49 protein-coding genes, 1 pseudogene and 1 riboswitch (2 of these 51 cut by a window edge) are annotated in these 57,671 nt (G+C 49.2%); of the genes and pseudogenes, 20 read left to right on the top strand and 30 right to left on the bottom strand.

The window, feature by feature from the left end:
- Positions 1-1,184 carry the 3' portion of an ATP-binding cassette domain-containing protein gene (locus G451_RS33945; protein ID WP_084448800.1) on the top strand. It extends 658 nt beyond the left edge of the window, so only the last 1,184 of its 1,842 coding nucleotides appear in the window; the start codon falls outside the window, past its left edge; its stop codon occupies positions 1,182-1,184.
- On the opposite strand, the gene G451_RS31860 is transcribed toward G451_RS33945, so the two are convergent.
- From G451_RS31860 to G451_RS0125760, 6 genes are all read right to left on the bottom strand, one after another.
- Positions 1,174-1,578, bottom strand: a complete 405-nt coding sequence (locus tag G451_RS31860) for a prepilin-type N-terminal cleavage/methylation domain-containing protein (RefSeq protein ID WP_034644107.1) — start codon at positions 1,576-1,578, stop codon at positions 1,174-1,176. The two genes, G451_RS33945 and G451_RS31860, sit on opposite strands and share 11 nt — an antisense overlap.
- Positions 1,559-2,230 carry a pilus assembly FimT family protein gene (locus tag G451_RS0125780; RefSeq protein WP_027186484.1) on the bottom strand — a complete coding sequence of 224 codons (672 nt, stop codon included), beginning with the start codon at positions 2,228-2,230 and terminating at the stop codon, positions 1,559-1,561. The genes G451_RS31860 and G451_RS0125780 overlap by 20 nt, the downstream gene beginning before the upstream one ends.
- Positions 2,199-2,642 (bottom strand): type II secretion system major pseudopilin GspG, encoded by a 444-nt coding sequence (gene gspG, locus G451_RS0125775; protein ID WP_027186483.1) that lies wholly within the window; start codon positions 2,640-2,642, stop codon positions 2,199-2,201. Before gspG ends, G451_RS0125780 begins: the two co-directional genes overlap by 32 nt.
- Positions 2,643-2,841: 199 nt before the next feature.
- A complete protein-coding gene (gene gspF, locus G451_RS0125770; RefSeq protein WP_027186482.1) occupies positions 2,842-4,080 on the bottom strand; it encodes a type II secretion system inner membrane protein GspF in 1,239 nt (412 codons plus the stop codon).
- Positions 4,081-4,171: 91 nt separating this feature from the next.
- On the bottom strand, positions 4,172-5,941 hold the full coding sequence (gene gspE / locus G451_RS31855) for a type II secretion system ATPase GspE (protein ID WP_245587875.1): 1,770 nt from the start codon (positions 5,939-5,941) through the stop codon (positions 4,172-4,174).
- Between the two features lie 38 nt (positions 5,942-5,979).
- Positions 5,980-6,489 (bottom strand): C40 family peptidase, encoded by a 510-nt coding sequence (locus G451_RS0125760; RefSeq protein WP_169727946.1) that lies wholly within the window; start codon positions 6,487-6,489, stop codon positions 5,980-5,982.
- 151 nt (positions 6,490-6,640) lie between these two features.
- On the opposite strand from G451_RS0125760, the gene G451_RS31850 reads away from it, so the two are divergent.
- The gene (locus tag G451_RS31850) at positions 6,641-7,750 is read left to right on the top strand and encodes a lytic murein transglycosylase (protein ID WP_051261928.1); all 1,110 of its coding nucleotides are present in this window, start codon (positions 6,641-6,643) and stop codon (positions 7,748-7,750) included.
- A 470-nt stretch (positions 7,751-8,220) separates the two neighbouring features.
- On the opposite strand, the gene G451_RS0125750 is transcribed toward G451_RS31850, so the two are convergent.
- The gene (locus G451_RS0125750) at positions 8,221-8,946 is read right to left on the bottom strand and encodes a LexA family transcriptional regulator (protein ID WP_027186480.1); all 726 of its coding nucleotides are present in this window, start codon (positions 8,944-8,946) and stop codon (positions 8,221-8,223) included.
- Positions 8,947-9,108: 162 nt separating this feature from the next.
- Between G451_RS0125750 and G451_RS35470 the strand changes: the two genes are divergently transcribed.
- The 10 genes from G451_RS35470 to G451_RS0125695 all read left to right on the top strand — a co-directional run bounded on the left by G451_RS35470 (position 9,109) and on the right by G451_RS0125695 (position 17,260).
- A complete protein-coding gene (locus G451_RS35470) occupies positions 9,109-9,342 on the top strand; it encodes a helix-turn-helix domain-containing protein (RefSeq protein ID WP_084448795.1) in 234 nt (77 codons plus the stop codon).
- Between the two features lie 11 nt (positions 9,343-9,353).
- A complete protein-coding gene (locus G451_RS31845; RefSeq protein WP_245587874.1) occupies positions 9,354-10,280 on the top strand; it encodes a M48 family metallopeptidase in 927 nt (308 codons plus the stop codon).
- A gap of 78 nt (positions 10,281-10,358) precedes the next feature.
- Positions 10,359-11,072, top strand: coding sequence for a lytic transglycosylase domain-containing protein (locus tag G451_RS31840; RefSeq protein WP_051261927.1), 714 nt, complete (start codon positions 10,359-10,361; stop codon positions 11,070-11,072).
- A 226-nt stretch (positions 11,073-11,298) separates the two neighbouring features.
- Positions 11,299-13,002: a glycosyltransferase family 2 protein gene (locus tag G451_RS33455; protein WP_051261926.1), complete on the top strand. Its 1,704-nt coding sequence runs from the start codon at positions 11,299-11,301 to the stop codon at positions 13,000-13,002.
- Between the two features lie 225 nt (positions 13,003-13,227).
- On the top strand, positions 13,228-13,707 hold the full coding sequence (locus G451_RS0125720) for a prepilin-type N-terminal cleavage/methylation domain-containing protein (RefSeq protein WP_169727945.1): 480 nt from the start codon (positions 13,228-13,230) through the stop codon (positions 13,705-13,707).
- Positions 13,708-13,716: 9 nt separating this feature from the next.
- Positions 13,717-14,226 carry a type II secretion system protein gene (locus G451_RS31830; RefSeq protein ID WP_034644104.1) on the top strand — a complete coding sequence of 170 codons (510 nt, stop codon included), beginning with the start codon at positions 13,717-13,719 and terminating at the stop codon, positions 14,224-14,226.
- Between the two features lie 13 nt (positions 14,227-14,239).
- Positions 14,240-14,749: a PulJ/GspJ family protein gene (locus tag G451_RS0125710; RefSeq protein ID WP_169727944.1), complete on the top strand. Its 510-nt coding sequence runs from the start codon at positions 14,240-14,242 to the stop codon at positions 14,747-14,749.
- A gap of 15 nt (positions 14,750-14,764) precedes the next feature.
- The gene (locus G451_RS0125705; protein ID WP_027186476.1) at positions 14,765-16,522 is read left to right on the top strand and encodes a bactofilin family protein; all 1,758 of its coding nucleotides are present in this window, start codon (positions 14,765-14,767) and stop codon (positions 16,520-16,522) included.
- On the top strand, positions 16,500-16,964 hold the full coding sequence (locus G451_RS0125700) for a glycosyltransferase family 2 protein (RefSeq protein ID WP_027186475.1): 465 nt from the start codon (positions 16,500-16,502) through the stop codon (positions 16,962-16,964). The genes G451_RS0125705 and G451_RS0125700 overlap by 23 nt, the downstream gene beginning before the upstream one ends.
- Positions 16,965-16,999: 35 nt before the next feature.
- Positions 17,000-17,260 (top strand): hypothetical protein, encoded by a 261-nt coding sequence (locus G451_RS0125695; RefSeq protein ID WP_034644101.1) that lies wholly within the window; start codon positions 17,000-17,002, stop codon positions 17,258-17,260.
- Here the strand turns inward: G451_RS0125695 and G451_RS0125690 are convergent.
- The 9 genes from G451_RS0125690 to G451_RS0125650 all read right to left on the bottom strand — a co-directional run bounded on the left by G451_RS0125690 (position 17,245) and on the right by G451_RS0125650 (position 28,610).
- Positions 17,245-17,667: a prepilin-type N-terminal cleavage/methylation domain-containing protein gene (locus G451_RS0125690; protein WP_084448791.1), complete on the bottom strand. Its 423-nt coding sequence runs from the start codon at positions 17,665-17,667 to the stop codon at positions 17,245-17,247. The two genes, G451_RS0125695 and G451_RS0125690, sit on opposite strands and share 16 nt — an antisense overlap.
- Positions 17,668-17,721: 54 nt before the next feature.
- Complete coding sequence (locus tag G451_RS33445; RefSeq protein ID WP_051261923.1) at positions 17,722-18,159, bottom strand: type IV pilin protein; 438 nt, start codon at positions 18,157-18,159, stop codon at positions 17,722-17,724.
- Positions 18,160-18,380: 221 nt separating this feature from the next.
- On the bottom strand, positions 18,381-19,709 hold the full coding sequence (locus G451_RS0125680) for a sigma-54 interaction domain-containing protein (RefSeq protein WP_027186472.1): 1,329 nt from the start codon (positions 19,707-19,709) through the stop codon (positions 18,381-18,383).
- A gap of 14 nt (positions 19,710-19,723) precedes the next feature.
- Positions 19,724-20,956 carry a type II secretion system F family protein gene (locus G451_RS0125675; RefSeq protein WP_027186471.1) on the bottom strand — a complete coding sequence of 411 codons (1,233 nt, stop codon included), beginning with the start codon at positions 20,954-20,956 and terminating at the stop codon, positions 19,724-19,726.
- Positions 20,957-21,122: 166 nt separating this feature from the next.
- A complete protein-coding gene (locus G451_RS0125670) occupies positions 21,123-22,823 on the bottom strand; it encodes a GspE/PulE family protein (protein ID WP_027186470.1) in 1,701 nt (566 codons plus the stop codon).
- A 69-nt stretch (positions 22,824-22,892) separates the two neighbouring features.
- Positions 22,893-24,752, bottom strand: coding sequence for a secretin N-terminal domain-containing protein (locus G451_RS31820; RefSeq protein ID WP_169727943.1), 1,860 nt, complete (start codon positions 24,750-24,752; stop codon positions 22,893-22,895).
- Positions 24,753-24,846: 94 nt separating this feature from the next.
- On the bottom strand, positions 24,847-25,335 hold the full coding sequence (locus G451_RS33440; protein WP_027186469.1) for a hypothetical protein: 489 nt from the start codon (positions 25,333-25,335) through the stop codon (positions 24,847-24,849).
- A 28-nt stretch (positions 25,336-25,363) separates the two neighbouring features.
- Positions 25,364-25,891 (bottom strand): hypothetical protein, encoded by a 528-nt coding sequence (locus G451_RS0125655; protein WP_027186468.1) that lies wholly within the window; start codon positions 25,889-25,891, stop codon positions 25,364-25,366.
- 52 nt (positions 25,892-25,943) lie between these two features.
- Positions 25,944-28,610, bottom strand: a complete 2,667-nt coding sequence (locus G451_RS0125650; protein ID WP_156921829.1) for a hypothetical protein — start codon at positions 28,608-28,610, stop codon at positions 25,944-25,946.
- Between the two features lie 452 nt (positions 28,611-29,062).
- On the opposite strand from G451_RS0125650, the gene G451_RS0125640 reads away from it, so the two are divergent.
- From G451_RS0125640 to G451_RS0125625, 4 genes are all read left to right on the top strand, one after another.
- On the top strand, positions 29,063-30,148 hold the full coding sequence (locus G451_RS0125640) for a type IV pilus twitching motility protein PilT (RefSeq protein WP_027186466.1): 1,086 nt from the start codon (positions 29,063-29,065) through the stop codon (positions 30,146-30,148).
- A gap of 14 nt (positions 30,149-30,162) precedes the next feature.
- Entirely contained in the window at positions 30,163-31,335 is a 1,173-nt protein-coding gene (locus tag G451_RS0125635; RefSeq protein ID WP_027186465.1) for a type IV pilus twitching motility protein PilT, read from the top strand.
- Positions 31,336-31,495: 160 nt separating this feature from the next.
- Positions 31,496-32,188: an iron-sulfur cluster assembly scaffold protein gene (locus G451_RS0125630; protein ID WP_027186464.1), complete on the top strand. Its 693-nt coding sequence runs from the start codon at positions 31,496-31,498 to the stop codon at positions 32,186-32,188.
- Positions 32,189-32,200: 12 nt separating this feature from the next.
- Complete coding sequence (locus G451_RS0125625; protein ID WP_027186463.1) at positions 32,201-33,199, top strand: GGGtGRT protein; 999 nt, start codon at positions 32,201-32,203, stop codon at positions 33,197-33,199.
- Between the two features lie 71 nt (positions 33,200-33,270).
- On the opposite strand, the gene G451_RS0125620 is transcribed toward G451_RS0125625, so the two are convergent.
- From G451_RS0125620 to G451_RS0125610, 3 genes are all read right to left on the bottom strand, one after another.
- Positions 33,271-34,170 (bottom strand): sirohydrochlorin cobaltochelatase, encoded by a 900-nt coding sequence (locus G451_RS0125620; protein WP_027186462.1) that lies wholly within the window; start codon positions 34,168-34,170, stop codon positions 33,271-33,273.
- A gap of 132 nt (positions 34,171-34,302) precedes the next feature.
- Positions 34,303-34,482, bottom strand: a riboswitch (cobalamin riboswitch).
- A gap of 38 nt (positions 34,483-34,520) precedes the next feature.
- On the bottom strand, positions 34,521-36,617 hold the full coding sequence (sucD, locus tag G451_RS0125615; protein ID WP_027186461.1) for a succinate--CoA ligase subunit alpha: 2,097 nt from the start codon (positions 36,615-36,617) through the stop codon (positions 34,521-34,523).
- A 146-nt stretch (positions 36,618-36,763) separates the two neighbouring features.
- The gene (locus G451_RS0125610) at positions 36,764-37,624 is read right to left on the bottom strand and encodes an ABC transporter permease (protein ID WP_051261922.1); all 861 of its coding nucleotides are present in this window, start codon (positions 37,622-37,624) and stop codon (positions 36,764-36,766) included.
- Between the two features lie 201 nt (positions 37,625-37,825).
- On the opposite strand from G451_RS0125610, the gene G451_RS0125605 reads away from it, so the two are divergent.
- The gene (locus G451_RS0125605; RefSeq protein WP_027186459.1) at positions 37,826-38,335 is read left to right on the top strand and encodes a hypothetical protein; all 510 of its coding nucleotides are present in this window, start codon (positions 37,826-37,828) and stop codon (positions 38,333-38,335) included.
- A 46-nt stretch (positions 38,336-38,381) separates the two neighbouring features.
- Here the strand turns inward: G451_RS0125605 and G451_RS34740 are convergent, their stop codons facing one another.
- Both G451_RS34740 and G451_RS31810 read right to left on the bottom strand, forming a co-directional pair.
- A complete protein-coding gene (locus G451_RS34740; protein WP_169727947.1) occupies positions 38,382-38,615 on the bottom strand; it encodes a thioredoxin family protein in 234 nt (77 codons plus the stop codon).
- Between the two features lie 84 nt (positions 38,616-38,699).
- Positions 38,700-39,086: pseudogene (locus G451_RS31810) on the bottom strand (permease); the annotation flags it as partial.
- Between the two features lie 396 nt (positions 39,087-39,482).
- Between G451_RS31810 and G451_RS0125595 the strand changes: the two are divergent.
- Positions 39,483-40,730 (top strand): GAF and HD-GYP domain-containing protein, encoded by a 1,248-nt coding sequence (locus G451_RS0125595; protein ID WP_027186458.1) that lies wholly within the window; start codon positions 39,483-39,485, stop codon positions 40,728-40,730.
- On the opposite strand, the gene G451_RS0125590 is transcribed toward G451_RS0125595, so the two are convergent.
- The 5 genes from G451_RS0125590 to G451_RS0125570 form a co-directional block, all read right to left on the bottom strand.
- Positions 40,720-41,313: an ABC transporter ATP-binding protein gene (locus tag G451_RS0125590; RefSeq protein ID WP_027186457.1), complete on the bottom strand. Its 594-nt coding sequence runs from the start codon at positions 41,311-41,313 to the stop codon at positions 40,720-40,722. The two genes, G451_RS0125595 and G451_RS0125590, sit on opposite strands and share 11 nt — an antisense overlap.
- Positions 41,306-42,247 (bottom strand): ATP-binding cassette domain-containing protein, encoded by a 942-nt coding sequence (locus tag G451_RS0125585; RefSeq protein WP_027186456.1) that lies wholly within the window; start codon positions 42,245-42,247, stop codon positions 41,306-41,308. Before G451_RS0125585 ends, G451_RS0125590 begins: the two co-directional genes overlap by 8 nt.
- Positions 42,248-42,284: 37 nt before the next feature.
- Complete coding sequence (locus G451_RS0125580) at positions 42,285-43,160, bottom strand: ABC transporter permease (RefSeq protein WP_051261921.1); 876 nt, start codon at positions 43,158-43,160, stop codon at positions 42,285-42,287.
- Complete coding sequence (locus tag G451_RS0125575; protein ID WP_211236394.1) at positions 43,157-44,149, bottom strand: ABC transporter permease; 993 nt, start codon at positions 44,147-44,149, stop codon at positions 43,157-43,159. Before G451_RS0125575 ends, G451_RS0125580 begins: the two co-directional genes overlap by 4 nt.
- Positions 44,150-44,226: 77 nt before the next feature.
- On the bottom strand, positions 44,227-45,825 hold the full coding sequence (locus tag G451_RS0125570) for an ABC transporter substrate-binding protein (RefSeq protein WP_027186453.1): 1,599 nt from the start codon (positions 45,823-45,825) through the stop codon (positions 44,227-44,229).
- 358 nt (positions 45,826-46,183) lie between these two features.
- On the opposite strand from G451_RS0125570, the gene G451_RS33435 reads away from it, so the two are divergent.
- Positions 46,184-51,016, top strand: a complete 4,833-nt coding sequence (locus G451_RS33435; protein ID WP_027186452.1) for a PAS domain S-box protein — start codon at positions 46,184-46,186, stop codon at positions 51,014-51,016.
- A gap of 141 nt (positions 51,017-51,157) precedes the next feature.
- On the opposite strand, the gene G451_RS0125560 is transcribed toward G451_RS33435, so the two are convergent.
- A complete protein-coding gene (locus tag G451_RS0125560; RefSeq protein WP_027186451.1) occupies positions 51,158-53,341 on the bottom strand; it encodes a malate synthase G in 2,184 nt (727 codons plus the stop codon).
- Positions 53,342-53,893: 552 nt separating this feature from the next.
- A complete protein-coding gene (locus G451_RS0125555; protein WP_156921828.1) occupies positions 53,894-55,399 on the bottom strand; it encodes a hypothetical protein in 1,506 nt (501 codons plus the stop codon).
- A gap of 182 nt (positions 55,400-55,581) precedes the next feature.
- Here G451_RS0125555 and G451_RS0125550 point away from each other — a divergent pair, with 182 nt between their 5' ends.
- Positions 55,582-56,073: a YajQ family cyclic di-GMP-binding protein gene (locus G451_RS0125550; RefSeq protein WP_027186449.1), complete on the top strand. Its 492-nt coding sequence runs from the start codon at positions 55,582-55,584 to the stop codon at positions 56,071-56,073.
- A gap of 261 nt (positions 56,074-56,334) precedes the next feature.
- Here G451_RS0125550 and G451_RS0125545 read toward each other — a convergent pair whose 3' ends face one another.
- Both G451_RS0125545 and G451_RS33430 read right to left on the bottom strand, forming a co-directional pair.
- Positions 56,335-57,249, bottom strand: a complete 915-nt coding sequence (locus G451_RS0125545; protein ID WP_027186448.1) for a transposase — start codon at positions 57,247-57,249, stop codon at positions 56,335-56,337.
- A gap of 116 nt (positions 57,250-57,365) precedes the next feature.
- A protein-coding gene (locus G451_RS33430) for a YkgJ family cysteine cluster protein (protein WP_084448789.1) crosses the window boundary here: on the bottom strand, positions 57,366-57,671 show its 3' end. 342 nt of this gene lie beyond the right edge of the window; the window shows 306 of its 648 coding nt (coding positions 343-648); its start codon lies off the right edge, out of view — the gene reads right to left on this strand; its stop codon occupies positions 57,366-57,368.

Here is a 57,671-nt window from a genome sequence, read left to right as displayed (position 1 = left end):
TTATTTCTCACACGGTGGCTCAAGTCTTGGCCGAGCCTCGTGTTGCCGAAGCTTTTGGCACATCCGATACCCCATCTTCAAAACAGTCTCTCCCAGAGATTTCCCGAACAACAACCATTTCATCCCATGAGGTACGTATGGTGGACTTCAAGCCGGCGCGACTACCTGAAACACGGCTTGTCACTGATATGGCTGGTCGAAAAATGTTGGTCAAAACTCAAATCGATCGAGTCTTTGGCTACAATCCCATGGTGACAGCGCTTGTTTTTGCCTTGGCTCCGGAGAAGATTGCCGGGCTCGGTATGCTACCTATGCCGCCGGAACGGATGCTGGCCGATGAACGTTACTTGAGTCTTCCTGTACTTGGCGTTATGGGGGCGGAATTCGGCGGGGGAAAAACGACTTTTGATACCAAGGCCATTCGGGAGCGGCAGGTGGATCTTGTTCTGTCGTTGAGCCTGTCGGTTGTTGATACGCTGGAAGCGCAAACTGCCGACCGCCTGCAGAGTGAGTTGAACATTCCCGTGTTGGTTTATGATGGTAGTCTGGAGCGGAGTGCGACGGTACTGCGCCGCGTCGGCTCGCTGCTTGGCGTGTCCGATAGAGGAAATATCCTGGCAGACTATTTTGAAGAAAAATGGGACCAGATACAAACAACACTAGCACGAATTCCCCGCAGTGAACGCCGTACGGTCTATTATGCTCAATCGCCGACTGGGTTGTTGACTGAGCCACGTTCGTCCCGCCACGGGGAAATTCTTGAATGTGCCGGTGGGATAAATATTGCCGAAGTTTATGAACAACGTGGATGTGGCCGTACTCCAATGGCGGCGGATGATCTGTTACGCGCCAATCCCGATGTCATCATTGTTATTTCCGATGAGGGCAAATCGCCGGGACGCCTTATTACCCGTATGTCGACCGATCCATACTGGTCCTGCATGAAGGCGGTACGTTCGGGCGCCGTCTATGAGCCTCCAGCCGCTATGTACAACTGGTTTGATCGACCGCCCTCCGTCAATCGTCTTATTGGTTTGATTTGGCTGACCAAATTGCTGTATCCCGACTGGTTCGACTGGGATATGATCAAAGAGACACGGAATTTCTATAAATTGTTTTACCGCATGGAACTTGGTTCCAAGCAGGTGGAATCGTTGGTGGGATCGAATCTGGCTATTGTATAGAAAGTGCTTTGGGCGAAGATTTTTTTAAGAAGAGGCGCGTCAGTTCAACATGGGCATTGGGTTGGTTTTTGACATCTATGGTCACCGTGACGCGTTTGATGTCGACGTCGGTGGTGTCTTTGATGTCGATGACAAAGGTGGCGCCGGGGAGATCGTCATCGTTAAAACGGCCTTTTGTCTCACGAATGGAACTTGGGCCTTTTTCGGCAACCTCGAGCATTTTGCGTTGAGCCAATTCTATCGTTTGGCTGCGGTCACGCGTTCGTCCGAGACTGCGTTGCATATTGTCCAAACTGCCCACAATCGTGACAAACGCTATTGCCAGAACAGCAACTGCAATCAGCGTTTCGAGCAGAGTAAATCCGCTGACTGAATTACGGGATATAGCGTTCATAGTCGGGGGCAGGGTCTTTGGGTTCGGCCCATGGTCGTGCCGTGTACTGCGGCAAGCTATGCAGGAGCTCATATCGTGTCAGCTCCTCTTCCACTTCGTCCGGGTCGTCGAGGGGATCGAGTCGGCCTGTTCCCGGATTGAGCCGGGTCGGCAGCACGTTGCCGTCGTCATCACTGAAAATGAGGGTCGCCGGTTCGAACATGCCGTCGGCATCGACACGAAGCCAGATTTCCCCTTCTTCGACGGGAGGGGTTGTCGGCCCGAAGACGACACGTAAGCGTAAGCTTCCAGGAAGATCACGCCATGGGGGTGTATCGTCTTCGACTTCTTTGTGTGCCCGTGACCAGTCTTGACGAGCTGCGTCGTCCGATGTTGTTGGCTCAATATGTTCATCCAGACGGAAACGTCCTGTATCGAGTTGGACAACGACGGCTTTCGGGGTTCCCGTGAGTAGAGCACGCGAACGAGCTTGAGCCAGTGCTCCTGTCAAAACCCGCAATGCCGAATTTGCATGCTCACGAAAGAGCAGAGGCGAGAGTCTCGGCACAGCCAAGGCAACCCCAAGCCCGATAATGACCATCACAATAATCAGTTCGGCCAGGGTGAAGCCGCCGTGCGGTTTAGTTGAGGTCGGTACTGCGGATATCGGCATCCGCATCCTCACCACCTTCCTGGTTATCAGCACCCAGTGAGATAATTTCAAAATCGCCGTTTTCGGCCGGCGAGAGATACACATAATCATAGTTCCACGGGTCTTTGGGCATGGTCTGAAGATATCCATTGTTCGGGTAGTTGCGCGGAATGCGACCAATTGTCGGTTTTTGCACCAACGCATTCAAGCCTTGTTCAGTGGTGGGATACACGCCGTTGTCGAGCTTGTATTGGTTCAAGGCCATGGCCAAACTTTCCATTTGCATTTTGGCTTTGACGGCGCGGGCTTTGTCCGGCTGATCCATAATACGGGGAAGAACAAGACCGGCAAGGACACCGAGAATAACAATGACGACCATGAGTTCGATGAGTGTGAAGCCTGCTTGCCGTGTTTTTCTGTGGTCTTGGGGCATCGAAAACTCCTTGCATTGAATGTCGTACGGCATAAGGAAGATTGCCGTCCATTGATGTCAGAGGCGCGCATGGGAGCATGAGAACACGTGGCCTGCGTGACGTTCTGTTTGTTTCTGTCGGCCGGGTTGTACAAAGGGTTTTTCTGTATGGCAACCGGATATCAGAAAATAGAAAAGTGTAGTCGTTTCCTGTTGCTACTCAGCCGATGAGGCTACTCATCTCGAAAATGGGCAAGAGCACGGCCAACACCATAAATCCCACGACAAGGCCAAGGACCAGAATCATGATCGGTTCAAAAAGGGAACTGACAACCGTGAGCCGGGTTGTTGCCTCGCGTTCAAGGAGATCGGCCACTTTGAGCAGCATTTCATCAAGGCGTCCGCTTTGTTCTCCTGCGGAAATCATCTGTATGACAATGGGAGGGAAAATACGGGATTGTGCCAGCGGGCCGGCAAGGCCACGTCCCTCGCTCACATCACGTCCAACAATATCGATTGCCTGTTCGAGCAGACTATTGCCAACAACTTTCGAGACAATTCCCAGCGCTTCCAGAAGCGGAACGCCGTGTCCATGAATGGTACCCAATGTTTTGCAGAAGCGGGCTGCTGCCATATTGCGCACGATAGTTCCCGTTATCGGCAAACGAAGGAGTAGCCGGTCTCGGACGACACGACCGGCCTTCGTCTTGGACAACAGATTGAGGGTAATCCAGGTTGCCACAATGCCGCCGATAATCCAGGGCCAGTACGCTCCCACGAAATCACTTATGGTAATAAGAATGACGGTCGGTGTTGGCAATGCATGGTTCAAACCGGCAAAAATACGTGTGACTCGGGGGATGACATAGATCATGAGCAAAAACACGACGGCTGTCCCGACGAGAAGCATCAAGACCGGGTAGGCCAAGGTTGCTTTGATTTTGCGTTCCAGTTCGAGCTGCGCTTCCATGAAATCGGCGAGTCGATCCATGACAAGCTCAAGCGTTCCTGATGATTCCGACGCACTGATCATGGTGACATAGGTCGAAGAAAAGACCGACGGATGTTCGGCCAAAGCCGCGGCCAGACTTTTGCCTTCTTTGATGCGTTCCATAACCTGAGCAAAAACCGAATAAAGCCCTGGTGTTTTGGTTTGTTCGAGCAGAATGTCCAGGGTTTTATCCAGGGGAAGCCCAGCCCCCAGCAGGGTGGCAATTTGTCTCGTTGCTCCAGCGAGTTCTGAACGGCCGACTTTCCGAAAGAATTTGGGAAGACGAGGAGTACGGCGAGTCTTTTTTTTCTCAATGGTTTCTTCCGAAACAGAGGATGGGACAAGTGTTGTCGGAAACAGATGTTGAGCACGGAGTTTACGTCGAGCTGCATTCAGACCATCGGCCGTGAGCATGCCTTTCTTTGTGCGGCCGGCCGCATCGATGGCGGTGTATTCGAAAACGGGCATAATATATCCAATATGTTCGTGAAATCGTATCGATAGGTGTTTGGGATTTTGCGACGGTCGTGCGGTTCCGTCTGTATCGTTGTGCGCGATTTCAGACCATGGTCGCGCGGAGTACCTCGCTAAAGGTGGTAATGCCGGCAAAGATTTTTCGAATACCGTCCTGGCGCATACTGATCATGCCGTCGGCGAGGGCGGCTTGGCGTATCGCATTGGCGTCCGAAGAGCGGATGACGAGGTCACGGAGGGTTTCGCTCATGAGCATGATTTCATATATCGCCATACGGCCTTTATATCCGGTTCCCAAGCAGGCAGGACAACCCACCGCCTGATGCGGTGTCCCCGCTGGTATTGCATCGAGAAGGCCGACTTCGTGGAGTTCTTCTGTGGAGGGAGTATAGGCTTGTTTGCAATGGGGACACAATACCCGGACAAGGCGTTGAGCCACAATGGCCCGGACCGACGAGGACAAGAGAAACGCTTCAATTCCCATGTCGATAAGTCGCGTGATGGCGCTTGGAGCATCGTTTGTGTGTAACGTCGAAAACACCAAGTGACCGGTCAGTGCGGCCTGAATGGCGATTTCTGCTGTTTCGAAGTCACGGATTTCACCAACCAGAATAACATCCGGGTCTTGACGCACCATGGAGCGCAAGCCTTTGGCAAATGTCAGGTCTATTTTGTCATTCACCTGCATTTGGCCGACACCTTCCAGCTTGTATTCAACGGGGTCTTCAATCGTCAGGATATTTTTATCCGGAGAATTGATGGACGAGAGCGCTGCATAAAGGGTGGTGGTTTTTCCGCTTCCTGTCGGGCCAGTGACAAGAATGACACCATTCGGGAGGGTGACGAGGCGTCTGATTTGGGCGAAATGATCTGGACCCAGCCCGAGTTCTTCCAGGCTTAAAACGCGTGAGTTTTTTTCCAACAAGCGCATGACAATGCGTTCGCCTTCGGCCGTAGGGAAGATGGAAACTCGAAGGTCGATAAGGCGGTTGCCGAGGCGGACTTCAATACGGCCATCTTGAGGGAGCCTTTTTTCCGCAATGTTGAGTCGCGACATGATTTTGAGTCGCGACACCACAGCCGCATGGAGGCGCTTGGGAAGGGTGTGCATATTGTACAGCACCCCATCGAGACGGAAGCGAATTTTGAGGTCGCTTTTATAGGGTTCAATATGAATATCGCTGGCCAGACTTTTTACGGCCTGCGCCAAAATTTGGTTGACGAGACGAATAACGGGTGCGCTTGACGATTCATCAAGCAGATCTTCGTTCGTCGCGTCTTCGATATTGGCGGCGAGGTCGTCTTCAAAATCGTCGACAAGGTCGTCAGTCGTCCCGCTGTCTTGACCGTGGGCGCGTTCAATGGCTGATAGAATTTCTTCGCTTGGTGTTATGACAGGAGCGATGGAGGGCATTTCAAGCAATCGCCGTACATCGTCGAGTGCTTCGACGTGAAGCGGATCGGCCATGGCTGCCAAGACCGCAGAGCCACGCCGAAATGGAAAAATGTGCATCTGGCGCAAGAATACCAGAGGAATTCCTAAGACGAGTTCTTGATCGATGGCTTCATCTTCGATGACGTTGACAATTTCTAGCTGGAGTGCTTCGGCCAGGCTCTGTTGAATCAGGGCCTCATCAAGTTTTTTATGCCGGACAAAGAGATGGTTTGCGTCATCGGTCGTATCACGGCCAGCAGTCAATGCCTGCCCTTTATCGGCGGCATTGAAGCCAGCTGCATCAAGAATATGCATCTCGATATCGGGTAAGGACAGTGGCTCCGCGAGAATCGACGTGCTTGGAGTACGAGTTGTTCGTCCAAGAGGAAGGCGTTCTTTCAGCTCATTCCACAGTGTCATGCTGCTGATCCTTTGTCATTGTGCAACGACAAGATTGGTTAACGGATAATTCGTCGAGCGCTGAGAAAATGAGCCCGCCAATAAATATGGGAAAGCCGTTCTTCTCGAACACGTCCCCCCGAGCTTGGACTATGGATAAAAAGATCCGGTCCGGTTGAAATGCCAACATGTAACGCGTTGCCTTTGCGGGCGACATTAAAAAAAATTAGATCGCCGGGTTGGATTCGTGACGAGCGAACCGATATGCCGGTTTTGATGAGTTGCCTGGTGCTTCGCGGCATGGAGTAACCATTGTATTCATAGACCCATTTCACAAATCCGGAACAATCGAATCCGTCGTCAGGGTCACACCCCCCATAATGATAGGGCGTTCCGATGAGTGAACGAGCCGTATTGACGATATCTTTGCCGGAACCAAGCCCTACCGGAGGAGATGGCAATGACGGACCACCACCACAAGCAGAGAGCGCTATGGATAAAATCAAGGCGATGCCGAGGCGTGTCACACTGTGGGAGTACCATGTGTTGGAGCGTATTTTTTGAGGCACAAATGTCTCCACTAACGTTGGGCGTGAGGGCGTTTGATCCGTCTATTAAAACTGAATCCATTCGGCCCGTAAAGAGTTGTTCCAGTTTTCGATGAGACGCGTTCGTTGCTCTTGGAGAGATAATACGCTAAACTTCGTGACGGAGATGTGTATGAACCGGGGTTGTCTTCCTCTTGCCGGCCGCGGTTTGGCGGTTATAGTTCATGTGTGGCTCGCCACATTATGTCTTGCCGTTCTTGTTTTTACTCCCCATAGTCGAGCGGCAACTCAAGAAGAAACGAATCCGTTTATTTGGCAATCGCTGGTTGAGCGTTTGGCAAAGGATGGGTGGGACCGCGATACCGTCAATTTTCTTTACACCAAGTCCGGTGCTGTCTTTGATCCTAATATTATGGGCAATAAAGTCGATGCACTGACCGAGCGCCGTTTTGCCCAGCGTACCCAACGACCGGAGAAGCAGTCTGACTTGGGTGAGAATCCGTCTGAAATACCTCTCGAACAATCCGGATATCGATATTACCTCAAGCCGTGGGTCATTGCGTGGGCTCGTGAGTACACTAAAGAAAATCAAGCCCTTCTTGAACGAGCGTATGAGACGTATGGAGTACCAACGGAGTTTCAGGTGGCCATTTTGCTTGTGGAGAGCAAACTTGGTTCCACGTTGGGAGACCGCAAGGCCTTTGATGTGTTGTCGAGTATGGCCTTGACGGCGGATTTTTCCTTGCTTGAACCCCATCTGGAATCTCTGACATCGACAAGCCGTCGCGAGTACGCCAAGGGCTATGTGGCGAAGCGTGCGCAATGGGCCTATACCGAGCTTTCATCTCTGCTCAAGTATGCGAGTGCCAACAATCAAGACCCGACGACTATTCCCAGCTCTATTTATGGAGCTATCGGAATTTGTCAATTTATCCCGAGCAATGCTTTGCGTTATGGGGTGGATGGGAATGGTGATGGTCGAGTTGATCTTTTTCTTTTGGAAGATGCTATTCCGAGTTTGGCAAACTATCTGAAGCAGCATGGATGGACGGCCGATCTCACCGAAGACGAGCGAGATAAGATTCTTTTTGCGTACAATCATAGTACAACATACGTGCGGGCCATCTCGTCGATAGCTGTTCAGCTTAAAAATTTATCAGACGATGCGCCATATTCAGGTGGCTCGTGTCGCGCCTCTGGAATTCGACACGAAGGATATCCCAATCAGCACGAACCGTTGTCTCCGCGTTCCTCCCCTTCTGGACATTTTTCCAATTCATAACCTGCAGCTCTTTTCTTTTCCCCATGGTCCATGACTTCGCCTCGGTCTCGTGGTGAATCATGTGTGTCCAACATCTTGTGATGTATCCCATAAAAGACATTCCTGGCAGAACAGGACTCCTGTCCTGCTGTCCCGAAAAAGAGGCTGCCCACAGTCCGGCTTGGGGCAGGTGTGGTGTGTCGGTTCTATCCTTGGACACGAAAAAAATCGGGGAGGGCAGTGGGACAAGTCGATGCGACATGTTCCGGTTTCATGCGGCCCGAGAGAGCGATGAAACAGGCGGTCTGTCGGGCTGGCAAAAAGGCTGGGGGACTGTTGTTCTGGAATATCTCGATAGGGGCAATTGTTTTCGGGGGAGGGGGGATTGAAACGTATTGTTGGAGATGTTTTGTCGTTTTTCATATCGGTATATCTATGTTTTTGTGTGGTTTTTGTCAAGTTTTTACGTACATCGTATACGAAAATGGCTTTTACATAGCCTCACGAGCCATCCAGACAACCCTTCCTATGATGCGGACATTCGCAGAATTGTCCGGTTCGATGTCTATGGGGGGGTAAAGAAGGCGATTATCGCTGATGAGAACAATGATCCCAGGTTTTTTATCGAGCCGTTTTATACATATTTCATCATCAATACCAACGGCGAATATTTTCCCCGTCAGAATATCGGTTTGTGAGAGGTCAACGAGCACGATGTCGTCGTCTCGCAGGGTTGGCACCATGGATTCTCCTGTAACGCGAAGAAGTCGCATGTGCGCAATTTGTCCCTTGCCCTTGAGCCACTCACGGCGAAAGGCATAATACGATTCAATGTCGTGATCCGATTCCAGCGTATCTTGGTCGGGTGACCATTTCGCTTTGACAAGGGGGATATAGATAAAGTCGTTGGAGTGGTAGTGCCCGGGGTACTCCATGAGTCCCGTCACATGCTGTTTTTCGGCATGGAGAAAAGGTGTCCCCTGGCCCGTTTCGAGCCAGACAGGATTGACGTCTTTAAGACGTCCCAGTCGCATGAGCCAATCAGCAGGAATGCGGCCACGTTTCTTGGCGTCGGTGATGGACTGTTTGCCGACATCGAGAAGTCGAGCCAGTTCGGTTTGAGTTTTAACGGCAAGAACGGTTTTGATGCGTCCGAGGATGTCGTCCACTGCGTTCCCGTCCGTATAATACGTCTTATGCGTACTATTCTTCTTCATGTACTATTTTCCTTGACAGGTGTTCGCGTGTATTCTATTCTCGGACACGCCAAGGGGAAGAAGCCCTTATGAAAAATATGGAAAATACATCCTTTTGATGTGATGCCATGGCCTATGGCATGTGTCAAGGAAATTGGAATCGTAGTAAGTCAATAGCTGACGATGAGCGAGGGAAATCCAATGGATCGACTTGTTATTGCAGGGTTGGAGCAGATTTGTTCGGAGATGAGTTGTTCGAAAAAAACGTTGTATAAATGGATTCGGCAACGGCAATTTCCTGCCTTCAAATTGGATGGAATCTGGCGGTGTCGTCCAAAAGATGTGGATGTCTGGCTGGAACGTCAACGACGTACAGCGACATCGAGGGGTTCTGGGCGACGATCTGTTCCTCGATAACGGATGCAAGAATGCCTCTTTACGTCACCGGGCTGTCGCCTTATTCTCTCCAGATGAAGATCTCTCCTCTGTATTCTCGGGTTCGCCGCCTGCATGTTGTGGTGTGGGTTGTGATATGTCTTCTTGTCGGCATGGCGGGGTGTGCGCAAGCCCCGTATACAGGCCGTTCTCAACTGATCCTTCTGGATAAGGAACAGGAGATGCTTTTGGGGATGAAGGCGTCGGAAGAGGTGAAACGCACGGAGCGGCTCTCCACGGATGCTCGTCGTGTTGCCTTGGTCAATCGTGTTGGGCGACGAATTGCGGCGGGGGCTGCACGTCCTGAGTATCAATGGGAGTTTTATGTTGTCGCCAATGATACGCCGAATGCGTTCGCCCTGCCCGGTGGCAAAGTCTATGTGTATGAGGGGATGTTTAAATATGCCCGTACGGAAAACCAACTCGCCACGGTGATGGCCCATGAAATTGCCCATGTTATTGCCCGGCATGGGGTGGAGCGGATGAGTTCGCAAATGGCGTTATCTTTGGGAGGTGACCTTGCTGGTCTTATGGTCAGCGGGGGGGATGCTGCGGCGTTCAATACCTTTCAACAGCTGTATGGGTTTGGCTCCCAAGTCGCCGTTGGTCTGCCGCATAGTCGATCCCAGGAGTCCGAGGCTGACCGTATTGGCCTGATTCTTATGGCCAAAGCCGGCTACGATCCGCGGTCGGCGTTGTCATTTTGGCAGAATATGTTGTATACTGATACAAGCCAACTTCCGTTTTTTTTGTCCACTCACCCAACAGACGAAGAACGTATTGCTGACCTTGTCGACGATATGCCGGAAGCGATGCAATATTATACTCCCGTGCAAAAGGAGCCTCGGAGTTATCTTCCTGGTGCATTCGATGCTCCGTATTCTCCGCCATCAAGCGGTTACCAGCCGTATCGATATTGACGATACACCTCTTGCCACCTCTCCCTGGAATTCATATAAGAGGGTATTCCTATAAAAAGTTGTGAGGCATGTGCCATCATGAGTATTGCGACGAAGCGCATCATCGTTGGGGGTGCTTTCGGTCTGGTTTTTCTCCTTTTCGTATCAACGTATGCATGCGCATATTCTTTGTATGGACAGACGGATGAGTACGGGATTGTCCATCTGAGCACCGCCCCTCGGGATGGGCTGGTGTTGATTTATGAAGGGAAAAACAAACCGACACTCGGTATGGCGGCTATTCGGAAACTTATCAAAAAACATGGCGGAGAAGCCAAAGAAATGAAGAAGGAGTGGATTGCCGAGCATGTGCCGGCACAGCTTCTGAAGCCTCGAAAGGGGCGTCCATTTCCGAAAGTGAAACCGTCGGCGAAAATTCTCAAATATATCGACGCATCAAGCAAAAGGCATAAACTCGATCCGGAGCTTGTTTACGCTGTGATTGAGCAGGAATCCGGATTCGCCAATTTTGCGGTCTCACCCAAGGGAGCGCAAGGACTTATGCAGATTATGCCTGAGACACAGGCGTTGCTCGGTTTGACCGAGCCGTTTGATCCTGCTCGCAATATTGAAGCCGGCACACGGTATTTGCGCTGGATGATGGATAAATTCAAGCATGTTAAATTGGCGTTGGCCGCATATAACGCCGGTCCCGAAGCGGTCAGTCGATATAATGGCATCCCTCCATACGAGGAAACACGGTATTACGTAGCCCGTATATTGTCGCGTTATGCTATGCTGAAAGGAATATGAGTCGACGCTTTTTTGCTTCTCTCTATGATGAGAAATAAACCTTTTCTGCCAACAACAGAAAAGGTTTATTTTTGCCTGCCGTTCGATCTTTTCGTTTGTATTGTTCTCCTGTTCGAGTGTGAGTTTGCTTTCTTGCGCCTTGCTTTGACGAGTCGAACTTCGTATGACTTCGCATTGTGCGGTAGGCAAGAGAGTCATTGGTTTTCTTTCAATGTGTGGAGTGACTATGCAATCTTCGTTGTTGGCTTTGTGGAATGAGATCCCCCCGTATGTGCGTATACGGTTGCTTGTTGGCTCCACCGGTTCAACACAATTGATTGATGTTGCAGAAACCGCGTTGCGCGCCGCCTCGGAAAGTATGGAGTCCGGCAACGCCAATATGACGAAGACGCTCCTGCACTTGACACGAAGCGCCATGGTGGATGCATGGACCGAAAGCCCGGCCAATCTGGGCTTGGCCAACCAGCTCGTTGCGGTCGGTGCTCGTGTTGCTGCGGTTGTTGGGGAAGATAAGTCTCCATTACTCCATGTTCTTTCAAGATGCGGCACACGTTACGATGTCGATGTGGATACGCGGTATTATCTTCGTACATTACAAAAAAATGACACGGAGAAAGCCGGGCAATATTGTTCCACGCAATTTGGGAAATCAGGAAATTATTTTTGGCTGGATAAAGTGCATGAGTTGGCATTGCAAGACCACCGGCCCGATGTCTTGGACGCATTTCTCCAGCAACACGATGAGGTGTTGCACCGTCCTGTTTCGACGCTTCTCCATGCCGAGGCAGCCTATTTAGCGCACGACTATGCTCGTGCGGAATCCATCTACCGCACGATAGAGAATGACCCCGTTCTTGCTGAATGCACTCCTGCATTCTTACCACGTCGCGCAGAGATGCAGTACAGGCAAGGACATCGAGGCGACTGCCTCGCTTTCTTGCGCCAGGCTCTCCAAAGGCGGCCGTTGACAGCGCATCTCACCTATCGACTGTTCGACCTCCTTTCCGAGACGGATACGGCAATAACGGTACCTTCAGGTCGCACGGCGGTCTTGTTGTATACGTACAATAAGGCTGAGGTCCTTGAGAAGACCCTTGAAAGTCTGTGTGGAACGGATTTACCCGGCGTTCGTCTTGTTGTGCTTGATAATGCAAGTACGGATGGGACGAAGGATGTGCTGGCCAAGTATGCCGCGCTTTTGCCTTCGTTTCAGGTGGTGACACTCCCCGTGAACATTGGCGCTCCGGCGGCCCGCAATTGGCTCATGGCCTTGCCGGAAGTGCAGGAGTGTGACCATATTGCCTACCTTGATGATGATGTCTTGCTTCCTTCGGATTGGCTTGGCCGACTGTATGCCGGTTTTGATCGCTATCCCGAAGCCGGGGTGATCGGTGCCCGCATTGCCGATGCCGTTTCGCCTGATGCGCTGCAGGCGGTGGGGTTTCATCTTCTTGCGTCGTTATACCCTGCTTCCGGGAACATCCCCTTGGACGATCCGCTATTCGATTTGGCGGCCATACACAGCCAAAGCGCCGATTCCGGCCAATTCCGCCTGATGTCTCCGTGTACATCCGTGATGGGATGTTGCCACCTTTTCAAAACAGAAACACTCAATACCGTTGGACCGTTTGATATTCGGTTCAATCCCACACAATTCGATGACGTTGACCATGATCTTCGTCTTTCATTGCAGGGAAGAAGCCCCGTCTATCAGGGGCATCTTCGCGTTGAACACATGAGTACATTGCAGGGAAATCGATTTGTTTCCGGCTCAAAACTCGGCAATTCCGCTGCAAATAAGCACAAGTTGCAGACAAAATACTCTTTGAAGGAGCTGACGCAACTTGCTACATTTCAGTATGAGACCATTGAATCAGATTTTTTTGAGAAATTGCGGCATGTTGTTGCGGCCGAGTGTATGGATGGATAGCATTGGGAGATTTTTTTCCCCTTGAGTATGACTCGCGGGGAGAGGGATTTATCATGCTGTTGAAGAAAATGTTTCATTGTATACGATGAGAATCCGCCGTCATATGGGGCTTTTTATCCTTGGCTTCTTTATCGTCTGCGAACAACTTTACTTGCCCGATGCCGTTTCGAGCGGTATCATTCAAAAGCACAACATCAAATGACGTTTTCTGATCATCGAAATACAATGAAAAAGCGAAAGAACGCCATGGCATCACAACGGCCTTCCGGCTTTACCATGATTGAAATCATTTCCGTTCTTCTTCTCGTCGGAGTTCTTGCCGCCGTGGTCACTCCCCGCATGATGAATGTCGGAGTCGATGCGATTGCCGAAGCCGATGCCCTCAAAGTGGCTTTGCGCTATGCACAGATTAGAGCGATGAGTGATATTGATACGTGGGGAATTCAGGTCAATGCAAATAGTTATCAGCTTGTCGAAAATAATGCCGATGTCATAGGTGCCACGCTACCCGGAGAATCCGATACGCATACTTTTCCGACTGGAGTCAGTGTCACAGCCGGTGCGGCGACCTATTACTTTAACTGGCGCGGCATGCCGACCGATAGTACCGGCAACACTGCCGTGACAACGACGGAAACCATTACAGTGACAGGCGGACAGGCGGTAAACATTTCCATCACGCCGTATACCGGCTTTATTCCGTAAGAGTTCTCTATGAAAACAACGAACAGACCAATTCCGCAGACAGGATTCACCCTGCTCGAAATCATTTTGACACTTGTCATTCTCGGTATTGCGGCAACGACCATTGTTCCTTTCATGGGGTGGAAGCTCATGCGAAGTGGGGATGTGGAGAGCCGCCTCGAAACAGATGTGGCATTGAATCAAGTCATGGAGAGGATGGTTGCTCATTATACAGATTTGATGTCTAGCTGTTCTTCATTGGCTACATGCAAAGCACGGCTCGATGAACTCTATGGTGGGTCGGATTCAACGGATGATATTGGAAGTGCCGGATCGACTGTGAGCAGTGGTGATTATGGAACGTACTACGTTCAAGAAAATAAGTATGTTGACTATGACAAAAATACTAATACTTTTGTGAATGGGGGGACTTCTTCCCTTTACCTTCTCGTGATAATCAAGCCTGATGCAGCCTCGCAATTGAGCCTCACCTATCTTTTTTCAGCATATGCTGGTGGTGGGGCTTCCGATGAGTCATGATGTGAGTTTTGCCATGAAGACACATCGTGGTTTCACGCTGATTGAAATCATTGCCGTCCTCGTCTTGACGGCTATTTTGGTTGTCACCGGTGTGCAACTTCTTTCCAATATTATGCTTGGGTATGTTTCTGCCGAGCAGACGTATCAAAATACACAAAAAGCACAAGTTGCATTGGATCGTATTGTCGTTGAGCTGACGTCTGTAGCGTCCATGGGCGCTATAACAGCGTGTTCACAATCGAATATAACGTATACCGATGGAACGAATATTTTTATGATTTATCAAACTGGCTCTGTTGTATTGTATAATATGGGTGGTGTCGTAGGAACTCAAGATTATACGCTTATGGACGATGTTGATCAAAACAATGGATTGCGATTTACGTGTTACGATAGCTACACCGGGACATCGGTTGCAGCAAGTGTTGGAGATATTAAACTTGTTGATGTTGCATTGAGATTTTCGGTTGGACAAGATTTGTTCAAAGATCTTTCGACGCAAGTTGCCATACAGAGTTATTAACGTTTTGGAGTGTTTATGGAAAAGCGCGACCATCGAAGGCAAAGTCACCGGCACATGCGCGGTTCAACGTTGCTCTATGGAATTGTTTTGTTGGTCGCTGTTGGTGCTTTGGGAGCGGCGCTTTCCAATACGAGTTCTCGATCTTCATTCGGTCAACTTCGGGAAAATCAGCGTGCGCAGGCCTTTTACCTTGCGCAATCCGGTATCAATTTTGCCCGCACGGTCGGCGGGACGAAGTTGAGCTCATTGTCAGCGAGTGGAAGCTTAGCGATTACAGTAGGAACAGGGAAAGATATCGCTCTGGACTTTACAATGCCTACAGGCAGCACCGATTATCTTCTCGATAGTATAGGAACAATAAATAACGGCACAAATGGTGAAAGCAATTTTAAGTTTAGTTCTATTCCTTTATCTGCTGCTGGACTTGAAGATGACGTGAGTGGGGGAGGGCCTACGAATGATAAGTATGATTATGCCTTGTTTTCAACAAAAGGCAACACAGATATTGGAAATAAAGCCCAAATTACAGGAAGTGTATATGCACACAATGTTAATTGTCAACATTGTCAGTCTGATCATAACAATGAGGATGGCGGGAAGTTTATTGTAACAGGAAATATTGTTGCAATGAATAATGTTAGGATATCGAGTAATAGTACTGTTGGTGGGAGTATTTGTGTCGGGAATAATCTGTTTACAAAAAGTGGTGTCTCAATTGGTGGAGATTTGTATGCACAACGCAATATCGTTATTGAGGATAGTAATTCAGAAATTGGAGGGAGTATTTTTGCAAAAAGAAATGTATATTTAGGGCAAAACTGCATTGTAAAAGGTGATGTCCATGCTGGAGGATATGTTTTTCTTCGTGATGATGCAAAGGTATATGGGAATATTTATTCTGGAAACTATGTAAAGACTGATAAATCTGATTCGGTAGTTGGACAGGATGGAAATGGATTGGGTGATATTAATGCGGCAAGCTATGTTGATCTCAAATTTGGTGCAATAATTTACGGAAACATTATTGCTGGAGGATATGTGAACACAGATGGAACAAATAATCCTCCTATTGTTCATGGTGACATAACAGCAGGACGCAGTATAGATTGTTACAGTGATAATACGGTGGTGGATTGTTCTAAATATGTTGGAGGTGATTGTTTCCCTGATGTCCACAATCCTCCTATTGTAGCCCCTACAGCGCCTGAACCATGTGAGACAAAAGACGCGCCTAGTCTCAATGAAGATTTTAATACAGGAAATATCTCTATAACTATTAATGGCTATTTGGAAGAAAAAGTAATTTTTCCAGGTGAATATGCATCTCTGCAATCGAGTTGGAATGAAAATTCTGTGTACATGTCTGCTGGGACTTATACATTTTCATCAATTGATCTTGGTGGTAATACAAATTTCTATTATGATCTTTCTGATGGCGATATTCTTGTGTTTGTTGATGGGAATATCATAAAAAATGGTCCGTTGAATATATATATTAAGACAGATTCACTCCCTTATACTAATATTAAAGATTTATCTGGTGATGATATTCAATATGCTTCCCAAGTTCATTTTGAAGGAAAAACATTTCAAACTCAGAATGGAAACAATTCTGATTGGTTTGGAACAATTCTTTGTGAAGGAAAATTGGAGTTTGGATCAAAAGACTACTTGATTGGCGCATATTTTACACAGTCTGGTCCTGTAAAAATGAATACAGAATTTACGGTTATATATGTCTTGTCAAACTATGCAAAAGAGCATTGGTATTGATTTGAACCAACAATCAACATTATTGCATCTTGCCATCATCATGCCCGTCTACAACGAAGAAGACGCCATCAAAGGCGTCCTCATGGATTGGGTAAGCATGCAGGACGCGCTGTCTCTTGACTATGAGCTGCATGTCTATAATGACGGTTCAACCGATAATACGGCAGAAGTGGTGCGAGACGTTGAAGCGATGCATCCCTGCGTCGTGCTGCATGATCGTAAGGAAAATTGGGGACATGGCCCGACGATTCTAGCGGCCTACCGCGAACATCTCCATGTGCCGTGGATATTCCAAACAGATTCCGATGGAGAGATCGGCCCCGAACATTTCCCCGAACTGTGGGAAAAGCGCGAAGACTATGATTTACTTCTCGGCTATCGTACGGGAAGAAAATCCCTCTCATCAGAAAACTCGCCACTTGGGGCGCCCGAACGCTCGTGAGGTGGTGCTTCGGTGGCAATATCAAAGACGTGAACGTGCCGTATCGACTGATGCGGAGTGAAGCGTTAGCTGGTATTGTTCAGCATATTCCGGAGGATACGTTTGCTCCGAATGTGCTTGTGTGTGGTCTCAGTGTGAAGGCAAAATTACACATCGCTCAAATGCCAGTCGTGTGGAATGCATTGAGAGATACTTCTTCATTGAGCGGTGCGGCAGGAGCAAAGAAAATATGGGATGCTGCTTGTCAATGTGTACGATTTTGGGTTGTTCTGAGTCAGTCTCAATCTGGTGAATAAGGCCAAGAGCCAGTTAACAGTGTCTGTGCAGCTCCCGCAGTTGTTTTTCTTGCTATTTCGATAGAAATTTCAGAGCTATCATCTTTAAATGTATATGTTGCTGTGTAATCTCCAAGGTCTTCATCGTTGTTGTCGATGAGAAATGCAGTTATTTCATTGCCTTCTGGCCATGCTTTATTTGTAAAAATTAATCTTGAAACAGCAGCTGAGCAGCGTGAATATGCTTCTGCAAGTGCAGCTTGAGACGCTTGTCTTTGAGATTGAGAAATAAGGTCTGTATAACGTCCAATAAAGAATGTTGTGAGTATTGCAATGAGTACGAGAACAGAGAGCAGTTCTACTAAAGTAAAACCATTCAGTGCCAAAGTATTTCGTCTTGATTGGTGAGTATCTTTTGTTGTCTTCATTGAATATCGGACGGGTGTACCGATAGACGGTACACCCGTATGGTTCGTATTGCTTTATGGTGTAGGTGTAGGTTTTGCTTCAATAGGTGAAGTCCAAGTCCCTGTCGCTTCTGAGCCATTGGCATTTGTGTCTTTATCGCCAGTAGCTTTAATTGCAACAGTCTGCTTTGTATCGTTTGGATCAAAAGTCAATGTATAGTCTCCAATATCCAGTGTTTTCTCTTCAGCTCCAGCTCCAGCTTTTTTTACTACGGCTGAAGCATTTGGTTCCGTATTCCCCTCGAGGATGAGTTTAGCAACAGCCATTGAGAGTCTGGATTGACCTTCTGCCACAGCTTGTAAAGCTGCTTTGTTCCTTGCATCTTCCGTGAGATCGGTAAACCTCGGAACAGCGACAGCAGCCAGAACCCCCAAAATGACCAATACGGAGATAATTTCAATGAGGGTAAAGCCTCGTTGCTTTTCGTTTTTTTTCATTTCTTTTTCTTGCATGAACAAGTCCTTCTTTTGAGTTGACACGGTAAAAACGCATCCATTGTGGGCAATGCAATTGAAGCAAAAAACATGCAAAACGTAATGTCTGTCTTATTTCCTTTTAATTTAGTGTATTAGAGTTTGTCTATGTATAGGTGTTTGTGTTGATCTCCAAATTTTGAAGTACATATCTTCAATATGTGATGGTATAATTGGTAGAATAGACCACTAAAAATCTTTCATTTAAATGATGTCGGTTCAATTCCATGCTTCTTCACACGGTGCCAGAGACTTCGTGGTTTGATGCCAAGAAGTTCCGCGGCTGTATTCTGGATGCCCTGAGTTTGTGACAGTGCAGCTTCGATGAGGCCTTTTTCATAAGCTGCGAGTTTTGCATCAAGATTGGTGCTGGATGTTGAGAAGGTTTCGAGCTGAGGCGTAGTGTGAGGGAGCAGTGACCCCACGATTTCTTCCGGAAGAATATCTGGTGCAATTGCTGTTTGTACAGAGGCCCGTACCGATGATCGTTCAACAATGTTCTTTAGTTCACGGACATTTCCAGGATAATCATACGTCATGAGAAGCGCCAAGGCCTCAGCCGATAACGTTTGGCTTTTTTCAGCTTTTTCGAGAAAAAAATCAGCGAGAGCAGGAATATCTTCTCGTCGCTCACGAAGGGGCGGGACAAGTATAGGAAAGACATTGAGTCGATGGAACAGGTCTTCTCGAAATTCTCCGCGTTGAATTTTGGATTTGAGATCATGGTTTGTCGCGGCGACAATGCGTACATCAATGTGGTGTGTTTTGACACCGCCGACACGCTCAACGCATCCGGTTTCAATAACGCGTAATATCTTTGCTTGTGTTTCCATCGGCATATCGCCGATTTCATCAAGAAAAAGGGTCCCCCCATGTGCAAGTTCAAATTTGCCTTTTTTATTGGCGATTGCACCGGTAAAAGCACCTTTTTCATGTCCAAACAACTCGCTTTCCAAGATTCCCGACGCAATGGCTGCGCAGTTGATGGCGATGAACGGTTTCTCTGCTCTCCGACTTTGTGCGTGCACCCCCTGAGCCACCAGCTCCTTACCTGTCCCGGATTCTCCGGTGATCAGCACCGTGGCATTGCTTCCAGCAACTTCTAAAACCTGTTTCAGTAAGCCTCGTAGGGCGCGCGATTCGCCTTTGAAATCAGGAAAATAAGCCTTTGCATCGAGCTTGTTCAGAACCTGTGTCACTTGCTGCGAAACGCGCTCGAATTGTTCCAGGTCAACGCGTGTGCGTTGTTTCTCAGGTGGACGTGTATGTTCCAGTCCGGCTTGCGCTTCTTTCATAAACTGGGAAATAGGACGAAGGAAAATACTGACAGCTATACCCGACCCCAAAAGGGATATGGTGCCGGCCACGGTCGCTGTAAAGAGAGTTTGATTGGCGATCGATTTGAAATGCTGCAGGATGTCACTTGAAAGAATAGACATGACTGCAATGAATGTTGCCCCCCCAACGATAAGTGGGACAAGAATCCGTAAACCTATTTCATAACGCGGAGCATTCTTTTTTTTATTCATACCACGTCTTGAGGTTACATTTTGACCATCTTGGTCATGTCCCACATGGGCATAAAAATGGCGAGTGCAAAGAAACCGACCACAGCGGCCAAACCGACGACGAGAAATGGGCCCAAGGCTTCACTCAGGTTCGATACAGCATACTTCACTTCATCATCATAGTGCGTGGCAACAGCATTCATCATGTCGTCAAGGTTCCCTGTTTCTTCACCAATGGCCACCATGTTGATCACCATGGGGGTGAAGTACTTCGCCTTTCTTAAAGGAGCCGAAATACCACGGCCTTGTTTGAGCAATTCTGAGATTTTACTGAACTCTCGTGAGATCGCCGCATTACCAATTGTGTCCGACAATATCTCCATGGATTGCAGCGCGGTTACGCCGCTGGCCTGAAGAATTGCAAAAATGGATGCAAATCGGGACATCGCCGCCTTGATAAAGAGAGAACCAAGTACAGGAAGGTGCATAAGAAAGGCATCTTTTTTGACTTTCCCGTCGTCGGTTTTGATATAGAATCGTAAAACAACAATAATCGCGACAAGAGCGATAAAAAGAAAGAATCCATATTGTGACAAAAAGTGATAGAGGCCAAGGGCAACTTTTGTCGGCATGGGGAGTTCAATTTTGGCCTTTTTGAACAAGTTGACAAAATTTGGAATAACAACAGTAAGTAAAACAAAAAAAGCAACCCCCAATGCAAGGACAACAATGATTGGATATTGCATGGCAGAGCGGATATCACTTTTTACTTTGTTTTCATGCTCAATAATATAAATCAGTCGATCAAGCACTTCTGGAAGTGACCCAGCGGCTTCGCCGGCTTTGATCATACTGACATAGAGTGATGAAAAGACAGAAGGGTGCTTGGCAAAGGCTACAGAAATACTGGCACCTTTACGTATGTCGTCTGCCATGACGAGACAGACATATTTGAGTTTTTTATTTTCCGTTTGTTGTTCGAGAATGCGTAACAGTTCGAGAACGCCGATACCGGCCTTGAGCATTGTTCGAAGTTGCTTGGTGAACAGAATCAAGTCTTGTGCTTTGACCCTGGTCAATCGAATGCTCAACGCTGCACGCCCTCCGGCGTGGGAGGTTGCTCTGACTCCGGACTCTACTTTAATGGGGATATAGCCGAGTCCCGATACTTTGAGGCGTGCGGCATCGTCGGATTCGGCTTCGATTTCTCCTGTGACCGAAGATCCATTTTCATTCAGTGCGTTATAGACATAGAGTTTTTTGGCCACTGTACAATGCCTCCGGAAACCACAATACGAAACAACGACTCTTGCGCCTTGTCAGACCGGTTACGTTGAAGAAATATCTGTCTTTCTTTGCATCCTGCCGTGTATGCAAACGATGTGGACTTGCATACTCGCAGAGGTGAAAGGACACATCGCCTGTTTGAATTTGCTACACCATAACAGCAGAAGCCGCTTCTTCAAACGTTGTTTTGCCGCTGAGAATTTTATTTTTGGCGTCATCTCTCAATAAGTGCAATACCCCGCGGCTGATTGCATTCTGGTTGATGAGCGAGGCAGAGGCGCGTTCAAGGATAAGTTCCTGGATTTCGTCGTCGACCAATAAGACTTCAAACAGTCCAGTACGTCCTTTATACCCGGTGTTTCCACAATAATAGCAGCCTTTCCCGCGCATAAAGTTTCGGTCTGCGTATTCTTCCATTCCCCATGCTTTGAGGACATTGGGGCTTGGTCGATATGATTCTTTGCATTGCGGGCAGATGGAGCGCACAAGGCGTTGCGCAAACGAAACAAGGAGCACCGACGCGACGAGAAAGGGTTCAATACCCATGTCGATAAGACGAGTGACGGCGCCGGCTGCATTATTGGTATGGACCGTACTGAAGACGCGGTGACCGGTGAGCGCAGCTTGGGTGGCAATGTTGGCAGTTTCACCATCCCGAATTTCACCGACCATGATGACATCAGGGTCTTGTCGCAGAATGGACCGCAAGCCGCTCACGAATGTCATGCCGGCCTTGGTGTTGAGTTGGACCTGACGAATGTTGGCAAGTCGATATTCAACCGGATCTTCAAGCGTGATAATATTAATATCAGGGCGATTGATCTCTCTCAAAATGGCATACAATGATGTGGACTTCCCACTCCCTGTCGGTCCGGTGGACAAGATCATGCCGTGCGGTTTGATGATGACCTCATGGATTTTGTCCATATCCAATGTGCTCATGCCGAGGTCGCTCAAGGTGAGTCCTCCGGATGACATATCGAGCAGACGCATGACCAGGTTTTCCCCATAGATTGTGGGGAGTGTCGAGACGCGGATATTGATTTCGCGATTCTCCATAATGACGGTAAACCGCCCATCCTGGGGAATGCGGGTGATGGCGATATCCATTTTGGCTAAAATCTTAACACGCGAAATGATCGGCAAGATCATGTTCTTGGACGGCGCTGGATATTCCTTCAGCTTGCCGTCGATGCGGAATCGAATTTGGACGGATTTCTGTTCCGGGCTGATGTGCACATCGCTGGCCCCTTCACGAACGGCCTGACTGAGGAGGGAGTTGACAAGGCGAATAACAGGCGCTTCTTCAGCCATATCCTGCAGATTGCCGACATGTTCGTCGCTTTCGCCGACGGCTGTTTCTTCATCGACAGCAAGCGCCTGTATGCTGTCGATAACCCCATCCATCCCGGCGGCCATGCCATAAATGGAGTTGGAGAGCTGACCAAGCTCTTTCTCGCTGCAAATAACCGGCTCGACCTCGCAGTTGGTGAAAACTTCCACGGCGTCGATGGCCCCGAGATCAAGAGGGTCATTCATAGCGAGTTTGAGCAGGTGTCCGTCTTTTTGTAACGGCGCAACCTTGAATTTCATGGCCAGATCAGCCGGAAGAATGGCCGAAAGCCCGACCTCAACAGTATAGCGATTTGGGGTGTAGAGTTCGAGATTCATCTGTTGGCCGAGAACAGTAAGAATCTCCTCTTCTTTGAGCGTGCCCTGGCGGACGATTTGTTGTCCGAGTTTGAGGTTGTTTGCGCGGCTATCTACAAGGGCGTGTTGAAGTTCTTCTTCGCTAATGAGGCCGGCATTGACAAGCATTTCGCCAAGTCGCAACGGTTTTTTGCGCATGTATTCTCCAGGGCGAGGGAAACCGTGACCAGCAGGTGGGGATGGTCACGGTTTCCTAAGAACGTCGTATTATTCTGCAGTTGATTGCAGTGAGTATTTGGACATCAAGTTTTCCGGGTCTGGCGTGGAGACTGTCGGTCCATGTGCCAGCGCTCGCTGCGGCAGGATGTGCGGGGTGATGAAAACAAGCACTTCCTCCATCTCTTCGCTTTTCGCCGTCGATTTGAATGCATAGCCCAATCCCGGAACATCTTTGAGGAATGGAACCCCGGAATCGCTGTCTTGAATGACGTTTTTGGTCAAACCGGAAATGACGATAGTCTCTCCATCTTCAACAATAAGCGATGTTTCTGTCTGTTTTTTGATGACCGGGGGGTTGCCTTGCACCCAGTTGTTTTTGTTTTCATCCACCTGGTCGTTTTTGACGAGCACTTTCATGCGGAGGTTGTGTCCATCAACAATATGCGGTGTCATTTCAAGACGTAGAACGGCATCGATGAACTCAACGTTCGTGCCGTTTTGCGACGTGGACACATACGGAATTTTGCGTCCATTTTCCGTGTAGGCCGTCTGATTTTCCAGGGTGGTAATGGAGGGCGAGGAGAGAATATTGACCTTGCCGTCTTCTGCTAGGGCCGTGAGTTGCAGTTCAAGAATATTCTCCCCAATGCGACCAAAGAGAAAATCCAGAGCCATACCTTCGGCGCCAAGGCCGGTGGTCGGGTCAATATTGATGCCTCCAGGAAAGTTGAGGCCATACCCCTGCCCGGATTGCCCGGGACCATAGTAGGGTGTTGAACTGCCGGATAATGGATCGGTCGCCGCGGTGCCTGTTCCGCCTGGTGCGGCCCAAAAATTTTGACCGGCCAGCCCCGTGCGGAAAATACCACCCCATTGCACGCCAAGTTGTCGTGCGGTTTCTTTCGTTGTTTCAATAATATATGCCCTGAGGGTTATTTGCGACCGCGGTCGATCGAGTTTGGAAATGAGTTTCACAATTTGTTCGGCATCGGTTTGGGCGGCCTGGATGATCAGCGAGTTGCTGTGCTTGTCCGCGACAACCGATCCTTGGATGCTGCCGCTAACGCGTTGTTGAGACGCCCCTTGTTGTGCGTCTCCGCCGTCTTTTGCCATATCGGAAGATTGGCCAAGGTAGTTGTTGACCGTGTTATACAACTCATCCAAGTCTGCATATTGGATATCAACCTGCAAGGTGACCAAAGGTTCGGCTTCTTTGAGCCGCACAACCTGCTTGATACTTTCTTCCTGCGCTTTTTTGAGTTCGTTTTCGCGGTTGAGGTCGTCTATGGAGAGCACCCGCAATATTGGACCATCCCATTTATATGACAGGCCGTTGGCAAGAAGAAGACTTTCAAAAACAGAGTTCCAGGGGGCATTGGATACATTCAGGCTCACCGGGCGCAACGTTGTATTTTCCGTTGTCTCTTGAGTCGATTGTCTCTGGTTGTTTTCCGAATCTCCCTGTCTATTTCCTGAATTTGAAGATGCTGATTGGGTCTCCGCGGTCGATGCCGAGGTGTTCGAGACTTTTCCAGAGGCAATGGATGAGGAGAGAACCAGGTTGACACTTCCAGCACGTGCCAAAGAACGCAACACCGACGCCAATTCCGCGTTGTTGAGCTTTAACGTAATGGGGTTGGTCGGCAATGGCGGATGTGTCGGTTCTGTTTTGACCGGCGTAATAGGGGTCACAGCGGCTTGAGAATACTCAATGGCGCGCGATTCTTGACGTGGAGAATAGCCTTTGGATTTTTGCGCCATGGCTTTCCATTGATCAAAAAACGGATCATGTACTTCAACGCCATTTTTTTTGCAGCCTGCGCAAAGAAGAACAAGCATCAGGCCCAAAATGGCCACAAACGGCATGGTTGCCCTTCTGTGTCGTAGATTGATGTATTGGCCTGGCATGACTGTATTGATCTCCCATCCATTTGGCGCCGGGTTGTCTGCGTCGCCGAAGTCAGATTGTTCTTGTACGTATTCGTATGGAGGGTGGGTTGAATTACATGGTTCCATCGTCGTTATAGGGAATTTGCAATATGGTTGATCCATTTTGTGACTGGAGCGTGACAAAGTCTGGCGTTATAGTGGTGATTTCGAAACCTCCTCCATCGAGAAGATCGCCGACGCCATAGTCCATGCCATTAATAATGGCATAATTTCCGGAAGGCGTTTCAAGAAATCCTGAATAGACGAAATTTCCAGTTCCGAAGGTGTCTCCATTGGGACCGGTAAACTCTTCTGGAGTAAAAAAAGGGTCACGAGTCCATGGTGTGGCCGCTGCTTCAAGAACGCGTTTTTCTTCTGGCGTCAACTGGAGTTGGTTTAAACGCGTGACGATAATTTTGGTTTGGCTTTCAATATCAGTCAAAGCAGCAGAGCGTACAGGCAGCTGATTTTTGGATATGAACATCGGAACAATATACATGCCGGAGCCGATAACGGCCACGAAGAGCATAAGGAAGACGAGGTTGCGTTCGCGTTTTGTCACGACAATGACGGCTCCGGTTTTATTTCCGTTATTTCAAAGCTAGCCAAAATTTGATGAAATATTTTTTACCGCTCGATGTTTGGGTGATTCGGACTTTTTCAAATTTGACGAGATAGGGCAAGGCTGCGAGTCGGAGAAGAATTTCTCGGAAGTCGTTCAGCTCCCCAAGCAATTCGAGATCAACAGCCAGCATCTTTGATTGATTTTCAAGCGTACGTGGATCGGGGGCGGCTATGGAGACGGCCATGCCTGTATTTTCGGCAAGCTCAATGAATGTTTTTGATATCATCGAAATGTCTTGGGTCGATAGCGCCGAACGTTGTTGGATATGATATTTTTGGTCGAACGTATGAATGACATCCGTAAGTCGTTTATACACAGGAAGCATGACTTTGTATTTATCGCGTTCAAAACGCAACTCTTCCAAAGTACGTGTAGCGCTTTGATTCGAAAGATACATGGGGATAATCCCAAGCGTGAAGAGTGCAACAAGAAGCACGAGTGCAATAAGTACTGTTGATCCAATTGCGCCTGAAATATTGAATGATTTTTTCATGCCTGCAGCCTCATGCTTTCATACAGCAGGAAAAGTACTCGCATTTTTTGTATCATGATATCTCTGCTGTAATAACAAAGCGTAATGCATCTTCACCTGTGGGAGCGCGTTTCTTCTCCGTGAGAGATATGTCACAATCTTCAATCAATTCAGACTGCCGCACAATGGCCATATAGCCGGCAAGCTCGGCCTCCTGGGACTCTAATGCTCCTAAAACAAAGCCGTCGAGGACGAGAATCTTTGACTTTTTGGCTTGTCCAACATTCTTCCTTGCTGTGCTGGCTTTATCTTTTGATTTTTGGGCAGCGGTGTCTTGGGGTGCCCCCATTTGAACGGAAATGGATGACAAACGGACATTTTGTGGTGTTAAGAGAAAAATTTCATTCAGTAAGGCGGTGCCTTGATTTTTTTCTGCTAAGAGACGCACGTAGTTGAGGTCGTTGGTGGCCGTCAGGGCCATTTTGTGAAGCAGGTTGATATCTACCGGTTTTTTCAGTGTAGCCAATTCGGATTCAAGTCGAACAATTTGGATTTGTTTTTCTTCCCTTGAATAGATTTGCCAGCCAAATACCCCCAAAAGAATCAGAAAAATCAACCCACATGCGACGAGTACCGTTTTGTTGGCGCGGTTGATTTTTGCTGCTTTTTCCTTCTCTTTATAGGTGTAGAGAAGGTTGGGCGTCATCACATTGTTTGAGACGGCTGCCGCTGTGGAGAGGCGAAAGGCGTTGCGTTCGGAGGCTTTCAGGTCCGGTGACAGCATGGAAGGGTGAAATGCCTGGCGGTTGGCCAATGGGTCGCAATTCTGGACAGGCATATCCAGGTTGTCACTGAAGTACTCGAGCAAAAGACGTGACGAGGACAACGGACCGGATACGAACATTTGCCGTACCGGGTCGTGTCCGAGCGTGACCGAGTAATGTTTGAACGTCATCTCCACCTGTCGAAGCAGACGTTCCAGAGCCGGCGCGGCCATATCGAAAATTTCGGTTTTATCTACTCCGCGTTCCGCCAGGCTTCTCGGTATTCCAATACGCTCATCGGCCAGTGAGAGAATAAGTGTATTGGAGTCGATACCGTTGTCTTCGGGTTCTTTTTTTAGCGTCGTTTGTGGCGCCTTGTCCGAAGGAGGGGGGGGCGCATTGTCCCCATCTTCTTCGTCTGAGGCTGAAGGCGACTCCGGAATATCGAGTGCTTCCATGGACTCTGCATCAGGTTCCTCGACAGGAGGTGCAGGAGGTTCAAGCAAGTCCATGAGAGCGTTGGGAGTCGAATCCTCCGGGGAAGACATCGTCTCGACAGGAGAATTGTTCAGGGAATGCTTTTTCTTCTCGGAAGCTTTTCGTGCGGATGACTGCGAGGCCGTTTTGGTCGGATCGAATAATAATTCCAGTTCATCCGCAAGGCCGGAGCTTTCGGCGTGATCTGCTTTTTCGTCTATTGGTGGCTTTTCGTCATCCCTCGACGTCATTTCTCGCGGTACAGGTGTAAACGTTTCTGCTTCTGTTTGCGGTTCAAGTTCGAGATGCAGTGCTTCGTCGATATCCGGATCAGGCTGATCGAATGGGGGATTATCAAGACTTGGGGTATCCTCAAGAACGAGGACCGAGGGCAACTCTTCATCGTTCGGGGCGGGAACGTCGTAATTCTCGGGGCGCAAACGCCGGAGCGGTGCCGAACGAGGCTTGTCTTCGAGGTCTTCTGGTGATGTAAGAGGGTGAAGTTCGTGGGGCTCGTCTTGATTGTCCGGCTCGATTTCTAATTCAAGAGGTGGTTCAATCTGCTCTGCGTGCCGCGTGGATTGCGTATGTTGAGGCGCTGGGCTGTCATCTTCAAGCGGTTCGAGATCAAGATTGAAAAAAGAGGTCGGGCGGGGCGTTGCATCATCAAGAGCAGAGTTTTCAGACGAAGGGGCCTCAAGGAGTTTTTCGTTGACGGCCTCAAGCAAACTATTTTCCATCCCAATCATCCCGGCTTTAAGCATACGAGATAAAATGAGCTGGCTTTCTTCGTAAACTTCAATGCGAGAATAGCGGTGGCCGATGTGGAGGTTGGCAACGACTTTTTCGCGAACAGGAATCCAACGAAGGCGGACAAGGTTTTGATTGCAAAACGGCGGGATGGTCAGGCCGGTCAATTTAATATCGGCCGCTTCAAATATCTGCTGAATGGTTCGAATGTCTTCGCGGGGAACTGTATACGCAAAGACGGTCAGTTTTTCTGTTCCACTTTCTTGAACTGGGTTGCGGAGTTCAAAATCGAAGACGACGTCGTTTTCATCGAATGAAAACGCTTTTTTTGCTGTCCAGAAAACAGCATTGGCAATTTGATTCGGCGGCAATTTGGGGATGTGCAACTCGCGCATATCCACCCGATCTGTTACGAGTACTCCCCATACGGCCACTTTCTTTCGTTCGCTTCCACACAGCTGAGAAAACGCTGCCGACAGTTTGCCACCAAGAAGAGGGATATCGTCATGGTCTGTTGGGTCAAGAGGGGTTTGGACACATTGGATCGAGTCGACTGAGGATCGGTTGAACGTCAGCCTTGTAAGATAAATCGCCTCTTCACCGACATCAATACCAATGGTTGCACGCTCTTTTCGTTTGAGCGATGACCAGAAGGTTGGGGTTGCTGGTGGTATTGCGCAAAACGAACCCGGTTTGACACGTTGTTTCGTGCTCGCGTGTGTGACTTCCGTTTTTTGGCGTTTGGCCATACCTCTTCCCGGTGCTCGTTGCGGTGCGTCTGTATGTTGGCGCTGGATTTCGGTCTTGTTCTCACAGAGAAGAAGGGACTGACTATCCGCGGCCGACGTGAAATGCTGTATTTTCGTCGCCAAGGGTGTGCAAGACGATACGCCACGTACCGCAAAAAGAAACGATGAACATGAGGCGTACAAAAATTGATAAGCGATGTCCCCGGCCACTGTCAAATGCGAGTCTGCGGAAACTCCTTTTGATTACTCGCTTTTCTCGTGATGAATACTCTTGTACGAGGATGCTTTCATGCCAAGTTTGTCACGATGATGACGGATGCTGGACATAATATATTGATTGAGAATCAAGGAGCCGCTTTGCTTGATTCAAAAAATGTTTTTCGGTAATTCCATTGAAAATTCATAATGGTATTTTTCTATTTTATACTTCGATTTCATGACATGGAGGTTGTATGGCGCAAATCGATGCGTTTCTCAAAATGATGCGTGAAACAGGTGCATCTGATCTGCATTTATCAAGCGGGTCCCAACCTATTTTACGTATCAATGGCATCTTACAGCGTATTAAATATAAAGTACTTGAGGACGAAGATCTTAAAGCATTGTTGTATGAGATAACGCAGGAAAAACGTGTTAAAGAATTTGAAGAGACAGGGGATATTGATTTTGCCTATGAAATAGAAGGTCTCGACCGATATCGTGTCAATTTTTTTCGCCAACAGTACGGCGTTGCAGCGGTATTTCGTCGCATACCGAGCGAGTTGCTCACGCTTGATGATCTTGGCATGCCTGAGGTGCTGAAAGAGTTAGCGTTATTACCAAAGGGACTTGTTCTTGTCACCGGCCCGACAGGCAGTGGGAAATCAACGACATTGGCCGCCATGGTTCACCATGCCAATACCCATCGGAAAGATCATATCATCACCATTGAGGACCCCATCGAGTTTCTTCACCCATCGAAAAGTTGTCTCATCAACCAACGCGAAATTGGACGCGATACAAAAACATTCTCGTCTGCATTACGCGGGAGCTTACGCGAAGACCCGGACATCATCCTCGTTGGGGAAATGCGTGATCTTGAAACGATTGAACTTGCTTTGGAAGCCGCTGAAACTGGGCACCTTGTCTTGTCCACGTTGCATACTATTTCGGCTTCCAAAACCATCGACCGCGTTATCGAGGTCTTCCCCGGCGATAAGCAAGAACAAATCCGCTCCAGTTTGGCGGAGTCGCTCCGAGCAGTTGTCGCGCAGAATTTATTTCGTCGTATCGATACACCTGGACGCGTGGCCGCACTAGAAATTCTTATTGCTACGCCGGCGGTACGAAATCTCATTCGTGAAAGAAAAAATCATCAGATTGAAGGGGTTATCGAGACAGGGAAAGCACATAACATGCGACTGATGGACGATTCCATTGAAGAATTATTGGATGCTGGTATTATTGACGAACATGACGCTTTGTCCAAGTGTGTGAATAAGAAACGTTTTCGTGCGCGACTTGAAGATGAAAACACCACATTGTTTCAATACGAATAATCCCCGCATATATTATGGAACACATTGAGCTCGATAGTCTGATTTGTGATGTCCTTGAAGCAGCGCCAGCGTTGTCGGATATTCTTTTTTCGCCGGACAAACCGATCCAGGCGGATATTCATGGTGTTTTGACGCCAATTGAGAACTCCATTGTGCCTGGCGTGCTTTCTTCGGAGAAAACCGCTTCGGTGGCCGCGGTCATACTGAACGATCGTCCAGAAAAGCAAGCAGAGCTTCAAGCCGAGGGAGCCTGCGATCTCTCGTACGATGTCGAAACAGCCCGATTTCGTGTCAATATTTTTACACGTCGTCGATCATTTTGCATTGTCATGCGACGTCTGCCTTCCACGGTTCCTTCTTTGGCTGAACTCCGTTTACCACGACTTTTTTCGACAATCGGTCAGGAACACAGTGGGCTTGTGCTCGTTGTCGGGGCAACAGGTACCGGAAAGTCGACAACGTTGGCTGCTATTTTGGACGACATCAATAAGAGCCAGGCCGTCCATATCATCACATTGGAAGATCCCGTTGAGTATGTGCATGACCACCACATAGCCACGATAAGTCAGCGTGAACTTGGGCTCGACTTTCCTTCGTTCTCTCATGGACTTCGAGCGGCCTTACGTCAGGCTCCACGGGTGATTCTCGTCGGAGAACTGCGCGACCGCGAAACCATCACCACCGCACTTCGTGCTGCGGAAACGGGCCACCTTGTGCTTTCCACATTGCATACTATCGATACCGGGGGAACAATTGGTCGTATTGTCGGGATGTTCGATCATTCCGAAGAACGGTATCTCCGTCAGCGTCTTGCGGCCAGTCTGAAGTTTGTCATTGCTCAACGTTTGCCGGGACGTCTTGGCGGAGGACGGGTTCCTGCCTTTGAAATCATGCGGAATACGTTGGCGATTCGAGAATTGTTGTTGAGTGGTGAAACGCCAGAAAAGACATACTACGATATTATTGAAGCCGGAAAAACGTTCGGCATGATTACTTTCGATCACTATCTCGCCATGCTTTTTCAAAAAAATATTATCGACGAAACAACGGCCATATTTCATGCCAGCGATCGCAGCCGTTTGCTGTTGGCGATTGATGGCATCAAAAAAGCCCGAGGCGAGACGGTCTCAACCATTCAAGGTCTCCGTCTCGACGACGAATATGAGGAAATCGACCATGACAGCTAAAATTTTTCTATAATGACATCATAGGGCATTCTGTTTTACGTGGAAACGGGGATGTACCTGTCAGAATGTTTGGCGGGATGGATTGCCATTGGTACCCGCTCGTATCCCCTCCGGAGTTTTTGAATCCTGTTATGAGGTGACATGAATACAGGAGATCCACATGATGTATACGGAAACGGTGGAAGGAATGGATTGCGTGGCCAAAGGACCGCAGAATGGTCCTGCCCCCATTCCTCAAGAGGGACGTTATGTCCAGGCCAAAGAGATTGCTGACATTTTCGGCCTGTCACATGGCGTAGGATGGTGCGCTCCGCAGCAGGGGGCGTGTAAGCTGACACTCAATATCAAACATGGCATTGTTGAAGAGGCGCTTGTGGAAATTTTGGGGTGTACAGGCGCTACGCATTCCGCAGCCATGGCCGCGGAGATTTTGCCGGGGAAAACCATCCTTGAAGCGTTGAATACCGATTTGGTCTGCGATGCTATCAATACGGCTATGCGTGAACTCTTCAACCAGATTGTGTATGGCCGGAGTCAAACGGCATTCTCAGAAAATGGTCTTCCTGTGGGGGCTGCTCTTGAAGATCTTGGCAAGACATTGCGCAGTCAAGTCGGGACCATGTACAGTAGTAGACTTAAAGGCCCACGATACCTTGAAATAACAGAAGGCTATGTGCGTCGTATCGGGCTCGATGCCAATGATGAAATTATAGGCTACAGCTATGTCAATATCGGTCGCATGATGGCGCTGATTGAAGAAGGCGTTGATCCGGCGCAGGCTCTTGAAAAGGCTTCCGGGGAATACGGTCGATTTGATGAAGCCGTGCGAACGCTTAACCCGCGCAAAGCGTAGGGAGGGGCAGACATGGAACTGTTTGAAAATCAACAGCGTCGCATGCCGTCTATCGAAACGACCCTGAAGCACTATGGACTCAAAGAGTTGGCCGATGCACGTCAGCTCTGTCTTTCAAAAGGCGTCGATCCCGCAGCAATGGTGCGTTCGATTCAGGAAATCTGTTTTGAAAACGCCTGTTGGGCGTATACGCTCGGTGCAGCCATTGCCATAGCGAAGAAGACCAGCAAAGCGACGGATGCGGCGAAAGCAATTGGGGAAGGATTACAGTCGTTTTGTATACCGAAATCAGTTGCCGATCAGCGTCAGGTTGGCCTCGGCCATGGTAATTTGGCGGCAATGTTACTGTCGGAAGAGACAGCGTGCTTTGCGTTTATTGCCGGTCATGAATCGTTTGCAGCGGCTGAAGGTGCCTTGGGTATTGTGCATTTCGCCAACAAAGCACGAACACAACCTTTGCGCGTCATTCTCAATGGATTGGGGAAAGACGCGGCTCATATCATTTCTCGAATCAACGGATTTACGCACGTCAAAACCCGTTTTGTTTATGAAACGGGAGAGTTGAATATCGTTTCTGAAACTCGCTACTCCCAGAGTGATCGTGGTGATGTGCGGTGTTTTGGAGCCGATGATGTCCGTGAAGGGGTAGCCATCAATCATCACGAAGGTGTGGATGCGTCCATCACGGGAAACTCGACCAATCCGACGCGGTTTACACATCCCGTGGCCGCCATTTATAAAAAAGAACGCCTCAGTCAGGGAAAACCGTATTTTTCTGTTGCTTCGGGAGGCGGCACCGGACGTACGTTGCACCCGGATAATATGAAAGCCGGCTCGGCATCGTACGGTATGACCGATACGATGGGACGAATGCATTGCGATGCCCAATTTGCGGGATCGTCGTCGGTTCCGGCACATGTTGAAATGATGGGACTGATCGGTATGGGGAACAATCCCATGGTCGGGGCAACTGTGGCTGTTGCTGTAGCCGTTGCGCAGGCTCTGCAATAGTATCGATAATTACAAAGACGCTTACACGAGCGTGTCATGAATAAGCGGGGGGCGTACGCCCCCCGACGATGTTAGTGAGACTTGATATTGAGTTGAGAATAGGCTGTTTTGAGATGATCAACCCATATGGCGACCAGCTGGTCATAGTCTGCCAGCCCTGTGAGCACTGGTACACTCGTGATGCCGTTTTTATCAAGAATGGACTTCCATGAATCGGGCTCGTCGCCGGCCATATCATTATTGGCATGATCACCCGCCACGGACATTAACGGCATGAGCCAGGCCTTGGTCAGGCCATTTTTTTTGAGCTTTTCGATTACGTCGTCGAGCGTTGGGAAGCCTTCAACCGTTCCGACAAAAATATTGGGGTCTCGCTTGGCGAGATGATACTGGAGAGCCGCATAATAGACGTCGGCTGGATGGTGTGTTCCGTGTCCCATAAGGACAATGGCTTCATTGGGTTTTCGGTCAGCGGGCAGACAGGCCATGATCGCATCGGCGACCTTTTCGAGATCGGTGGATGTCGCCATGAGGGGCATTCCCATGACAACCTGTTGCATGCTCTTGCCCATCGTTGGAAAAGCGTAAGCTGTTTTCAGTAGGTTATGATATTCCTCACCTGGAATGCTGTGAAGCGATTGGACCGCGACGTGGGTAAAATTTTCATCTTTCATCTGTGCAAGTGCTTCGGCTGGTGACGCGATATTCCGGTGTTGCTCCCGAGCGATTTTGGCCCGAACGATTTTTGATGAATAGGCCATGCGCACTGGTACGTTGGGGAAGGTTTTTTTGATGACACCTTCAATGTGCTGAAGCGCTTTTTCTGCCGTGGGCATCGTGGTACCAAATGCGACAACAAGAATTCCCGGTTTATCTTGTTTAGGACCATCATGGCCGCAATAGGCCTGCATTGTTGGGAAAGCACAAAGAATCAGCAGTAGAATGATTGTCGAGAAAAGACGTTGAAACATGCATACCTCGGAAAGGTCGCGGGCTTTGTGATGGGCCGATAAAAAAGTCCTTCCATCGGCAATGCCTCAAGAAGGACAAGACGTTTTTTTGCCCTGGTCGTATGATCGGCAAAAAGCCCGTTGCCGTCACACCATATCCTTATTCGTCGGGCAGGTCTTCCGGCTTACTCCACCACGTTCGGCCTTCCCAGGTTTTCCCAGTGACACACAAGGAACGTGGCAACATTGGAGTTTACGGCGGCGGGTCCGCTCCCGATTTTCACGGGATTCCCTTTTCAGCTCATGATGAGCACCCGCGCTTTCTGTATCGTGCAGCGTGTCTTTCGGTCAAGACGTGCAAGGAACCAACCTTATCGTGCCATGGTGGTGGCGAGGGCGTCGGCCAGCTTGTCGAGTTGGTCGAAAACGGGAATTCCGGCATCGTGCAAACTGCGTACTTTGGACTGGGCATCGCCAGCGGATTCGATAATAGCTCCAGCGTGTCCGAGGCGTTTTCCCGGAGGGGCGCTCAATCCGGCAATAAAGGCTGCCATGGGTTTGGGCGCGCCGCATTCGGCATAAATACGGCCAGCCTCCTCCTCGGCTTTGCCTCCAACTTCACCAAGCATGAGAATGGCATCCGTCGTGTCATCGGCCAAAAGATGTGGCAAGAGATCAGCAAAAGAGGATCCGATAAACGGGTCTCCCCCCACTCCGATGCAAATGGATTGTCCAAGCCCACGGCTGCTGAGATGGGCGGCCGCTTCGTACGTCAACGTTCCGCTTCGCGAGAGAACCGCCACGCGTCCCGGTCGGAATGGATCCGTCGGCATAATCCCCGCTTTGAATGCTCCTGGAACGATGATTCCGGGGGTATTGGGGCCGATAAGACGGGTTGAGGTTTGGTCAAGTCGGGAGAGGAGTGCAAGCATCGGTAACTGAGGAATACCTTCGGTAATGAGAATAACAGTCTCAATACCGGCATCGGCGGCTTCCAATACCGTGTCCGGGGCAAATGCAGCCGGGACAAAGATAACGCTGACCGTTGCGCCATGGTGATGGACGGCTTGCGCAACGCTGTCATAGACGGGGATGCCGCAAACGGATGCTCCTCCTTTGAATGGCGTGACGCCAGCCACAATATTGGTACCGGCATCAAGCATAAGTCGGGTATGGTGTCCGGCGACGCGTCCGGTGATACCTTGAATGAGAATTTTCGTTTCGGCAGCTTTCGGGAGCGCTGGACCTGTGGGGTGAGGTAACGATTTGGGCATCGCAGATGCCGTTTGGAAGGGGAGCGTTTTGGGGGTGCTGAATGCGAAGTCAGAAATTGATCCATGTGATGGTTTGGCACCGAAGGCTTTTGTCAGGAGCCTGACGGCTTCGGCCGTATCATTGGCTTGCAGAACGCCGGGAAGAGAGGAAAGAATTTGACGGCCTTCCTGGGCAGAATTCCCCGCCAAGCGGGCGACGAGGGGTTTCGGGGGAGCATTTTGTTCAAGGGCCTCGGTCATGGCAAAGGCAACACTTGCACAGGAAAGAATTCCACCGAAAAAATTGATAAAAACGGCTTCGACCTGGGTATCGTCAAAAAGGAGTCGAAATGCGGTCTTCATGCGCTCACTGTCCGCAGCACCTCCGAGATCGAGAAAATTGGCGGCACGGAGACCGGACGCATTGAGTATATCCATGGTCGCCATGGCCAGACCGGCTCCATTGGCGACAAGCCCAACGCAACCATCCAAGGTATGGAATGGAAGACCCACGGCGCGGGCGAGATTTTCTCGTTCGGAGAGATAGGCGGAGAGGTGGAATCGATTTGGATTTGGGGAGAGAGCCAATGCATTGTCGCCGATTTCAACTTTGGCGTCGAGGGCAGTCCATTCTCCATCGACGACAACAAGTGGGTTGATTTCCGCCAAAAGCAAGCCATTTTCCCATACCGCCTGAAAGAGATGCGTCGTGAGCACCAAGAAACCGGGCCAAAGTGCTTTTTCGCACCCTAAGTGAAAGAACGCACGTCGGACTTGCCAAGAACCAAGCCCTTCGGGCAGTGAAACGGTTTGAACGAGAAGATTGTCTGTATCGGCGGACTCCACATCAATACCGCCATGGCGTCCGCAGATAAAAACCAGGGATTTTTTATCTCGAGATACCGAGAGACTGAGATAGTATTCGCGTTCAAACGAAAGTTGTCCTTCAATACGGACATACGGTGGAGTAGTCCCGGCGACGGGTGTTAAAAGCACCTGTTGTATTGCTTGGTCCAGAGAGCGTGGCTCATCCACCATGATAATTCCACCTGCTTTTCCCCGACCTCCGCTGAGAACTTGGGATTTCACGACATACGGTGGGTCAAACGGGAGAAGAGTTGTCCCTCCGTTGTTTTTTCCCATGATGACACCTTCCGGTACGGCAATACCGTACTCAGAGAGGAGTTCTTTGCCTTGGTGTTCGTTCAGCCGCATGTCATCTCCCGTTGGCTAGAGTTTGGAAGGGATTGCGCGCACGTGAGGTGGCCGAAAAATATTTGTCTGTCTACACGTTCCTCTGCATTTGATAAAGACCAACGATATGAGAAGAAACGCTTTTGCAAAAATGTGGAACGAGAAATCTATCGTGTCGTATGTTGACGAGGATCGAATCGATCACGAAGGGCTTCCCCAACAATGTTGTAGCCGACGACGGTCAGTAAAATTGCCAAACCGGGGAAGGTGGCCAGCCATGGTGCAATACCCATGACATCTTTACCATCCATGAGCATGTTGCCCCAACTGGCCGTTGGGGGTTGTACACCAAGACCGAGAAAGCTTAGTCCCGATTCCGTGAGTATAGCGCCGGCAACGCCAAGGGTTGCAGAAACAAGAATCGGCCCTAAGGCATTGGGCACAATGTGATGAACCATGATATGCAAAGACCCTCCACCTTGGAGACGCGATGCTGCGATGAAATCGCGCTGCTTCAGACTGAGGGTGTCGGCTCGAACGAGTCGGGCAACGCCCATCCATGAAGTGAGCCCGATGACGATCATGATGTTTACGAGCGACGGTTCCAGGAATGCGATGACCGCCAAAATAAGGAAGAAAGACGGAAAGCAGAGCATGACATCGACAAAGCGCATGATGGTTTCATCGACAACTCCACCAAAGTAGCCGGCCAGAAGGCCCATAACAAGGCCAATGGTAATCGCAACACCGACTGCGGCAAATCCGACCCAGAGAGAAATACGTCCACCATAGAGAAGGCGAGCCCAAACATCGCGTCCTAAACTGTCGGTCCCCAGGAGATGATTCGGACTCGGGGCTTGCAAGATCACATCAACATTGATGGCGTTCGGGTCGTATGCAGTGAGGAATGGAGCGAAGATTGATGCCAGAGAAAATCCCACGACGAGCACAATGCCAATAAGAAGAAATGATTGGCGAGGCCAGAACTTCCAACGTGGAAAAACGATTCGATGTCGTATGGTGTTCATAGGTGATATGATTGGCTGAAGCAGAAATAAAGTCAATTGTGGAATGAAAGTACGATATGCTGCTTTACTCTTTGCGAAAATGGAGCAAACATATGCCTACGATAGAAACGTTGAACGCTGCTCCCACAGTCTTATCTTGCGGGGTGACATGGTGTATTCGTGAAAACATGTATTCTGGCGTGAAGCTGGAGGGGGGATGGTATGACAAAATGGACAGCCGTTATTGTTTTGATGGCATGGAGCCTTTGGGGTGGAGTACGTTTAGGAATGTGTCAGGATATTCATAAAGGGCTCAAGCAGTATGCATGGGGCACAACATGTTCCAAAGCTTTTTCGGGTGAGGAATGGAAAAAAGTGGATATGTGCTTTGAATTTGACAATACAGCAAAGACATTTTCGTTGGTGTATGATCCGGAAGCGGTGAATGCGTGCCCGTATACATTTTATTCCAAAGATGACGATGAATTGCCTGCCATCGACGAAATTCGCGTCAAACGCAAACTGTTTACCTGCAATAGCAGTGATAAACTCGTCGGGCTTGTTTTAGATTATACGATTCTCGATAGATCAGGTATTGAAGCAAAAGTGGTCGAGAAACTCGGGGACCCCACATTTAAGGGACTTGATGAACATGTATGGGACTTGGGAGATATATTTGTTATGGTTGGTTCCGGGTATGGTGTGTTCTATTCTCGCCAGATGGACAATTAATATTTCGCCGGCCGTTGCATGACGGCCGGCGAGATTGATTTCACTATTATTTTATCCACTTGGTAATTTCTTCTTTCGAAGGGGAGCGACCGGCAGACTTGACCTCACCGTCGATGACCAAAGCCGGTGTCGTAAAAACGCCGAGTGTAGCCATGGTTTGCATATCCTTAACTTTTTCGACATGGGCTTCGAGACCGTTTTCTGCCAGCACTGCATAAACCAAGCTCTCCAATTCATTGCACCGGGGGCATCCCAGTCCTAGAATTTGAATGAGTTTCATAGAATTCTCCTTGAATTGTGTCGAAGCACCCGTGGTTTCGCCTGGTGCGGACGTCGTGGTGCTGTTGAGAGTTAGACGACCAATATTGAATAGGTAGCCGACAAACAGGATTCCGGTACCGACGACGTCGATAAACGTAGCGATGAGCCTTGGTTTCAGTACTTTTCTCAGGATGACCATTTCGGGGAAAAATAAGGCGATGACACTTATCATGAACGCGAGCGCCGTGCCCAACGCTGCTCCCTTTGCAAGCAGGGCATCAAGGATAGGAATAACGCCAGCAGCGTTGGTGTACATGGGGATACCGATGACGACAGCGACGGGAACGGACCACCATGATTGCTCATCCATGATGTCAGTCAGGTAGCCTTCAGGCATATGCCCATGGATACAGGCACTGACAGTGATACCAAGTACCACATATTTCCAAACTTTCCCGACGATGTCATAAACTGCATCCAATTCGAATTCAATAGACTGTTCCCATGTCAGAGACTGCTCGAATCCCGACGAGTCGCCAGCTTGGAGTCAGTCCACACAATGTGAACACAAACCAGTCGGCAAATGCCGGTAACAAGGAGTTAATAAGTATCCACAGGGTGAGGATTTCGACACCAGATACAATAATTGGGTCAGTTTTGAGCTGGGTTGTCGGTGGAGTCAGTGCATGCGCGGGCAGTATCGTTGCTTGAGGTGGTCATGGTCTTCTCCTTCTTGACGATTTCGCCAAATACTCAGGCTTTCAATATACACGCAAGAAAAATATTATCTTGTCTTTCAACAGCAGTAGTGTACTGGTAAACGATTGACTTTCCTGGATATCGTTCGTACAAATAATAAACATGAAACCTAAAGCTCATCGTGATCATGTCACCCGTAGTATATAACGATACGCTTGAGGCCGTGAATCATATTCTCTCGGTGCTCGATGTTCTGCGCCAATTCAAAAGTCTTGATACGGTTTTGGACCGTATTCTTCTGGAAGCCCGTCGGCTGACGTGCGCCGATGCCGGTACGATTTTTATGGTGGAGGGCGGCAGACTCGTGTTTGCTCATGTCCATAATGACACGTTGTTCAGTGATGAGGACGTGATCAAGCATGGGTATCTCAAGGCGTCTCTTCCTATCGATGATACGTCCATTTCGGGATATGCGGCCAACCATGGTGTTGTTGTCTCGGTCGATGACGCTTATGCAATCGCTCCATCTTTTCCCTATCAATTCAATACCCGATTTGATGAACGGACCGGGTATCGCACCCGGTCCATTCTTGCTCTTCCAATAAAAAGTTCGACCGGTTCCGTTATTGCCCTGATGCAGATCATTAACAGCCAATCACCAGACGGGCAGCATGTGCCCTTTTCTGCGGAAGACCAGACTCTCCTCAACCTTCTGGCCGGTCATGCCGCGTCATTTATCGAAAATGCCATTGTGACGCGAGAGCTCGTTTTACGGATGAATAAAATGGCCGAGCTGCGTGATCCGTCTGAAACGGGAATGCACGTGCAACGTGTGGGGGCATTCGCTGCCGAAATATATCATCGTTATGCAAAACTGCGTGGTGTCGCTGATGATGAGATGAAGAGAAGGAAAGACCTTTTGCAGATTGCAGCCATGCTGCATGATGTGGGAAAAGTCGGGGTCTCGGATTTAATACTGAAAAAGCCGGGTAAGCTTACGTTTGAAGAGTTTGAAACGATGAAGCTCCATACGCTGTTTGGCGCAAGGCTTTTTGCTCATCCTGTATCCGAACTCGATGCCATGGCATACGAAGTGGCATTGTATCACCACGCGAAATTCGATGGTTCCGGGTATCCTGGGCTTGTGCAGAATGTTATGGAAGACAGTCTTGTGGGCTTGGTACCGCTTGCTGGGCACGACATTCCGTTAAGTGCTCGGATTGTGTCGCTTGCTGACGTGTATGACGCCTTGGCGTCGCGTCGTGTGTATAAACCTGCTTTTCCTGAAGATATGACGCTCGCAATCATACGAGACGGCACGGGTAAGCATTTTGATCCTGACGTTGTTTCCGCTTTCTTCGATATCCACGATATTATCTTGGCCATTCGCGATAAGTTCGGCAATATCGCGTCGAATCAACTCCTCAACACATGACGATACGTTGACAGAGCCGGTCCAGTAAAATCTTGTCGTGGCTCACAACGAGAAGTCCCACTTGGTGTGTGCGGGCAAGGGTGACGACATTCTGCCAAATGGTCGCTTGAGTCAGCGCATCGAGCATCGAAGTCATTTCATCACATAAGAGATATCGCGTGTTCGGTGTCAGCGCACGGGCCAGACAAATGCGCTGCAATTCGCCTCCGGAAAGTTCATGAGGATATCGGTCATACCACTTCGGATTAATGGAAAGTTGCTGAAGCAGTGCTTTATCGGGAGATGTTGCCTCGTTGAGGATACGTCGAATGGTCCATCGAGGATTGACGGCAAGTTCTGGATGCTGGAAGAGCAACTGTACCGGACAGAAGCCGGTTGAAGGCAATACAGCCTCATCAAGCAGGATTTGTCCCTGATTCGGATGCAGATATCCAGCAAGCATCTTCGCGAGTGTCGATTTTCCGCGACCGCTTGGACCATAGAGGCCGACAATCTCTCCCTGACGTACATTGATGGAGAAATTGTGCAAAATCCAGGGGGATGTTCTGTTATACCGGAATGCGATGTTCTCGGCTTTAAGCATGATGGCACCGTATCCGACCGCTTCCAGCTTGTCGCAAGAGAGGGAATTGATGCCGGCACGTCTCTTGGCTCTTTCCGCATTGTTCGCAAAATGGACATCCCGTCGCAATGGGTGTTCCCGGCTGCGCAAGAGGCGATTCGTCATACCATGACGTCATGTGTAATCCGTTTTCCGGAACAGCAGCCCATAGCGCTTGGGAGTATGGGTGGCGGAGTCCTTGCTCTGCGGTCATATCATGCACAGGGCATTCTTCAACAGTAACCCCACCGTAAAAGATGGTGATTGCATCGGCTACGCGAAGTGCCGAAGCGATGTCATGCGTGATGAGTAGAACCGCTTTGCCCGTGTCGGCGAGTTCGCGAAGATGCTTCAATGTTTCTTGTGCATTCTTTTCATCCTGCCCATTCGTCGGTTCATCGGCAATGATGAGATCGGCAAGGCCTACGGTGGCTGTGGCTGTCAGAACTCGTTTTGCCATGCCGCCGGATAATTCGAACGGAAACCGGCGTGATACCTCGTCGCCCAAGCCATAACGTTTCAATGCACTGTGCGCTTCTGTGATGGATTGCTTTGTCTTGAGGCCACTGAGTCGGGCCGAGCGCGCTACTTGCACACCGATTCGAAGCAGTGGGTTGAGTGACGCAACGGATTGAGGGACAAGCGCAATTTCCCGGCCACGCAATCGTGCAATTGATTGAGGTGTCAGTGGCTTTCCTTTGAACCGCATACTTCCGGTGACGCGTGCATTGGCCGGCAAAATGCCGAGCAAGGCATGTGCCAGCAAGCTCTTGCCTCCTCCCGATTGACCGACGATGGCCATGATGCTGCCGGACTCAACACGGACATCCAAGCTCTGGATGGCGCAAACCTCACGGCGTTTCAATCCAAAAACATATCGTGAAAAACAAATGGATAAGGCTTCAATGTCGAGCATGGTGTTTCCTTTGGTTTTGGAGCCTAAAGTGATCGTTTTATTCTCGACATGTTCGAGGGTCGAGCAAGGCACGCAAATTGTTGCCAAGGATGTCAAAGGCTTTGACGGTCACGACAAGGGATGCTCCTGGAAAAACGGCCAGCCACCACAATCCCATGGAAAGCGATCGCATTGACTCGGCCAAGAGAACGCCGATAGCCGGTGAATGCGGCGACATGCCGAATCCAAGAAAGGTGAGTCCGGCAGCATGAAGAATCGCGTGGGGAAAAAGCAACACGAGACCGACAATGAATTGCGGCACAATATGGGGGAGCATGTGGTGCGTGGCGATATAGAACGGGCCTTTGCCAAGACGCTGGGAGAGTTGAATATACTGGCTGGCACGAAGTTGGAGAACTTCGGCCCGAATTACACGGGTCAGGCTGGGCCAATGCGATGCGGCAACGGCAATAATGACTCCGGTGGCTCCTCCACCGCAGGCAAAAGAGATGAGAATAAGCAACACGAGATGCGGTGTGGCCATGGCCACATCGACAAGCCACGTGACGATGGCATCGACGGTTTTTCCTGCTGTGGCGGCGGCCAAACCGAGAATGAGAGCAATGATTGATGAACAGGTTGCGGCGACAAGGCCAACACCGAGACTCAATCGAAGTCCTTTAATGGTCCGTGCGAAGAGATCGCGGCCAAGCCAGTCCGTCCCGAAAAGATGCCCCCATCCTGGAGGAAGTTTGCGGGCGCTGAAGTCGGTGGTTTCACCCATATTGTGAGCTAACCAGGCACCGATGAAAATGGCGGCGAACAATGCAAGACAGGAGAAGACCGCGCAGAGAGCTCTTGTCCTGCGGTCGGGACGAAATCGTACGAGAGAAAAGCGAGAGCGTAACAACGGAGGCGCAAGGACAACTTTCATGCAACCTCCATTGTGCGGGAACGCATTCGGGGGTCGGCGATACGGTAGAGAAGATCGGCAATGGTATTCCCGGCAAAAACAAAGACTGTACTGAAGAGGACAATGCCGAGTAATAGAGGAATATCTCCACGAACACCGGCTTCAACGGTCGCTCGGCCTAGCCCGGGATACGAAAAAACTTGTTCAGCTAAAACAGCCCCTCCGAAAAGTTCACCGAGGGATGCGAACTGCAAAGTTATGGCTGGTAACAAGACATTCCGTAAACAATGATGCAGTCCGATTCCAAGGCGGGAATCTCCTTGCGCGCAAGCAAAAATGGCATAATCGCTTTGCATGGCTTCAATCGTTTTTTCTCGGGTATGAAGAGTGATTTGGGCGATGCCGATCAATGAGAGTGTCAACGCAGGCAACACAAGGTGATGAAGACGTTGAAGGATGCTTGCTTGGGCGGCGTCCATACCGATAGGCCAGGCACAACAGACCGGTGTCAGGCCGAGGTGAACAGACACGAGAGTGAGCAACACGATGCCGACCCAGAACGTCGGTGTGGATGCCATGGTGTATGCATAAAGTCGGATTGCTCGGTCGAGTCGACTTCCTTCGAATGTTCCGGCGACGAGCCCAAGAAAGAATCCGATGATTCCAGAGAGGAGCCAGGCTGACGCCATGAGCCATAATGAGGTGAAAAAACGTTTTTGGATGACTGTCAGGACGGGTTCGTTGAAAATGGTCGAGTTACCGAAATCACCCTTGAGAATGTGTTTCGTCCAGTCAAAGAAACGGGTCACTGGTGGTTGATCCAGTCCCCATCGTTCAGCAATGACCTGACGTTGCTCCGGTGAAATTTTGAGGACTGCTGCCCCAACATATGCATCGATTGGATCAATGGGAGAGTGGCTGACGAGAACAAAGGAAAGCGTGGCGACTGCAGCAATAAGCACGAAAAGATGCACAACTTTGCCAATAATATAGGAAAATAGAGCGAGCATTCGGTAGTCCAAAAGAAGAAGCGGCCAAAGGAGGGGCTCTTTGACCGCTCAATTAAGGTTAAGGCGCCGTATGGAGGTTATGGACACGTCCAACGCCATGTCGCAATATTGGAGGTAATAGGCCAGCCATGCCCGTGAGGTTCCATGCGAGATTTTCCCACATCGAGGCAGTCGCTGACAAAATACGTGTGATCAAGATTGACGAGCCATGCCCAAGCGGCATCGCCGGGTACGGTAAAGCCGGTTTGTCCATCCCATTGCGCTTTTTTCCAAAATGGAATGGCATCATTAAACGATGAAGCGGCGCGTGCCTCATCAAGGTACTTGTCGACAACAGGATTAGAATAGAATCCGGCGTTCCAGTACATGGGCTCTGGGCCGGCAGTGCGGTAGAGCTTATCCATTTCAAGCGGGCTGTGATCGCCAAAACCGTAGACGACGACATTGGCATGCGTCAGTTCGTTTTTGATTTTGTCCCAACTCACACCTTGAGGAATGGCATGAATACCGACCGGCGCAAGCATGTCGGAGACAGCCAAAGCCAATCCTTGCCGCAAGCTGTCTTTGGCATTGTATGCAATGATAAATTCGGCTTTGCGACCGTCTTTTTCTCGCACACCGTCGCCATCCGTATCTATCCAGTCCGCTTTTTCAAGAAGAATCTTAGCTTTTTGCGGATTATTGTCCGTGAAACGGATATCGGGATTATCCCAAGGAAGATCGTCGACAACACCCCAGGCGGGTCGGCCGAAACCATCAAGAACACCTTCGACAAGCGCTGCACGATCAATGGCATAATTGACGGCTTGGCGAATGGCGGGATCGGCGGTGACGGTGTTGCCAATAGGGAGCCCGCGGGGGGTGGTTTGTCCGGTATCGGCGATCATGGGGAACATCAAACCACGATTATCCACGCTTTTGACGACATGAAGCTTCATGCCGGGAATGGTTTGCCGGGCCAGGCTGGAGGGAACACCAAGGACATGAACCTGACCGGCACGAGCTGCGGCTAGTGCCGTATCTTCATCGGAAAAGAGAAATACGAGGCGTTTGATTCCAGGCTCTTCGCCGTAATACTGTGGGTTGGCTTCGGCCACCATCTGTTGACCTTCATCCCAACGAACGAGCGTGTATGGTCCTGAACCGATGGGGTGGCGTCCATAATCCTGGCCATATTGTTTCTGGGGCACAATTCCTAACGTGGTGAAGTGCTGAAGAAAGGTGATATCGGGCCGTGACAAGGTGAAGACGACGGTGGTGTCATCGGTGGCTTTGGCGTGAATCAACGGGGTCAGGTCGAGCTTGCCGCCTGCTTTAAGAGCCGTATTGTATGTGAATGCGACGTCTTGCGCTGTGAGGGGGGTTCCGTCTGAAAAAACAACATCATCGCGTATCGTGACAATCCATTGCGTGCGGTCTGAAGACAGCGTTCGACTCGTTGCAAGGTCAGGGACAATATTGAGATTGACGTCGCGTTTGAACAAGGTGCTTTGAAACAATGGATTGCCGTAACTCCCCCAGCCAAGGATTGGATCGTATCCTTCCGGGTTCTCACCACCGATGGCGAGGATGAGTGCACGATCTTCGGCAAGTGCAGGAGATGTCCAGCCCAGTATAGCAACAAATGCAGAGAGAAGAGCCCAATAAATACTTTTTTCATAAAAAATACAAAACATGACGTCTCCCGTATGTTCATTTTTTGTTGTTGATAGTTGATCGTGTTACACTTGTCAAAAAAATATACCTACAAAAAAGGAAGAAAAACCGTCTTCAGATGGATGACAGTGGAGCATGAGAGCCAGAAGTCGGCGTCAACGTATTGTTTCTTCATTTTAAGATGCTGGAATTATAGACTAAACGCGTAGGTGTTGTTGGTCTCGCACAAAGGGTCTCGTCAGGAGTGTGAAAAAAAAATTGAGATAATGGTAAAAATATATATAAATATCTTATAGTAACCAAACGAGCCTTCTTTCTAATGAAGTACAACGGCTCGTGTCTTGAATAGAGTTTTCGGGTTTATGAAGGAGAACGATTGTGAATTTGCGTGACCTTATGGATATGGAAAAGATAAATGAGTTACTCGTTTCGCTTTATGATGTTTTTAATATACCATGTGGTCTTCTTGATAATGATGGCGTGTGGATTGCAAAATTGGGATGGATGGATATCTGTGCAAAATTTCATCGTGCGAATTTTTTTTCTGAGAAAAACTGTAGAGAAAGTGATGATTATATCGAGAGCCAGTTTGAGAGAAAAGAATATGTGATGTACACGTGTAAGAATGGTCTTACAGATGTGGCTTTTCCTGTTCTCGTCGATAGTGAAAAAGTCGCGACATTCTTTATAGGTCAGTTTTTACTAGAACCACCAGATAGGGATATGTTTCGAGACCAGGCGAGAACCTTTGGTTTTGATGAAGCTTCCTACCTTGAGGCCCTCGAATGCGTTCGCATTTTGTCACATGACGATGTTTTGAAAATCATGCTGCTTTTTAAACGCCTGCTCGCGCTCGTCATGGATATGGGACAAGAAATTGTCAGTCGACAGCAGGCGGAAAAAGTGACGGCGTGGACGCAATCGCGGCATAGCGCGCTCTACGAAAGTATGATTGATGGGTATTTCATGGCGGATTTGAATGCGGTGTTGGTAGAATGTAATTCTGCATTTGCTGATATGCTGGGGTATTCGTCTCAAGAGCTCATTGGGAGTGCATTGTCTGATTTTCTTTCAGTAAAAGACATTGCATGTGAGCGTGACCATATTATGCCCGAATTGATGCGTCGCGGATACACTGATCTCATCGAATGCGAATACATCCGACGTGATGGAGATCGACTTTCTGTGGAGTTACGATACACGTTGGAGCGCGGTGAGGATGATGTTCCTTTAAGGTATTTTGCCGTGGTGCGCGATATTACAGAGCGAAAAGCGCGTGAACGGGCATTGGAGGAACTGAACCGTACGTTGGAAGAAAAGGTGGCACGTCGGGCAGAAGAATTGAAACTAACAGAACGGCTGTTTCATTTGGTTGCCGAGAATATGGATCAGGTCTTTTGGCTGACCGATCCGAGCCAGCCTTGGCGTGTTCTCTACGTCAGCCCGAGTGTCGAAAAAGTGTGGCGTCTCCCTGTTGCTGATTTTTACAACGATTTGCAGAAGTGTTTTCACAGGGTTCACCCAGATGACCGCCAACGATTTGCAGAAGCGCTTGAACGATTTATCGAGAATCGGTCAACATTGGATATAGAGTACAGGCTTGTCTTGGATGATGGTGACATCGTCTGGATATGGGACCGCGGCCAAGGGATTGTTGAGGACGATGGACGTGTTTTTCTGGCTGGAATAGCGGGCGACATCACTTTACGCAAAAATGCCGAGACGGCTCTCGCTCTACAAAAAGACAATTTTAATCAATTAATGGAAAGTGTTCCCGCGTTTCTGTCTTTAAAGCGACGAGATTTTACTATTGCCTATGCGAACGAACACTTTCGTGCTTTGTTCGGAGAGGATCTCTCAAAACCGTGTTACACATCCATGGCGTGTTTCTCGGCACCGTGTCCTGATTGCCAAGCAATGAAAGTTTTCTCGACCGGAGAACCGACGGTATGGGAGTGGCAGGGGAATAAGGACCAATATTATCAGATTTATGACTGTCCGTTTACCTCCGTTGAAGGGGAAGAGCTTGTTTTGGAAATGGGTATTGATATTTCGGACCGGAAACGGGCCGAACGAGCCCAGCAAGAGAGTGAAGAGCGGTATCGTCGACTGATAGAAGGTTCTCCAGATATTGTGTATGCGTTTTCTGAAACGCGTGATGGGTTTTATGTTTCAGACCGTGTACAGGATATTTTAGGATATCCGGCAAGTTATTTTATTAAGGATCCTTTTGCCTGGATTGATTCCATTCACCCGGATGACAAAGTCATGTTGCAGGCTGCAATAGACTCGCTGTCTGATACGAAAAAGTTTGAAATTGAATACCGCATTCGCGATGTACGAGGAGGATGGCATTGGTTCCTTGACCGCTTTATTGGGGTACGTGATGCGACAACGGATTTGATGATTGTTGAAGGTATTGCAACAGATATTACAACAAGAAAAACGGCGGAGTTGCAACTGCGCTCCTCACAGGCAAATCTTCGCGCTTTGCTCGAGAACACGGATGATCTCATCTGGTCCATGAATACATCGGTTGAGCTGCTGACATTTAATCCAGCCTTTGTCTTGTACTTTGTGGAAAATTTTGGTCGCATTCCTGTCATCGGCAATACCCTTGAAGACTTGTTACCGGGACCATTAGCATCGCAATGGCGTCAGCGTATGAAGAGGGGATTGGCTGGAGAGCGGTTCTGCGAAAGTGTTACCGTTGCCGGGAATCGACGACTTGAAGTTACGGTCAATCCAATCACGGTTGAAGGGGGTGTTCGCGGCGTTTCGACCTTTGGCAAAGATATCACGGAGATTCAACGATCCCGGGATGAATTGGAAGCGATCTTTTCAAGTAGCCAAGTCGGCATCGTCTTGCTGAGAAGTGGGCGATATTTGGCGAAGGCCAATGCACGGTTAGCAGAGATTTTTGGCTATTCCGATCCGGAGTCCATGATTGGACTCGATATGCGATCCTTGCATTTAAGTGAGAAGTCATACGAGAAATTTGGGGAAATGTGTTATTTCAGTCTCGTATTGGGTGAAATTAACCAGCTTGAATATCGTTTTCGTCGACGCGACGGCTCCGTATTTTGGTGTTCATTGTCGGGTAAAATCATGGATGAAAATTATCCTCCCAATTTCGACGACGGGGTCTTGTGGGTCGTGGACGACATTTCTCGACGAAAAGAAGTCGAGTTTGCTATCAAAAGAATGACTCGTGATTTACGTACGGCCAAAGAACAAGCTGAATCGGCGGCTCAAGCCAAAAGCGATTTTCTGGCCAATATGAGCCATGAAATTCGCACGCCTATGAATGCCATTGTAGGATTCACTCACCTTGCCTTGCAAACCGAGCTGACATCCAAACAGCGCGACTACCTCGCGAAAGTAAATGGTTCGGCATTATCGCTTTTGCAGGTTATTGACGACATCCTCGATTTCTCCAAAATTGATGCTGGACAACTGACCCTTGAGTCTATCGGGTTTACCCTGGAAGATATTCAGGAGAACGTGGTCACAATTTTGGCGGAACGAGCAAAAAGCAAGGGACTTGCATTTCATTTCCAATACGCCTGTGATTCACGAAAGATATATTACGGCGATCCTCTTCGTTTGAGTCAAGTGCTTATCAATCTCGTGAGTAATGCCATTAAATTCACTGACCAGGGACATGTTTGGGTGAAGATTGGATGTTCTGAAGGCTCTTCAGATTATGCCACCTTGCGGTTTACCGTGGAAGATACGGGAATCGGCTTGTCAGAAGGGCAAAAACGTAATGTTTTCGAAGCATTTTCTCAGGCTGATTCGTCGATAACGCGGAAATACGGTGGAACCGGCTTGGGGTTGAGCATCAGTGCATCCCTCGCCAAGATGATGGGAGGAGAGTTGTGGGCGGACAGTGTTCCGGGCGGAGGAAGTACTTTCGGTTTTACGGTGCAGTGTAAAGTGGACAAACAAGCGCATCATCCGAATGATGAGAGATCATTCATTGTTCAGCGCGTACTCGTTGTTGAGCCGAAAACGATTGTTCAGCAGATTGTGAAGGAGATTTTGGACGATGCAGGAGTTCGGACCATTGATATCGTCCCATGCGCAGGAGATGCACTCCGTCGTATATCTACGACGTCTCAAGAAATGATTCCTCAATACGATGCCGTGATTATTGATGCGGCTTTGCCTGATATGGATAGTATTGACATGGCTCTGACGTTACGCAGCCTCTTTCAATATACCTATCTGAAAACTGTCATCCTCGTAGACTATGGGGATGATCTTATTATGGAGCTCGCTCACCGACGTGAATTTTCCAATGTTGTTACCACGCCGATAAAACCTTCACTTCTTGTCAACGCTCTTGTACATGACGATGCTGTAAAGCTTCTTGATGAATATACATCTTCATCTTCGGTTTCAACTCCTTCAACATCGTTGAATCATATGCAACTCGATGGAACAGCGCTACTTGTTGAAGACAACCCTCTCAATCAACAAGTGGCCAGAGAAGTCTTGGAACGATTCGGACTTGAGGTCTATGTTGCGTCAACAGGGCGAGAGGCGTTGAATGCGTTGGAAATACGTCGATTCGATATAGTTTTTATGGATATTCAGATGCCGGGCATGGATGGATTTGAAGTGACGCAACGCATTCGGGAGATGCCCGGCCTGGCTGGGCTTCCTGTTATTGCCATGACTGCCCATGCACTGAAAGAAGAACGGGAACGATGCTTTGAAGTGGGCATGAATGATCACATTGCCAAGCCGATTGATCTGAATATGTTGTTTGATATTTTGCAAACGTGGCTTCCCGATACAGTCGGCATGCCAGTTACAGGGCCGTCTGCCCTGGAAAGTCAATCATGGGACACCACGTTTTCCAGGCTGGAAGGCGTCGATCTTGGGACTGCCAAGACTTTCTTCTTTGGAGAAGAAGCGCTGTTCGTCTCCGCGTTGAAAAACTTTGCACTCCACTATGACGAGGTGGCAGCAGAGTTGCATTCTTGCAAACAAGCATCTGATTTACAGGAGTTGGCGCGAAAAGTTCACTCGCTCAAGGGGGCTGCGGGAAGTATCCAAGCCATTCCCTTGCTTCATGCGTTGAATGAGCTGGAGACATTGCTCCAAAGCGATGCCTTTGAGGACATGCAACTTGAATCAGCCCTTGATAAAGTTGAAGCGTGTTTGTCCCTCTTGATCAAGGCAATTGCTTTGCTGCCATAGGAGGCTTTCCAACGTGTTGTATCCTGAGAACGTGGTCTCTCTTTGTATGATGAAAGCGGGGCAAGAAGAATGTTCTTCTTACCCCTGGATATTATGACTTGACGGGAACGGCAATGTTCTCTGTAAATTACGCAGTGGTTCTTATGATGCAAGCGCTCCAGCTTTCCAATCGCGACGAAATGCATGCAGCACAAATTCCGTGTATCCATTTGGCTGCGCTCGGCCTTCGAAGATCAGTGCCCGAGCTGCTTGAAAAGCTTGGTTCTTTGCAAAATCTGATGTCATGGGAACATACGTTGGGTCATTTTCATTTTGTCTGTCTACAATCACAGCCATTTCTTTGAGCACGTCTTCTACTTCTTCATGCGAGACCAAGTCATGATGGAGCCAATTCGCCAGCAATTGACTGGCAATACGAAGTGTTGCCCGGTCTTCCATGAGGCCGACGTCATCGAGATCAGGTACCTTGGAACACCCGATGCCATGTTCCACCCAACGGACGACATAGCCGAGAATGCTTTGGATATTGGAACGGAGTTCTTCGGTACGAGCGGCTGCATCAGGGAGGTCGGATAACACCGCCAAACGAAGAAGCGTTTCACGTGTGGCGCGTGGTGTACCGGTGAGTTCAGCCTGTCGTGCAAAAACATCGACCTGATGGTAGTGAATCGCATGTAATACGGCGGCGGTAGGCGATGGAGCCCAGGCGCAGTTGGCGCCGGATTGCGGGTGGGCGATTTTGGTGTCCACCATCTCGGCCATACTATCCGGTTTGGCCCACATGCCTTTCCCGATTTGGGCACGGCCGGATAAGCCGCAGCCCAGCCCTATGTCCACATTCCAATCTTCGTATCCGAGCATCCATGCGGCGGACTTCATGTCGGCTTTCCGCACGACCGGACCCGCCTCCATAATACTGTGTATTTCGTCACCGGTGCGGTCGAGGAAACCGGTATTGATAAAAATGAGACGGTCCTGGGCGGCTCTGATGCATTCTTTGAGATTGATGGTTGTGCGGCGTTCTTCATCCATCACGCCGATTTTTATCGTTTTATCTGGAAGTCCGAGGACAGATTCCACGTGGCTGAAGAGGTCGACAGTAAATGCAACTTCATCCGGACCATGCTGCTTGGGCTTCACGATATACATACTGCCTGTCCGGGTATTGCGCGCCACACCAAGTTCTTTCAGGTCATGGAGGCATGCAAGGCTGGTGACAAAAGCGTCGACAATGCCTTCGAAAACGGGCTTGTTGTTTTGTCGAACTGCATCGGTCATCATGTGCAGGCCGACATTGCGGACAAGAAGAAGACTCCGTCCTGGAAGTGTTTGCGCCGTGCCATTCGGATCGGTGTAGGCGATATCCTGGGCTGGTACGCGTGTGTGCTCCGCGCCGCTTTTCGTAAATTCGGCCTGAAGATCGCCACGCATGAGACCAAGCCAATTTCGATAGATCAACGTTTTATCGGCTGCATCAACGGCAGCGACGGAATCTTCCGCATCGGCGATGGTGGTAACAGCAGCCTCAAGAAGAACGTCGTTGACTCCGGCGGGGTGAGACGCGCCAACAGGAGCGTTTTTATCGATGATAATGCGCGCATGTAATCCGTGATGACGAAGGAGTATACTGCTTAGTTCCCTATCGCCATTGTAGCCGACAAAGGCATCGGGATCACGAAGCCCGGTAACCGTTGCATCGCTGAGAGTTGCGATGAGCGCCTTTCTTCCGGCAGATTCGGCGAGGGTATAAGCATACACATCCGCGTGGCTCCCGGTGTTCAACGGCGCGATGATATCGAGGACGGATGCGGCATAGGCCACTACTTTGGCCCCACGAACCGGATTATATCCGGTTGTTTTTTCTGCACCATCGGTTTCTGCGATAACATCGGAGCCATACAGGGCATCATAGAGGCTACGCCAACGTGCATTAACGGCATTGACCGCATAGCGGGCATTGGACAGCGGTACAACAAGTTGTGGTCCGGCGATGGAGGCAATTTCCGGGTCCACATTGTCGGTGGTGATGGAAAAGGGACCTCCTTCGGGCACAATATACCCGATTTCGTGCAGGAAAGCCTCGTAAGCTTTCATGTCGAACGTGTCACCACGGTGTGCTTTATGCCACGTGTCGAGAAGGCGTTGCAATTCATCTCGCCGAGCAAGCAACGCGGCATTGCGCGGTCCGAGCTCGGAAAGACTCTTCGCGAGGCCGCTGAAAAAGGTGTCAGCAGAAACACCTGTGCCCGGAAGTGCCTCATCGACTAAAAAGGCATAGAGAACCGGGTCGATTTCCAAACCGGCAATGGAAACAAAGGCGGTCATATCAAACTCCCTTGCGGTGAAAAGGTGGCGCGTCCCATGGGAGAGTTTAACGAACTCAAGAGAAGAGGCAAGGGGGCATTTTCTCAATTGTGTTTTCTTGGTAGACATGTTCGCGCGTTTCCGTCAGCGTGCTCACAGCAATTGGATACTGGTGTTGAGGAGTGCAGGTGAGAATAGTTCTCTTGTGCTCTCCAAAAGAGGACGTATATCGTATTATAATGGTGGGAAAGAAACGTGCATATTCAAAAAATTTTGCTGGTGTGTTGTGCTCTTATCTTGAGTGGGATTATTGGGGGCTGCTCCACGGTTGAACCCGATAGAGTTTATACGGCTTCATTCCGCAGTGGGCGACCTCTCTCGTATACGTACCGTCGTGAGAAGATGATACGACAAATGCTGGCTCGGTGTCAGAATGGATATGATATTCTTTCAGAGACAACAAACAATACCAATCTCCCTAGTGAGCAAGTTCGCGTGAAATATCGGTGTCGACCATAAAGCGATGAGAGGAGAGAAAATCGAGTGACGATGTTCTCTCCTCGACAATACGCCTTAGAGCTCTTGAAGAATAAGCAACATGACGGATGGGAACGGGCGAGAGATTGTTCCTGATGATTGACACGCCGAGGTTGAACACTCTTCCCAGCTTACAGCCTTGGCCAACGTTTCTGCAGATGCCGTGTTGGGATCAACCGGCATGCAATAATTGAGGGTGGCAGAGACAACAATGGATTGGTCTGACACATCGAGTTTTTTGACAATTTCGCTCTGACAAAGATACCCGAGGTTCTCTCGTTGGCATTCAACGAGCGTATCATGGGGGCCTTGCGGGTCGACGCCACACGTGCCATTTGCATACGCCCAATTTTGATCCTGATAGGGACGTTGGCCAGCAGTACCCGGACACAATGTGAGTTGGACTTTTGCTCCCCAAATATCGCATTTCAATGTGGATGCTTCATCATTAAATTGCCACGCATAGGACTGTTTGCCGGTCGCTTTGAGCATTTTTACATAATTCGTATACGGCTTCCCTTTGCCTGTCGCGAGGTTGGCCATGGAATAATCACCACTTTTGCCATCCGGCCCGACGGCACATTGTGGCCCGCCGCATCCAGGTGTCAAACAGGTGCGAGGATGCTTGTCGGCATCCCCCGATGGTTTGACATTGCATGCATACCAGTCTGCGATGTTCGGTGGATCGCTTGTTATCCCCGGTGATAACGCTAATGTGTTTTGATTTTGCGGATGTTGTCCTCCAGGCGGTTCAATCCATTGTTCCGGACTCATGCAGGCAATAATGTTGTCGCCGTTGGTCAATTTTAAACTGATCCCGTCGCCATTGAGCTGATTATTGACATAATTTGTTGAGATCGTGGCATGTGTCTCGTTGGGACAACTTTCCAGATCATTGTTGGCAACCATTTGGGCAAATGAACATTGGAGGTCTGTGGCGTTGTGTCCTTGGGCGTTCGGAACGACTTCTAACGTCATGGGAATGGTGTAGCCAGAGACATCGCTCAGATCAAAATAGTCAGGTTCCGTTAACGGGGTACCGTCCGATGGGTTTTTTGTACATGTCCCGGCTGAAGCATTGCTGGGGGAACATCCACCTGAAAATTCAAAAAGCGTATCAACACCGAACGGCACCGATCCGGGCACGGCGCCGATAGCGCAATTGGTGGGATATCCTTTATCCGGGCCTGGGCCATCGCATCCAATATAGAAGCGAAAATTTCCACTGGGGATGCCAGCATCGGGAATGCAAAGTTCCGTAGGGCCGGTCGTTGGGATAGGGAGTTTATAGCGGATACCGCTGTCGGCGCTGACTCCATCATGATAAATCTCTGTGACATCACCAATATGTGCCCAGAGACCTATGGACGCTTGATCCTCGGGGGGCGTGATGATGGCGTAAGCTCCATCGTAGCAATTGTTGACGATAGTGAGTCGTTGCGAATATCCCGTTGGACACGCTGCCAAGAGAGATTGGACCGGGTAAAGACAACATCCTATTAATAGGATCGCTGAATAGAATATTTTGGACTGTATCATCATTGTGACCTCTGAAAAGAACGCACCGTGTGTAGAGAGGAAAGTGATGATTTATTCCATAAAATAGTAAGGAAAAAGTCAAGCCGTGACGAAGTGTCATGAGTTGCAGTTTGATGAAATCCAGCCTACAAGGTCGGCCGATGTGATTCGTTTTGGATTTAAGCCTGTTACGTGGAGGAAAAGATATGCCGTCGTTTGATGTGGTCAGCCGTGTTGATCTGCAAGAGATCGATAATGCCGTGAATAATAGCTTGAAAGAAATTGCAAGCCGTTTTGATTTTCGTGGATCAAAGACTGAATTGACGTTTGATAAAAAGAATGTGGTTCTTCACGTGTCCACAGAATCAGATATGCGGTTGAAGGCCGTACGCGACATGCTGATTGGACATTGTGTCAAACGGAAGGTTGATGTACGCGCCCTTGATTTCGGTGACCCCAAACCAGGTGCAGGCCAGTCGGTCAAGCAGGATATCAAAGTCAAAGAAGGGATTGATAAAGATACAGCGAAAAAGATCGTCAAGTTGATTAAAGATTCCAAACTTAAAGTCCAGTCTTCCATTCAGGATGATCAAGTTCGTGTGACGGGCAAGAAGATTGATGACCTGCAGTCCGTCATTACGCTGCTCAAAGGCCAAGAACTCGACGTCGCCCTTCAGTTTGTCAACATGAAAAGCTAGGTCTGAGAGGAGAGGAGGAGAGTCTGTCAAATTGAAGATTTGTCGATTCGATAAAGGTGACAGGCAAATTATGTTAAATGAGGTAGCGCCCAGTTTCGATGCCAAACAATTCGTTGCGAAACCGCACTTTCAGAACGTCTTTCGAAAGTAGGGTGCTATATTTTCGTGCCGATGAAGTAAAAACGGATTTGTATTTTCCAGCTGGCAAAGTCGTATTGTGAAGAGGCGGAGTGCTGGCTGTGGAGGTGAAATATGCGGGAGCTACGACGATTCAGAGAGGCGTTTCAGTGAGTACATATCAAGCCCATCAATTTTTTGGGGGTTACGTTGTCGCTGAGCGGGGAGAGGAAGTTTCCGTATACACGCGGCGACGAATGCTTTGGAGCCTATGATGCTGCTATCGGTAAACCATCGTGTACGTGACAAGAAGCGTTCTGTACGGGTGTAAACAAAGTCGTGCGATCGAGCTTCTTCCACGATGGCGTTATCGAGAGTTTTTCCTTTGGCAGAGTCCAAGGTACCGGCCTCATAAAGGAATTGTCGATAATTACGCAGGCGAGCAGTGAGATCATCTTCATCCCATTCGGCCATACCGAAATCACAACTCAGGAGGTTGCCACGATTACCGGTCTGGAAATGATACCCAATCGATGACCAGCGGTACTCTTCTGGGCGTGCCACCAGAGCCGCACGAATTGGGTTCAGATCAATATAGGCAAGACAATTGATGAGCGTGCGGCCATCTTCAACGAGAACGCTTTTGAATCGTTCGGCCCAAAGGTAGCCTCGTCGCTGGTGTTTTTTGTTATAATACCGAGAAAAAGTTTGTTTCAGCTCTCGCATGAATTCTGACAAGCTCGACCATTTTTGTCGGTAATGCTTAAGGGTTGCCGGAGTGATGGCAACATCATCGCCGTATCGACGTCGGAGCCGAGCTGCAACATCGTCGTCGTGCATCGTGGAAGAGGGGAACATTCGAACAAGAAGATGAAAATGGTTTCCCATGATACAGAAGCCAAGAACTTCCGCGAAATAGAATGACGAGAAACGAGTGAGACAGGTGAGAAAGAATTCCTTTTCCACATCGCCAAATGGGAAACCGTCTAAGGCCGTGTGTGACATGACATGATAAACTGCCGGTCTGTCCTCAAGGGTAAAGCGGGCGGTTCGTGGCATAAAGGGGTCTCCTCATCATAAAATGAAAGCCATGGCGAGCATGCATACGAGGTCTTCTGTCATGACATTGTATTCGAGTCAACATAATTTGCCTGTCCCCTTTATTATAAACTCCCTTACGAGAGCTTGAGGCCGAGTGGGGTGACGAGGGTGGGGATTGAGCGTCCGAGGAGGAAGGGCAGGTGGGTTGAAGGAATTTGTGTATGTTCAAGGAGCGTCATGCGGAAGGCGCGTTCCCGAGAGGCAATGTCTGTTAATGTTTCGATGTCCTGGCGGCAATCTTTTGGCATGCCGTGCTTGATTTCTTTCGCAATGCGTCGGGCTATGTCCAGAATGTGCTTGGCTGGGAATGTTTCGTCATGATAGCGTGCAGCAGCAATCAGTTCCGACTCTTCGCCCAGAAGGTCAACGCGCTGCAATCG

This window comes from Desulfovibrio inopinatus DSM 10711 (genome assembly GCF_000429305.1).
Taxonomy (GTDB): domain Bacteria; phylum Desulfobacterota; class Desulfovibrionia; order Desulfovibrionales; family Desulfovibrionaceae; genus Alteridesulfovibrio; species Alteridesulfovibrio inopinatus.
The sequence above is the reverse complement of the archived record's forward strand: the minus strand, read 5'-3'. Positions and strand labels throughout refer to the sequence as shown.

Bases quoted from the DNA above. Each gene is read 5' to 3' on its own strand.
- G451_RS0125545 (WP_027186448.1), bottom strand. From the start codon at position 57,249: ATGCCACGAACCGCCCGCTTTACCCTTGAGGACAGACCGGCAGTTTAT.
- G451_RS0125575 (WP_211236394.1), bottom strand. From the start codon at position 44,149: ATGCTCGCTCTATTTTCCTATATTATTGGCAAAGTTGTGCATCTTTTC.
- G451_RS0125635 (WP_027186465.1), top strand. From the start codon at position 30,163: ATGGAACACATTGAGCTCGATAGTCTGATTTGTGATGTCCTTGAAGCA.
- G451_RS0125570 (WP_027186453.1), bottom strand. From the start codon at position 45,825: ATGTTTTGTATTTTTTATGAAAAAAGTATTTATTGGGCTCTTCTCTCT.
- G451_RS31840 (WP_051261927.1), top strand. From the start codon at position 10,359: ATGAGTATTGCGACGAAGCGCATCATCGTTGGGGGTGCTTTCGGTCTG.
- G451_RS0125780 (WP_027186484.1), bottom strand. From the start codon at position 2,230: ATGCCGATATCCGCAGTACCGACCTCAACTAAACCGCACGGCGGCTTC.
- G451_RS0125720 (WP_169727945.1), top strand. From the start codon at position 13,228: ATGAAAAAGCGAAAGAACGCCATGGCATCACAACGGCCTTCCGGCTTT.
- G451_RS0125705 (WP_027186476.1), top strand. From the start codon at position 14,765: ATGGAAAAGCGCGACCATCGAAGGCAAAGTCACCGGCACATGCGCGGT.
- G451_RS33445 (WP_051261923.1), bottom strand. From the start codon at position 18,159: ATGCAAGAAAAAGAAATGAAAAAAAACGAAAAGCAACGAGGCTTTACC.
- G451_RS0125690 (WP_084448791.1), bottom strand. From the start codon at position 17,667: ATGAAGACAACAAAAGATACTCACCAATCAAGACGAAATACTTTGGCA.
- G451_RS0125605 (WP_027186459.1), top strand. From the start codon at position 37,826: ATGACAAAATGGACAGCCGTTATTGTTTTGATGGCATGGAGCCTTTGG.
- G451_RS0125620 (WP_027186462.1), bottom strand. From the start codon at position 34,170: ATGTTTCAACGTCTTTTCTCGACAATCATTCTACTGCTGATTCTTTGT.
- G451_RS0125710 (WP_169727944.1), top strand. From the start codon at position 14,240: ATGAAGACACATCGTGGTTTCACGCTGATTGAAATCATTGCCGTCCTC.
- G451_RS0125680 (WP_027186472.1), bottom strand. From the start codon at position 19,709: ATGAATAAAAAAAAGAATGCTCCGCGTTATGAAATAGGTTTACGGATT.
- G451_RS0125550 (WP_027186449.1), top strand. From the start codon at position 55,582: ATGCCGTCGTTTGATGTGGTCAGCCGTGTTGATCTGCAAGAGATCGAT.
- G451_RS0125595 (WP_027186458.1), top strand. From the start codon at position 39,483: ATGTCACCCGTAGTATATAACGATACGCTTGAGGCCGTGAATCATATT.
- gspG (WP_027186483.1), bottom strand. From the start codon at position 2,642: ATGCCCCAAGACCACAGAAAAACACGGCAAGCAGGCTTCACACTCATC.
- G451_RS31830 (WP_034644104.1), top strand. From the start codon at position 13,717: ATGAAAACAACGAACAGACCAATTCCGCAGACAGGATTCACCCTGCTC.
- G451_RS0125700 (WP_027186475.1), top strand. From the start codon at position 16,500: ATGCAAAAGAGCATTGGTATTGATTTGAACCAACAATCAACATTATTG.
- G451_RS31860 (WP_034644107.1), bottom strand. From the start codon at position 1,578: ATGAACGCTATATCCCGTAATTCAGTCAGCGGATTTACTCTGCTCGAA.
- gspF (WP_027186482.1), bottom strand. From the start codon at position 4,080: ATGCCCGTTTTCGAATACACCGCCATCGATGCGGCCGGCCGCACAAAG.
- G451_RS0125590 (WP_027186457.1), bottom strand. From the start codon at position 41,313: ATGCTTAAAGCCGAGAACATCGCATTCCGGTATAACAGAACATCCCCC.
- G451_RS0125585 (WP_027186456.1), bottom strand. From the start codon at position 42,247: ATGCTCGACATTGAAGCCTTATCCATTTGTTTTTCACGATATGTTTTT.
- G451_RS0125650 (WP_156921829.1), bottom strand. From the start codon at position 28,610: ATGGCCAAACGCCAAAAAACGGAAGTCACACACGCGAGCACGAAACAA.
- G451_RS0125670 (WP_027186470.1), bottom strand. From the start codon at position 22,823: ATGCGCAAAAAACCGTTGCGACTTGGCGAAATGCTTGTCAATGCCGGC.
- G451_RS31850 (WP_051261928.1), top strand. From the start codon at position 6,641: ATGAACCGGGGTTGTCTTCCTCTTGCCGGCCGCGGTTTGGCGGTTATA.
- G451_RS31820 (WP_169727943.1), bottom strand. From the start codon at position 24,752: ATGCCAGGCCAATACATCAATCTACGACACAGAAGGGCAACCATGCCG.
- G451_RS0125560 (WP_027186451.1), bottom strand. From the start codon at position 53,341: ATGACCGCCTTTGTTTCCATTGCCGGTTTGGAAATCGACCCGGTTCTC.
- G451_RS0125610 (WP_051261922.1), bottom strand. From the start codon at position 37,624: ATGAACACCATACGACATCGAATCGTTTTTCCACGTTGGAAGTTCTGG.
- G451_RS0125750 (WP_027186480.1), bottom strand. From the start codon at position 8,946: ATGAAGAAGAATAGTACGCATAAGACGTATTATACGGACGGGAACGCA.
- G451_RS0125640 (WP_027186466.1), top strand. From the start codon at position 29,063: ATGGCGCAAATCGATGCGTTTCTCAAAATGATGCGTGAAACAGGTGCA.
- G451_RS31845 (WP_245587874.1), top strand. From the start codon at position 9,354: ATGCCTCTTTACGTCACCGGGCTGTCGCCTTATTCTCTCCAGATGAAG.
- G451_RS33455 (WP_051261926.1), top strand. From the start codon at position 11,299: ATGCAATCTTCGTTGTTGGCTTTGTGGAATGAGATCCCCCCGTATGTG.
- G451_RS0125555 (WP_156921828.1), bottom strand. From the start codon at position 55,399: ATGATGATACAGTCCAAAATATTCTATTCAGCGATCCTATTAATAGGA.
- G451_RS0125655 (WP_027186468.1), bottom strand. From the start codon at position 25,891: ATGAAAAAATCATTCAATATTTCAGGCGCAATTGGATCAACAGTACTT.
- G451_RS0125625 (WP_027186463.1), top strand. From the start codon at position 32,201: ATGGAACTGTTTGAAAATCAACAGCGTCGCATGCCGTCTATCGAAACG.
- G451_RS34740 (WP_169727947.1), bottom strand. From the start codon at position 38,615: ATGAAACTCATTCAAATTCTAGGACTGGGATGCCCCCGGTGCAATGAA.
- gspE (WP_245587875.1), bottom strand. From the start codon at position 5,941: ATGACACTGTGGAATGAGCTGAAAGAACGCCTTCCTCTTGGACGAACA.
- sucD (WP_027186461.1), bottom strand. From the start codon at position 36,617: ATGCGGCTGAACGAACACCAAGGCAAAGAACTCCTCTCTGAGTACGGT.
- G451_RS0125580 (WP_051261921.1), bottom strand. From the start codon at position 43,160: ATGAAAGTTGTCCTTGCGCCTCCGTTGTTACGCTCTCGCTTTTCTCTC.
- G451_RS35470 (WP_084448795.1), top strand. From the start codon at position 9,109: ATGAGCGAGGGAAATCCAATGGATCGACTTGTTATTGCAGGGTTGGAG.
- G451_RS0125630 (WP_027186464.1), top strand. From the start codon at position 31,496: ATGATGTATACGGAAACGGTGGAAGGAATGGATTGCGTGGCCAAAGGA.